Source organism: Janthinobacterium sp. PAMC25594 (assembly GCF_019443505.1).
GTDB lineage: Bacteria > Pseudomonadota > Gammaproteobacteria > Burkholderiales > Burkholderiaceae_D > Janthinobacterium.
In genome coordinates this window covers 4,408,706-4,465,110 of the sequence record NZ_CP080377.1, presented here as the reverse complement: position 1 = coordinate 4,465,110, position 56,405 = coordinate 4,408,706, and the positions used below count along the sequence as shown (strand labels likewise).

The 56,405-nt window shown below is 62.5% G+C and carries 55 protein-coding genes (2 of these 55 running past the window's edge); 22 read left to right on the top strand and 33 right to left on the bottom strand.

The genetic code is table 11. The annotated features are described in order from the left end of the window. On the top strand, window positions 1-834 hold the 3' portion of the coding sequence (locus KY494_RS19980; protein ID WP_219887965.1) for a CaiB/BaiF CoA-transferase family protein. 414 nt of this gene lie to the left of the window's left edge; only the last 834 of its 1,248 coding nucleotides appear in the window; its start codon lies beyond the left edge, outside the window; it ends in the stop codon at window positions 832-834. Between the two features lie 113 nt (window positions 835-947). Here KY494_RS19980 and KY494_RS19975 read toward each other — a convergent pair whose 3' ends face one another. The 3 genes from KY494_RS19975 to bamE are packed head-to-tail and all read right to left on the bottom strand — an operon-like array spanning window position 948 to window position 2,717. Next, window positions 948-1,274: a barstar family protein gene (locus KY494_RS19975; protein ID WP_219887964.1), complete on the bottom strand. Its 327-nt coding sequence runs from the start codon at window positions 1,272-1,274 to the stop codon at window positions 948-950. 8 nt (window positions 1,275-1,282) lie between these two features. Next, window positions 1,283-2,092 carry a 4-hydroxy-tetrahydrodipicolinate reductase gene (dapB, locus tag KY494_RS19970; protein ID WP_219887963.1) on the bottom strand — a complete coding sequence of 270 codons (810 nt, stop codon included), beginning with the start codon at window positions 2,090-2,092 and terminating at the stop codon, window positions 1,283-1,285. 19 nt (window positions 2,093-2,111) lie between these two features. Then, the gene (gene bamE, locus KY494_RS19965) at window positions 2,112-2,717 is read right to left on the bottom strand and encodes an outer membrane protein assembly factor BamE (RefSeq protein ID WP_258194954.1); all 606 of its coding nucleotides are present in this window, start codon (window positions 2,715-2,717) and stop codon (window positions 2,112-2,114) included. A 195-nt stretch (window positions 2,718-2,912) separates the two neighbouring features. On the opposite strand from bamE, the gene fur reads away from it, so the two are divergent. Then, complete coding sequence (fur, locus tag KY494_RS19960; protein WP_099761922.1) at window positions 2,913-3,344, top strand: ferric iron uptake transcriptional regulator; 432 nt, start codon at window positions 2,913-2,915, stop codon at window positions 3,342-3,344. A 48-nt stretch (window positions 3,345-3,392) separates the two neighbouring features. Here fur and hrcA read toward each other — a convergent pair whose 3' ends face one another. Next, a complete protein-coding gene (gene hrcA / locus KY494_RS19955; RefSeq protein ID WP_219887962.1) occupies window positions 3,393-4,409 on the bottom strand; it encodes a heat-inducible transcriptional repressor HrcA in 1,017 nt (338 codons plus the stop codon). A gap of 114 nt (window positions 4,410-4,523) precedes the next feature. Beyond that, window positions 4,524-5,249 carry an HAD family hydrolase gene (locus tag KY494_RS19950; protein ID WP_219887961.1) on the bottom strand — a complete coding sequence of 242 codons (726 nt, stop codon included), beginning with the start codon at window positions 5,247-5,249 and terminating at the stop codon, window positions 4,524-4,526. Between the two features lie 244 nt (window positions 5,250-5,493). Between KY494_RS19950 and KY494_RS19945 the strand changes: the two genes are divergently transcribed. Further along, window positions 5,494-6,096, top strand: coding sequence for a hypothetical protein (locus KY494_RS19945; RefSeq protein ID WP_219887960.1), 603 nt, complete (start codon window positions 5,494-5,496; stop codon window positions 6,094-6,096). A gap of 36 nt (window positions 6,097-6,132) precedes the next feature. Continuing rightward, on the top strand, window positions 6,133-6,738 hold the full coding sequence (locus tag KY494_RS19940; RefSeq protein ID WP_219132474.1) for a hypothetical protein: 606 nt from the start codon (window positions 6,133-6,135) through the stop codon (window positions 6,736-6,738). A 179-nt stretch (window positions 6,739-6,917) separates the two neighbouring features. Here the strand turns inward: KY494_RS19940 and mmsB are convergent, their stop codons facing one another. Genes mmsB through KY494_RS19915 form a run of 5 tightly spaced genes read right to left on the bottom strand, consistent with a single transcriptional unit; the run spans window position 6,918 to window position 12,415 of the window. Further along, on the bottom strand, window positions 6,918-7,823 hold the full coding sequence (gene mmsB / locus KY494_RS19935; protein ID WP_219132473.1) for a 3-hydroxyisobutyrate dehydrogenase: 906 nt from the start codon (window positions 7,821-7,823) through the stop codon (window positions 6,918-6,920). Window positions 7,824-7,846: 23 nt separating this feature from the next. After that, complete coding sequence (locus KY494_RS19930) at window positions 7,847-8,962, bottom strand: enoyl-CoA hydratase/isomerase family protein (protein WP_219887959.1); 1,116 nt, start codon at window positions 8,960-8,962, stop codon at window positions 7,847-7,849. Next, the gene (locus KY494_RS19925) at window positions 8,955-9,740 is read right to left on the bottom strand and encodes an enoyl-CoA hydratase (protein ID WP_219132471.1); all 786 of its coding nucleotides are present in this window, start codon (window positions 9,738-9,740) and stop codon (window positions 8,955-8,957) included. The genes KY494_RS19930 and KY494_RS19925 overlap by 8 nt, the downstream gene beginning before the upstream one ends. Beyond that, window positions 9,737-10,897: an acyl-CoA dehydrogenase family protein gene (locus KY494_RS19920; RefSeq protein ID WP_219887958.1), complete on the bottom strand. Its 1,161-nt coding sequence runs from the start codon at window positions 10,895-10,897 to the stop codon at window positions 9,737-9,739. Before KY494_RS19920 ends, KY494_RS19925 begins: the two co-directional genes overlap by 4 nt. A 9-nt stretch (window positions 10,898-10,906) precedes the next feature. Then, window positions 10,907-12,415 (bottom strand): CoA-acylating methylmalonate-semialdehyde dehydrogenase, encoded by a 1,509-nt coding sequence (locus KY494_RS19915; protein ID WP_099761914.1) that lies wholly within the window; start codon window positions 12,413-12,415, stop codon window positions 10,907-10,909. Between the two features lie 156 nt (window positions 12,416-12,571). Between KY494_RS19915 and KY494_RS19910 the strand changes: the two genes are divergently transcribed. Continuing rightward, window positions 12,572-13,954 (top strand): short-chain fatty acyl-CoA regulator family protein, encoded by a 1,383-nt coding sequence (locus KY494_RS19910; protein ID WP_219887957.1) that lies wholly within the window; start codon window positions 12,572-12,574, stop codon window positions 13,952-13,954. Window position 13,955: 1 nt separating this feature from the next. On the opposite strand, the gene KY494_RS19905 is transcribed toward KY494_RS19910, so the two are convergent. The 7 genes from KY494_RS19905 to KY494_RS19875 are packed head-to-tail and all read right to left on the bottom strand — an operon-like array spanning window position 13,956 to window position 20,878. Next, on the bottom strand, window positions 13,956-15,011 hold the full coding sequence (locus tag KY494_RS19905; protein WP_219887956.1) for an adenosine deaminase: 1,056 nt from the start codon (window positions 15,009-15,011) through the stop codon (window positions 13,956-13,958). Between the two features lie 25 nt (window positions 15,012-15,036). Beyond that, window positions 15,037-15,981, bottom strand: coding sequence for a nucleoside hydrolase (locus tag KY494_RS19900; RefSeq protein ID WP_258194343.1), 945 nt, complete (start codon window positions 15,979-15,981; stop codon window positions 15,037-15,039). Between the two features lie 19 nt (window positions 15,982-16,000). After that, window positions 16,001-17,032 (bottom strand): ABC transporter ATP-binding protein, encoded by a 1,032-nt coding sequence (locus tag KY494_RS19895; RefSeq protein ID WP_219887955.1) that lies wholly within the window; start codon window positions 17,030-17,032, stop codon window positions 16,001-16,003. A gap of 13 nt (window positions 17,033-17,045) precedes the next feature. Then, complete coding sequence (locus tag KY494_RS19890) at window positions 17,046-17,825, bottom strand: ABC transporter permease (RefSeq protein WP_071075235.1); 780 nt, start codon at window positions 17,823-17,825, stop codon at window positions 17,046-17,048. Then, window positions 17,822-18,661 carry an ABC transporter permease gene (locus KY494_RS19885; protein ID WP_152282142.1) on the bottom strand — a complete coding sequence of 280 codons (840 nt, stop codon included), beginning with the start codon at window positions 18,659-18,661 and terminating at the stop codon, window positions 17,822-17,824. The genes KY494_RS19890 and KY494_RS19885 overlap by 4 nt, the downstream gene beginning before the upstream one ends. Window positions 18,662-18,682: 21 nt before the next feature. Then, entirely contained in the window at window positions 18,683-19,705 is a 1,023-nt protein-coding gene (locus KY494_RS19880) for an ABC transporter substrate-binding protein (protein WP_258194342.1), read from the bottom strand. A 57-nt stretch (window positions 19,706-19,762) separates the two neighbouring features. Beyond that, entirely contained in the window at window positions 19,763-20,878 is a 1,116-nt protein-coding gene (locus tag KY494_RS19875; RefSeq protein WP_257571920.1) for a porin, read from the bottom strand. Between the two features lie 227 nt (window positions 20,879-21,105). Here KY494_RS19875 and KY494_RS19870 point away from each other — a divergent pair, with 227 nt between their 5' ends. Next, window positions 21,106-22,023, top strand: coding sequence for a LysR family transcriptional regulator (locus tag KY494_RS19870; RefSeq protein ID WP_219887954.1), 918 nt, complete (start codon window positions 21,106-21,108; stop codon window positions 22,021-22,023). Window positions 22,024-22,073: 50 nt separating this feature from the next. Here the strand turns inward: KY494_RS19870 and rsmA are convergent, their stop codons facing one another. From rsmA to KY494_RS19850, 4 genes are all read right to left on the bottom strand, one after another. Further along, a complete protein-coding gene (gene rsmA, locus KY494_RS19865; protein ID WP_219132463.1) occupies window positions 22,074-22,853 on the bottom strand; it encodes a 16S rRNA (adenine(1518)-N(6)/adenine(1519)-N(6))-dimethyltransferase RsmA in 780 nt (259 codons plus the stop codon). Window positions 22,854-22,944: 91 nt separating this feature from the next. Beyond that, complete coding sequence (gene pdxA / locus KY494_RS19860; RefSeq protein ID WP_219887953.1) at window positions 22,945-24,000, bottom strand: 4-hydroxythreonine-4-phosphate dehydrogenase PdxA; 1,056 nt, start codon at window positions 23,998-24,000, stop codon at window positions 22,945-22,947. Window positions 24,001-24,019: 19 nt separating this feature from the next. After that, window positions 24,020-25,414, bottom strand: coding sequence for a peptidylprolyl isomerase (locus KY494_RS19855; RefSeq protein ID WP_258194341.1), 1,395 nt, complete (start codon window positions 25,412-25,414; stop codon window positions 24,020-24,022). A 103-nt stretch (window positions 25,415-25,517) separates the two neighbouring features. After that, window positions 25,518-27,767: an LPS-assembly protein LptD gene (locus KY494_RS19850; RefSeq protein ID WP_219887951.1), complete on the bottom strand. Its 2,250-nt coding sequence runs from the start codon at window positions 27,765-27,767 to the stop codon at window positions 25,518-25,520. Window positions 27,768-28,912: 1,145 nt separating this feature from the next. On the opposite strand from KY494_RS19850, the gene ltrA reads away from it, so the two are divergent. From ltrA to KY494_RS19820, 6 genes are all read left to right on the top strand, one after another. Further along, window positions 28,913-30,616: a group II intron reverse transcriptase/maturase gene (ltrA, locus tag KY494_RS19845; protein ID WP_219887950.1), complete on the top strand. Its 1,704-nt coding sequence runs from the start codon at window positions 28,913-28,915 to the stop codon at window positions 30,614-30,616. Window positions 30,617-30,740: 124 nt separating this feature from the next. Continuing rightward, a complete protein-coding gene (locus KY494_RS19840) occupies window positions 30,741-31,808 on the top strand; it encodes an aminoglycoside phosphotransferase family protein (RefSeq protein ID WP_219887949.1) in 1,068 nt (355 codons plus the stop codon). A 45-nt stretch (window positions 31,809-31,853) separates the two neighbouring features. Then, complete coding sequence (gene murU, locus KY494_RS19835) at window positions 31,854-32,582, top strand: N-acetylmuramate alpha-1-phosphate uridylyltransferase MurU (protein WP_219887948.1); 729 nt, start codon at window positions 31,854-31,856, stop codon at window positions 32,580-32,582. After that, window positions 32,579-33,904, top strand: a complete 1,326-nt coding sequence (locus KY494_RS19830) for an aminopeptidase P N-terminal domain-containing protein (protein ID WP_219887947.1) — start codon at window positions 32,579-32,581, stop codon at window positions 33,902-33,904. Before murU ends, KY494_RS19830 begins: the two co-directional genes overlap by 4 nt. A 9-nt stretch (window positions 33,905-33,913) precedes the next feature. Next, window positions 33,914-35,056 (top strand): FAD-dependent monooxygenase, encoded by a 1,143-nt coding sequence (locus KY494_RS19825; RefSeq protein ID WP_219887946.1) that lies wholly within the window; start codon window positions 33,914-33,916, stop codon window positions 35,054-35,056. 115 nt (window positions 35,057-35,171) lie between these two features. Beyond that, window positions 35,172-36,125, top strand: coding sequence for a sensor domain-containing diguanylate cyclase (locus KY494_RS19820; RefSeq protein WP_219887945.1), 954 nt, complete (start codon window positions 35,172-35,174; stop codon window positions 36,123-36,125). 45 nt (window positions 36,126-36,170) lie between these two features. Here the strand turns inward: KY494_RS19820 and KY494_RS19815 are convergent, their stop codons facing one another. Genes KY494_RS19815 through KY494_RS19805 form a run of 3 tightly spaced genes read right to left on the bottom strand, consistent with a single transcriptional unit; the run spans window position 36,171 to window position 39,085 of the window. Next, window positions 36,171-37,625: an NAD(P)(+) transhydrogenase (Re/Si-specific) subunit beta gene (locus KY494_RS19815; protein WP_219132916.1), complete on the bottom strand. Its 1,455-nt coding sequence runs from the start codon at window positions 37,623-37,625 to the stop codon at window positions 36,171-36,173. Between the two features lie 8 nt (window positions 37,626-37,633). Further along, window positions 37,634-37,948: an NAD(P) transhydrogenase subunit alpha gene (locus tag KY494_RS19810; RefSeq protein WP_071321726.1), complete on the bottom strand. Its 315-nt coding sequence runs from the start codon at window positions 37,946-37,948 to the stop codon at window positions 37,634-37,636. A gap of 24 nt (window positions 37,949-37,972) precedes the next feature. Next, entirely contained in the window at window positions 37,973-39,085 is a 1,113-nt protein-coding gene (locus KY494_RS19805) for a Re/Si-specific NAD(P)(+) transhydrogenase subunit alpha (RefSeq protein ID WP_219887944.1), read from the bottom strand. A gap of 411 nt (window positions 39,086-39,496) precedes the next feature. Here KY494_RS19805 and KY494_RS19800 point away from each other — a divergent pair, with 411 nt between their 5' ends. Together KY494_RS19800 and mnmA are read left to right on the top strand one after the other, a co-directional pair. Next, window positions 39,497-39,976, top strand: coding sequence for an NUDIX hydrolase (locus KY494_RS19800; protein WP_010401817.1), 480 nt, complete (start codon window positions 39,497-39,499; stop codon window positions 39,974-39,976). A 31-nt stretch (window positions 39,977-40,007) separates the two neighbouring features. After that, window positions 40,008-41,129 (top strand): tRNA 2-thiouridine(34) synthase MnmA, encoded by a 1,122-nt coding sequence (gene mnmA, locus KY494_RS19795; protein ID WP_219132453.1) that lies wholly within the window; start codon window positions 40,008-40,010, stop codon window positions 41,127-41,129. Here mnmA and KY494_RS19790 read toward each other — a convergent pair. The 3 genes from KY494_RS19790 to KY494_RS19780 form a co-directional block, all read right to left on the bottom strand. Continuing rightward, complete coding sequence (locus KY494_RS19790; protein WP_096238706.1) at window positions 41,126-41,536, bottom strand: response regulator; 411 nt, start codon at window positions 41,534-41,536, stop codon at window positions 41,126-41,128. The genes mnmA and KY494_RS19790 overlap by 4 nt on opposite strands. Window positions 41,537-41,576: 40 nt before the next feature. Beyond that, on the bottom strand, window positions 41,577-42,350 hold the full coding sequence (locus KY494_RS19785; RefSeq protein ID WP_116745749.1) for a 5'-3' exonuclease: 774 nt from the start codon (window positions 42,348-42,350) through the stop codon (window positions 41,577-41,579). A gap of 216 nt (window positions 42,351-42,566) precedes the next feature. Continuing rightward, on the bottom strand, window positions 42,567-43,238 hold the full coding sequence (locus KY494_RS19780) for a glutathione S-transferase (protein ID WP_219887943.1): 672 nt from the start codon (window positions 43,236-43,238) through the stop codon (window positions 42,567-42,569). Window positions 43,239-43,404: 166 nt separating this feature from the next. On the opposite strand from KY494_RS19780, the gene KY494_RS19775 reads away from it, so the two are divergent. The 4 genes from KY494_RS19775 to nagZ all read left to right on the top strand — a co-directional run bounded on the left by KY494_RS19775 (window position 43,405) and on the right by nagZ (window position 48,908). Then, window positions 43,405-44,457, top strand: coding sequence for a YjgN family protein (locus KY494_RS19775; protein WP_258194340.1), 1,053 nt, complete (start codon window positions 43,405-43,407; stop codon window positions 44,455-44,457). 3 nt (window positions 44,458-44,460) lie between these two features. Then, window positions 44,461-45,471: a M48 family metallopeptidase gene (locus tag KY494_RS19770; protein ID WP_219887942.1), complete on the top strand. Its 1,011-nt coding sequence runs from the start codon at window positions 44,461-44,463 to the stop codon at window positions 45,469-45,471. 103 nt (window positions 45,472-45,574) lie between these two features. Then, window positions 45,575-47,185: an FMN-binding glutamate synthase family protein gene (locus KY494_RS19765; RefSeq protein WP_100874741.1), complete on the top strand. Its 1,611-nt coding sequence runs from the start codon at window positions 45,575-45,577 to the stop codon at window positions 47,183-47,185. 181 nt (window positions 47,186-47,366) lie between these two features. Further along, window positions 47,367-48,908, top strand: coding sequence for a beta-N-acetylhexosaminidase (gene nagZ, locus KY494_RS19760; protein ID WP_219887941.1), 1,542 nt, complete (start codon window positions 47,367-47,369; stop codon window positions 48,906-48,908). Window positions 48,909-48,953: 45 nt separating this feature from the next. Here the strand turns inward: nagZ and KY494_RS19755 are convergent, their stop codons facing one another. Next, entirely contained in the window at window positions 48,954-49,943 is a 990-nt protein-coding gene (locus KY494_RS19755; protein ID WP_219887940.1) for an oxidoreductase, read from the bottom strand. 107 nt (window positions 49,944-50,050) lie between these two features. Between KY494_RS19755 and KY494_RS19750 the strand changes: the two genes are divergently transcribed. Then, a complete protein-coding gene (locus KY494_RS19750; protein WP_219887939.1) occupies window positions 50,051-50,971 on the top strand; it encodes an AraC family transcriptional regulator in 921 nt (306 codons plus the stop codon). 35 nt (window positions 50,972-51,006) lie between these two features. On the opposite strand, the gene KY494_RS19745 is transcribed toward KY494_RS19750, so the two are convergent. The 4 genes from KY494_RS19745 to KY494_RS19730 all read right to left on the bottom strand — a co-directional run bounded on the left by KY494_RS19745 (window position 51,007) and on the right by KY494_RS19730 (window position 53,712). After that, window positions 51,007-51,168 carry a hypothetical protein gene (locus tag KY494_RS19745; RefSeq protein ID WP_219132446.1) on the bottom strand — a complete coding sequence of 54 codons (162 nt, stop codon included), beginning with the start codon at window positions 51,166-51,168 and terminating at the stop codon, window positions 51,007-51,009. A gap of 64 nt (window positions 51,169-51,232) precedes the next feature. Further along, complete coding sequence (locus KY494_RS19740) at window positions 51,233-51,514, bottom strand: hypothetical protein (RefSeq protein ID WP_070220612.1); 282 nt, start codon at window positions 51,512-51,514, stop codon at window positions 51,233-51,235. A 9-nt stretch (window positions 51,515-51,523) separates the two neighbouring features. Beyond that, window positions 51,524-53,425 (bottom strand): ferrous iron transporter B, encoded by a 1,902-nt coding sequence (locus KY494_RS19735; RefSeq protein ID WP_219887938.1) that lies wholly within the window; start codon window positions 53,423-53,425, stop codon window positions 51,524-51,526. 2 nt (window positions 53,426-53,427) lie between these two features. Further along, window positions 53,428-53,712 carry a FeoA family protein gene (locus tag KY494_RS19730; protein WP_071075209.1) on the bottom strand — a complete coding sequence of 95 codons (285 nt, stop codon included), beginning with the start codon at window positions 53,710-53,712 and terminating at the stop codon, window positions 53,428-53,430. Between the two features lie 413 nt (window positions 53,713-54,125). On the opposite strand from KY494_RS19730, the gene KY494_RS19725 reads away from it, so the two are divergent. Then, the gene (locus KY494_RS19725) at window positions 54,126-54,341 is read left to right on the top strand and encodes a bacterioferritin-associated ferredoxin (protein WP_071075208.1); all 216 of its coding nucleotides are present in this window, start codon (window positions 54,126-54,128) and stop codon (window positions 54,339-54,341) included. 17 nt (window positions 54,342-54,358) lie between these two features. Beyond that, complete coding sequence (locus KY494_RS19720) at window positions 54,359-55,060, top strand: energy transducer TonB (RefSeq protein ID WP_219887937.1); 702 nt, start codon at window positions 54,359-54,361, stop codon at window positions 55,058-55,060. Window positions 55,061-55,282: 222 nt separating this feature from the next. On the opposite strand, the gene KY494_RS19715 is transcribed toward KY494_RS19720, so the two are convergent. Next, window positions 55,283-55,963 (bottom strand): Fe2+-dependent dioxygenase, encoded by a 681-nt coding sequence (locus KY494_RS19715; protein ID WP_096238123.1) that lies wholly within the window; start codon window positions 55,961-55,963, stop codon window positions 55,283-55,285. 399 nt (window positions 55,964-56,362) lie between these two features. Here KY494_RS19715 and bfr point away from each other — a divergent pair, with 399 nt between their 5' ends. After that, on the top strand, window positions 56,363-56,405 hold the start of the coding sequence (gene bfr / locus KY494_RS19710) for a bacterioferritin (RefSeq protein ID WP_034745609.1). The gene runs 434 nt beyond the window's last position; only the first 43 of its 477 coding nucleotides appear in the window; its start codon is at window positions 56,363-56,365; its stop codon lies off the right edge, out of view.

Here is a 56,405-nt window from a genome sequence, read left to right as displayed (position 1 = left end):
ATTACCGGCTTCGGCCAGGATGGGCCGTACGCGGCGCGCGCCGGCTATGACTTCTTGATCCAGGGCATGGGCGGCTTGATGAGCATCACGGGCGTGCCCGATGGCCAACCGGGCGCCGGACCGCAAAAAGTGGGCGTGGCACAAACGGACATCATGACGGGCCTGTACGCCACCATCGCCGTGCAGGCGGCGCTGGCCGAACGCGAGCGCTCGGGCCTGGGCCAGCATATCGACCTGGCCCTGCTCGACGTGCAAGTGGCGGCGCTGGGCAACCAGGCGGCGAATTACTTGTGCGGCGGCAAAGTGCCGCAACGCATGGGCAATGCGCATCCGAACATCGTGCCGTACCAGGACTTTCCCACGGCCGATGGCGACATGATTCTGGCGATCGGCAACGATGGGCAATTTTCCCGCTTTTGCGCCGTCGCCGGCCACCCGGAATGGGCACAGGACGAACGTTTCATGAGCAACCCGCAGCGCGTGGCGCACCGGGCGATCCTGATACCGTTGATGCGCCAGACCACGGTCATGCGCACGACGGCCGAGTGGATCAGCGCCTTCGAGGCGCAAGCCGTGCCATGCGGCCCCGTCAACCGCATCGACCAGGTGTTTGCCGACCCGCAAGTGGTGGCGCGTGGCTTGAAAGTGGAAATGCCGCATCCGACGGCGGGGACTGTTGCGCTGGTGGCCAATCCCGTGCGCCTGTCCGGCTCGCCCGTGCAGTACCGCTTGCCGCCGCCGTTGCTGGGGCAGCATACGCAAGAGGTGCTGCAGCAGTGGCTGGGGCTCGATAGCGGCCAGATCGACGGCTTGCGTGAGCGCAAGGTGGTGTAAATGTTGGTCGTCTGGACGTAGGTCGGATTAGCGCTTGCGCGTAATCCGACTTGCACAGCCAACAATGTTGTCGGATTACGGCCCGCAGGGCCTAATCCGACCTACGATTCTATTCACTTGAGTACCAGTTTCAACGCCGGCTTCTCGCCATAATCTTCATAGCGCTCATTGATGCCGGCGATACAGAACGTGATTTCTTCCAGTAAATCAGGCACTTGCGCCTTCATCGCGTCAGCGTCCTGCACCACGATTTCCAGCACTTCGTTCGGTTTCAAACGGAACTGCGTCATGTTTTCGTCATCGCGCAGATAGCTGAGGCAATCGACCCAAGCATCCATGCTGTTGCCGTAGAACGCGGGGAAACCGAAGGCTGGCACGCATTGCGCGTGAAAGCTCGCTTCGTCGGTGATGTCTTTTCCATTCAGGATGGCAGTGGCCATGGTCTTCCTCAGTTCTTCAGCGACAGCACATCCTGCATGTCGAACAGGCCGGTCGGCTTGTCGGCCAGGAAACGCGCGGCGCGCAGCGCGCCGTGGGCGTAGGTGACGCGGCTGCTCGACTTGTGGCTGATCTCGATGCGCTCGCCGATGCCGGCAAACAGCACCGTATGATCGCCGACGATATCGCCGCCGCGGATGGTGGCAAAGCCGATGGTCGACGGGTCGCGTTCGCCCGTCACGCCTTCGCGGCCGTACACGGCGCATTCCTTCAGGTCGCGGCCCAGGGCGCCGGCCACCACTTCACCCATTTGCAGGGCGGTGCCCGATGGCGCGTCGACCTTGTGGCGGTGATGCGCTTCGACGATTTCGATGTCGTAGCCTTCGGACAGGCTTTTCGCGGCCAGTTCCAGCAACTTCATGGTGACATTCACGCCCACGCTCATGTTCGGCGCGAACATGATGGCCGTCTTTTCGGCGGCGGCGGCAATGGCCGCCTTGCCCGCGTCATCGAAGCCGGTGGTGCCGATGATCATCTTGATGCCGTGCTCGGCGCAATACGCCAGGTGCTGCAAAGTGCCTTCGGGGCGCGTGAAGTCGATCAGGTAATCGGCGCCGGCCAGGCCGGTGGCCAAATCGGATTCGATCAGCACGCCGGCAGGCTTGCCCAGAAAGGCGGCGGCGTCCTGGCCGACGGACGGCGAACCAGCGCGGTCGAGCGCACCGGCCAGCACGGCGTCGGGCGCGTTGCTGACGGCTTCGATCAGGATATGGCCCATGCGGCCGCTGGCGCCAGCGATGGCGATTTTCAGTTCAGTCATTTTATTCTCTTACAGCAACTTATTTGGTGGGCTCGGCGGCAGGTGCAGGTGCAACTTCAGGCTTGCTCACAGGAATGGCGGGAGCGGCATCGGCCGGCACGGGCACGGCGCTCGGCGCCACGGGCGACGGCACGGCGGCGGCAGGCACGTCGGCCTTGGCGACCTTGGCGAACGGCGACGGACCGGCGATGCGGTCGATGTATTCTTTCTCGGTCGGCAAGTTGCCGCCTTCGAAACGGGCTACCTTGCCTTCTTTATCAAAGAACACAACCACGCGGCTGCTGGTGGTTTCGCCACTGCCCCGGGCCAGGCGGAATGGATAATCCCAGCGGTCGGCATGGAAAATATCGGTCAACAGCGAGGTGCCGAGGACGAAACGTACCTGATCGCGCGTCATGCCCACTTTCAACTGGGCCAGCATCTCTTCGGAGACAAAGTTGCCTTGTTGAATGTCAGGACGATACGGCGAGAAAAACCACATGAATTTTTGCAACGGCGTCACCGTGGTGGTCTGCGCACCTTTTTCCGGAACGACTTCCTGGCCTTCCTTGAGCGTCACCGCCGGCTTTTCGCCAAGGATGCCGCGGCTGGCGCAGCCGGACATGACCAGCGCGACACAGACCATGCCTGCCACGACTGGTGCTCGAAATGAAATACGGTGCCAGAGAGATGGCAATACAGCCGGTGTTACGCGCATAAATGACCTCAATTGGATGAACAAAACGCCAGGAGTGACCGGCCTGCCAAAAAATGCATATTTTGGCACTCCCCGACAAAACGCTATATGATAAAGCACCTGACCCACATACGAGCAACAAACATGAGTAACAATCCTAGTGATCTCAAGGCAAGCGGCCTGAAAGCCACCCTGCCACGCCTGAAGATACTCGATATCTTCCAGAGTAGCCCGGTACGCCACCTGACAGCGGAAGACGTCTATAAAATTCTGCTGGCCGACAATATGGATGTCGGTTTGGCAACCGTCTACCGTGTCCTGACGCAGTTTGAACAGGCAGGCTTGCTCAACCGCAACCATTTTGAAACCGGCAAGGCAATTTTCGAACTCAACGAAGGTTCCCACCACGACCATCTGGTGTGCCTCGACTGTGGCCGGGTCGAAGAATTCTTCGACGAAGAGATCGAAATCCGCCAGCAAAAAGTGGCTGAAGAGCGCGGCTTCAAGATCGCCGAACACGCCTTGGCCATCTACGGCAACTGCATCAAGACGGCTTGCCCGCATAAAACCGCCTGACGCTTGCCAGCCGCTCCCACGGGGCGGCTGGCACGGCATGGAGCAGCATCAATGATGGCTGAGCGCGCTTGACAGCAGTTTGGCCGTGATATCGACGATCGGAATGACGCGCTCGTAAGCCATGCGCGTCGGTCCGATCACTCCCAGCGTTCCCACGATCTTGCCGTTGACTTCATACGGCGCCGTCACCACGCTCATCTCGTCCATCGGCACCAGGTTCGATTCGCCGCCGATGAAAATCTGCACGCCCGTCGCCTTGCTCGACACGTCGAGCAGCTGCATCAAGCCCGTTTTTTGCTCGAACATGTCGAACATCTGGCGCAGCGAATGCATATTCGATGACAGATCGCTCACGCTGAGCAAGTTGCGTTCACCGGAAATGACCATGTCGTCGCTATGGTCGGCCATCGCTTCGCTGCCCGCTTCCACGGCCGCCTGCATCAGGCTGCCCATGTCGTCGCGCAGCTGGCGCAGTTCGCCCTGCAGGCGCACGCGCACGGCGTCGAATGACAGGCCGCCATAATTCTGGTTGATGTAATTGGCCGATTGCACCAGTTGCGCCGGCGTATAGTCGGCTTCCGTCAGCAATAAACGGTTCTGCACGTCGCCGCTCGGGGCAACGATGACGAGCAGGATGCGCTTTTCGGACAGGCGCAGGAATTCGATTTGCTGGAACACGGATTCGCGGCGCGGACTGAGCACGACGCCGGCGAATTGCGACAGCGACGACAGCATCTGCGCCGCGTTGGCGATGGTTTTTTGCGGCTGCGGCGTCTGCAGGCGCATGCGCGATTCCACCATGTGCTCGTCCAGATGCCGGACGGTCAGCAAGGTGTCGACAAAGATGCGGTAGCCGCGCGGCGTGGGAATGCGTCCGGCCGAGGTGTGCGGACTGGACACATAACCGAGCTCTTCCAGATCGGCCATGATGTTGCGGATCGTGGCCGGCGACAGGTCGAGGCCGGAAATTTTCGACAGGGCGCGCGAACCGACCGGCAGGCCGTCGGCGATATATCGCTCGACCAGGGCTTTCAGCAGTGTTTGGGCACGTGTATCGAGTTGCATGGTGTCTTAGTTAAGCCAGTATTTTTAGCAAGTATTTTTTAGGCAAGCGGCAACGAAAGCGGCCGAACGTGCAGTAACAGCACCTATTATGCACGTTCGCCCGTCCGGCGGCGATCAATCTTCCAGTTGCCCCTGCAGCCACAGCAGCAATTCATCAAAGTTGGCGCAGATGGCGTCGGGCTGCACGCCGGCGGCCAGGTGGGCGTCGCTGCCCTTGCGGTTCATCCACACGGCACGCATGCCCGCGCCCTGCGCACCCGTCACGTCGAAATACAGGTCGTCGCCCACATACACGGCTTCATGCGGGGCCACTTCCAGCGCGGCGCAGGCAGCCAGGAAGATACTGGCATCGGGCTTGGCCACGCCAAAGTCGCTGGCGGCGATCGATACCTTGAAATGCTGCGCCAGGCCGATAATTTCAAGGTCCGCATTGCCATTCGAGATGGAGCCGACCAGCATGCGCTGGCGCATCCAGGCCAGGCCCGGCAAGACGTCGTCATACGGCTGGACGCGATGGCGCGCGGCCAGGAACTGCGCGATGGCGCCGTCGACCAGGGCGGCATCCTCGCCGGCAGCCTCGAAGGCGGCCAGCAGGCCGGCGCGGCGCAACTCGATCAGGTTGCCATGGAAATGCGGTTGTTCGTTCAGCATGGCCAGACGGTGCTGGCGCAGCATCTCGATGGAAAACTGCTGCGCCACTCTGGGCGCATGCGTGGCCAGCCAGTCGTGCAGCAGGGTTTCTGCGGCGGCAATCACGGGCGCGATGGGCCACAAGGTATCGTCGAGATCGAACAGGATGGCCTTGGGCGGCACGGCGGGTTTGACAGGAGCAAGGGACATGGGACTCACGGTGGATGCCGCGCCACGATGCGCACGCTGCATGTATTGTCGCACCGATCGCCGCCGCCGGCATGGCTGCGCCCCCATGAAATGGGGCCGGGCCAGCGCTTCCCGGCGAAAAATTGTTACAGGGTGATACAAGGCAAGATCATTCGGCTTGCCAGATAGACTAAAATAGGCGCCATTCCAATGCGGCGCCAGCGTCCGCGTTGCGCTACCCAACCTGATTCGTTTTGGAGAATGTATGAAAAATTTGTACCTGCGCTCGATGCTGGCGGCGGCTTGCGCCGTCACACTGGCAGCCTGCGGCGGCAGCGGCGGCAACCTGTATCTGAGTGGCCAAGTGTCCAGTCTGGCAAAAGAGGGCCTGATTCTGCTGAATAATGGCGAAAGCTTGCCCGTTTCTGCGGGCCAGGCCTCCTTTGTTTTCACCAAGCTGCTCAAGACCGATGAGCGCTACGATATCAGCATCGCGCAGCAGCCAAAGGGCGCCGTGTGCACCATTACCAATGGCAGCGGCAAGGCAACGAGCTATTCCGTGAGCACGGCCGTCGTGAGCTGCACGACCAATACCTACCCGCTGAGCGGCACGATCACGGGCCTGACTGCCAACAATCTGCAACTGGTGAACGGCTCCAACGATAGCATCAGCCCGCTGGCTGGCAGCAGCAGCTTTACTTTCCGGCAGGTAGCCGATGGCGCGAGCTACAACATTTCCGTAAAGTCCAATCCTGACGGCCTGATTTGCAAATTCCAGGGTTCTGGCAGCGCGGACGGCCACGATACTATCGGCACCATGGGTTCGAGCGCCACCAACACGTCGACACTGAACTGCGCGCCGAAGTAAGCCGCGCCATTCGTCCACCTTATTTTGGAGAAATATATGAAGTTATCCTGCCTGCGCCCTCTGGCCGCGCTGTTGCTGACCGTGGGACTGGCCGCTTGCGGCGGCAAAGCCTCGTACGATGTCAGCGGCACCATCTCTGGCCTGAACAATGACGGCCTGGTCCTGGCCAACGGCGGCGACACCGTCGCGCGGCCTGCCGGCTCCACCACGTTCACCTTTCCCAAGCGCATAGACTACGGCACCGACTACAACATTACCGTGCAGACGCCGCCAGCCCACATGAATTGCGCCGTCCAGGGCGGCACAGGGTCGGCCGGCCACTACATCAGCATCCAGGCTGCCGTCATCTGCCAGCAAAATGCTTACCCGGTCGGGGGCACGATTACGGGACTGACCGTTGCCGGCCTGGTCCTGGCCAACGGCAGCAGCCTCCAACAGTTGACCCTGATAAAAGACGCTGCCACGTTCGCCATGCCTGACCTGGTTGCCGATGGCCGCTCGTTCGGCATCAGCGTGATCACCAGCCCCGCTGGCCTGCAATGCAAGGTACAGACCGATCCGGCCACGGGCTTGTCGACCGGCGTGGGCACCATGGGCGCGGCGGCCGTTACTTCCGTGAAGATCGCCTGCGTTGCCGCATAAGTGATCGCGGCGGCCGGCGGCCGCCCCGAAGAGATATCACGAAAATCAATAATTGATATTCCAAAGATAAATTGGAGTTATATGTGGCGATGCAGCATAATGCATCTGTCTCCTCCAACTCTTCCAAGAATTGGCTTTAGCCCGCTTTTACCAGCGGGCTTTTTTTTGCCCAAAATTTCTCAGGCGGCAGGCGTTTGCAAACCAGGCTGCAGCATGTGCACGATGCTGGAGAAATCCTGCTGCGCATAACCGGCTTGCGCATGCATCTGGTACAGCTGGCGCACCAGGCCGCCCAGTGGCGTAGGCGCGTTCGCCGACAAGGCCGACTGCTGCGCCAGGCCCAGGTCTTTCAGCATCAGCGCCGTGCCGAAGCCGCCCGTGTAATTGCGCGACGCGGGCGTGCCGTCCATGACACCGGGCCACGGGTTGTACACTTCCAGGGTCCAGTTACGGCCCGAACTCTTGGCCATGATGTCGGACAACACTTTCGGATCGAGGCCATGCGCCACGCCCAGGTTCAGCGCCTCGGCCGTCCCCGCCATCAAGATACCTAGCAGCATATTGTTGCAAATCTTCGCCACCTGGCCCGCGCCCGCCTCGCCCGCATGGAAGATGTTCTTGCCCATCTTTTCCAGCAGGGGCCGCGCCTGCTGCAAGGCCGCTACGCTGCCGCCGACGATGAACGTCAGGGTGCCGGCCGCCGCGCCTGCCGTGCCGCCCGAGACAGGCGCATCGATCATGGCAAAGCCGCGCTCGCTGGCCGCCTGCGCCACCTGGCGCGCCACGTCGGCCGCGATGGTGCTGCAATCGATGAACAGGGCGCCGGGCTTGGCCGAGTCGAGCACGCCGCCGGCGCCCAGGTACAGTTCCTGCACGTGCTTGTTGGCTGGCAGCATGGTGATGACGGCGTCGGCCGTCTGCACGGCCGCGCTGGCGGACGCGGCCGCCGTGGCGCCCGCTTCGACCAGCGACGCCACTGCCGCTGGCGCCAGGTCGAACACGGACACGTGGAAGCCGGCGGCCACCAGGTTGCGGGCCATCGGCGCGCCCATGTTGCCCAGGCCGATAAAAGCGATATGTTGCATTTTTAGAGTCTCCTGTTGTTCTTTTACTGCAGGTCGCGCAAAGGATGGCTATCCCATGGCGCCGTGAAATATTCATTGAGATACGCCGCGCTGACGTCGGCCAGGTTGGCCGGCTGCCACTGCGGCGCGTTGTCCTTGTCGATCAGCAAGGCACGCACGCCTTCGCTGAAGTCTGCGTGGGCGCAGCATTGCACGGCAACGATCAGTTCCAGCTGGAACACTTGCGCCAGGCTCAGATGAAGAGTGCGTTCGCGCATGGCCCACACCAGCGCGGCCGAAGTGGGCGCGCCCTTGTGCAGCGAGTGGGCCGCCTTTTGCAGCCAGGCCGAATCGCCGTCATACGCGGCGATGGCGGCCACCACTTCGGACAAGGTGGGCGCTTGCGTCAGCGCGGCGATGGCGTCGAAATTGGCGCGCACTTCGGAGACGGGCAGCATCGATGCCGGGGCCGATAAGCCGCGCAGCAAACGGCTCAGCTGCTGATGGTTCGCGGGCGCATCCACTTGCCATTGCGCCAGCGCCAGCGCGTCGAGCACCATGGCGCGCTCTTCCTGGCGCAGGAAATAGTCGCCGAGGCCCGCAAACAGGGCATCGGCCGCGTTCATGGGCGCGCCCGTCAAGCCCAGGAACAGGCCGCTGCGTCCCGGCATGCGGCCCAGGAACCAGCTGCCGCCCACGTCGGGAAACAGGCCGATCGTGATTTCCGGCATGGCGATACGCGTGCTTTCCGTCACCACTTTGTGGCTGGCACCGGCCATCAGGCCCAGACCGCCGCCCATGACGATGCCGCCGCCCCACACCAGCAGCGGTTTCACATAGGTATGGATGCGGTGGTCGAGCCGGTATTCCTCGGTAAAGAAGGCCAGCGCCTGCGGATTCGGCACGACGCCAGGCTGCTCGACCACGGCAGTGCGCAAGCTGCGCACGTCGCCGCCCGCGCAAAAGGCCTTGTCGGTCGACGATTGCAGCACCACGCAGGCGATGGCATCGTCAGCGGCCCAGCGCACCAGCGCGCCATCGATGGCGCGGATCATTTCCAGGGTCAGCGCGTGCAGGGATTTCGGCGCATCGAGCGTGATGACGCCCAGCTTCATGCCGCCAGGACAGTCGCGCTCTTCTATCTTGACGGTCTCAACCATTCTTCCACTCCGCCGGACGTTTTTCCAGGAACGCTTGCACGCCCTCTTTCTGGTCTTGCGTATCGAACAGGCCCAGGAACAGGGTGCGTTCGTCGGGCAGGGAATTGACGAGCGGATGGCTGCGCGCGCCCTGGATCAGGGTCTTGCATGCCGTCACGCTGCTGGGGCTCTGGCGCGCCACCTTGGCGGCCAGCGCCAGCGCCGTGGCGGCAGCCTTGCCGGTTGGCACGACTTCCTCGACGAGGCCGATGGCCAGGGCCTTGGCCGCGTCGACCCGCTCGCCGCATAAAATCATGCGCTTGGCCCAGCCTTCGCCCACCAGCCACGGCAAGTGCTGTGTGCCGCCCGCGCACGGCAGCAAGCCGACCGATGCTTCCGGCAAGGCCATCTGCGCATGTTCTTCGGCGATGCGGATGTCGCAGGCGAGCGCGCATTCGAGCCCGCCGCCCATGGCATAGCCATTGATGGCGGCGATGCTGACGCCGCGAAACGCGGACAACGCCTCGAACGCCTCGCCAAACGCGGCGGCCATGGCGAACGCCGTGTCTTTATTGCCATCGGCAAACACTTTCAGATCGGCGCCGGCCGAGAAAAACTTGGCGCCGCCGCCCGTGATCACGAGCGCATACACGTCGGCGTCCGCATTCAGGTCGGCCACCAGCTCTTTCAGCGCGTTCAGGCTGGCCAGGGTCCACGTGTGGGCGGGCGGGTTATCGAGGGTCACCAGGGCCGTATGGCCACGGCGTTCCAGCAGCAGGTTGGTATACACTTTAGTCATCGTAAGGTCTCCGTGGCGCCGTCTTTCAAAATCGCTCGCGCGACGATCAGGCGCATGATTTCATTCGTCCCTTCCAGGATCTGATGCACGCGCGTGTCGCGCACGTGGCGCTCAAGCGGGTACTCGCGGATGTAGCCGTAGCCGCCATGCAATTGCAGCGCATCGTTGGCGACATTAAAACCCACATCCGTGGCGAAACGCTTTGCCATGGCGCAATATGCGGTGGCATCCGGGCTTTCCTGGTCGAGTTTCCAAGCTGCCAGGCGCACCATCTGGCGCGCCGCCACCAGCTCCGTCAGCATGTCGGCCAGCTTGAATTGCAAGGCCTGGAACTGCGCCAGCTCGCGGCCGAATTGCGTGCGCTCCTTCATGTAGGCTTGCGCCCGCGTCAAGGCCGCCTGTGCCGTGCCCACCGAGCATACGGCGATGTTGATGCGCCCGCCATCGATGCCCTTCATGGCAATCGCAAAGCCTTCGCCTTCCGCGCCCAGCAAGTTAGCAACAGGCACTTTCACTTGGTCAAAGCTGATGATGCGCGTGGGCTGGCTGTTCCAGCCCATCTTTTCTTCCTTCTTGCCATACACGATGCCGGGCAAATTCGCCGGCACGGCAAACGCGGAAATGCCGGCCGCGCCCTCGCCGCCCGTGCGCGCCATGACGATCAGCATGTCCGTCTGGCCCGCGCCGGAGATAAACGCTTTCGTACCATCGAGCACGTAAAAATCGCCGTCCTTCACAGCTTTGGTGCGCAAGGAGGCCGCGTCGGAACCGGACTGCGGTTCCGTCAGGCAATAGCTGGCCAGCTTCTGGCCGGCGGCCAGGGCCGGCACCCACTCGTCGCACAGGGCTTCCGATCCCCAGCGCGACAGCATCCAGGTAGCCATGTTGTGTATCGTGATGTAAGCCGTGGTCGAGGTGCAGCCGCCGGCCAGTTCCTCAAAGACGATGGCCGCGTCCTGGCGCGACAGGCCCAGGCCGCCCCAGCGCTGCGGCGTGTACAGGCCGCAAAAGCCCATCTCGCCCGCCTTGGCAATCGTTTCCACGGGGAAGATCGATTCCGCATCCCAGCGGGCCGCGTGCGGCGCCAGTTCGCCTTCGGCAAACGCGCGCGCCGCCTGCTGGAACTCGCGCTGCTCGTCGCTCAATTCAAAGTCCATGCCAGCTCCTTACTTGAGGCTGATGGTGGTGTTGACCTTGCCCACCGAGGCCGCGTCCGTGAACCAGCGCTGGGTAATCGTCTGCGTCTGCGTGTAGAACAGCACGACCTGCTTGCCAAACGGACCCAGGTCGCCCAGCTTGGAGCCGCGCGAACCCGTAAAGCTGAACAGGGGAACGGGCACGGGAATCGGTACGTTGATGCCGACCTGGCCTACGTCGATTTCTTCCTGGAAATAACGCGCGGCCGCGCCGCTTTGCGTGAACAGCGCCGTGCCGTTGCCGTTCGGATTCGCGTTCACCAGGGCGATCGCTTCATCGAGCGTGTCGACTTCGACGACGATCAGGACGGGGCCAAAGATTTCCTGGTCATACACGACCATGCCGGGTTTCACGCCGGAGAGAATCGTCGGTCCGACGAAGTTGCCATTCGGATAGCCATCAACCTTCACGTCGCGGCCATCGAGGGTCAGCACGGCGCCCTGCTCGATGCCCTTGGCGACCAGGCTGAAGACGCGCTCTTTTGCCGCGCAGGAAATCACGGGACCCAGGTCGGGATTGTCCTTGCCCGCGCCCACCGTCAGGGTTTGCGCCTTGGCCGACAATTCCGGCAGCCACTCGCGCGCTGCGCCCACCAGCACGGCGACGGAGGCGGCCATGCAGCGCTGGCCGGCCGCGCCGAAGCCCGCGCCCAGCAACTGGTTCAGTGTCTGTTCTTTATTGGCATCAGGCAAAACGACGGCGTGGTTCTTGGCGCCCATCATGCATTGCGCGCGCTTGCCGTTCAGGCTGGCGCGCTGGTACACATGCGTGCCCACCTTGCTCGATCCCACGAACGAGATCGCCTTGATGTCCGGATGGTCGCACAGGGCGTTGACCACGTCTTCGCCGCCATGGATCACATTCAGCACGCCGGCCGGGATACCTGCCTGCAAGGCCAGGCGCACGAGTTTTTCCGTCACGAGCGGATCTTGCTCCGATGGTTTCAGCACGAACGTATTGCCGCAAGCAATCGCCATCGGGAACATCCACAGGGGGATCATGGCGGGGAAATTGAACGGGGTAATGCCGGCGCACACGCCCAGCGGCTGCATCACGCTGTAGGTATCGACGCCGCCAGCCACGTTTTGCGCATATTCGCCCATTTGCAGGGTGCCGATATTGGCGGCATGCTCGACCACTTCCAGGCCGCGGAAGACGTCGCCTTCCGCGTCGAGCAAAGTCTTGCCCTGTTCCATCGTCAGGGTGGCGGCCAGGTCGGCCATGTTTTCGCGTATCAACTGTTGCAGTTTGAGGAAGATGCGGGCGCGCGCGCCGATCGGCGTCTTGCGCCAGGTTTTAAACGCGCGCTGGGCCGAGGCGATGGCCGCGTTGACTTCGTCCGGCGTGGCGAACGGTACACGGGCCAGCACTTCCTGCGTGGCGGGATTGACGACGTCGCGCCAGACGGTGGTTTGGGATTCCACCCACTCGCCGTTGATCAAGAGGGGAACGGTCGGAATTGTTGTTTGCGTGGTCACTCGGTGTCTCCTGGTGTGGGTATGGTCTGTTTGCATTATTCGCATAATACGGCCCGCAAACAAGGCGTGAAAATGCGAGATAATGCAAAGCTGAATCTGTTAATCTGCAAAGATTGTAAATTTGCAGATTCCACAAACCGGGAAAGAGGAAGCGCGATGGCAAAGGTTTTCATGGGCGTGCGCCTGCAGCGGCTGCGCGAGGAACGGCGCATGACGCAGGTGGCGCTGGCCAAGTCCCTGGGCATTTCGCCCAGCTATCTGAACCAGATGGAGCGCAACCAGCGCCCGCTGACGGTGCCGATTCTGTTGCGCATCGGCACCGTACTGGGGGTCGATCCGCAAATCTTTTCCGAACACGACAGCGCCAGCCTGGTGGCGGACGTGCGCGACGTGTTCGGCGAATTGCCCGACGCGCCGCCCACCTCGATGGCGGAATTGAAAATGCTGGTGGAAAACATGCCGGAACTGGCGCGTTCGATTTTGCTCTTGCAGCGGCGTTACCGGGTGATGGCGGAACGGGCCGATACGCTGGCCGCGCGCCTCGACGACGGCAGCCGCGGCGCCAGCTCGGCGGCGCCCTCCACGGACGAGGAAGTGCGCGAATACCTGAACCGGCGGCAGAACTACATCGATGAGCTGGATAGGGCGGCGGAGCTGGTGGCGGGCGAACTCGATCCGCAGTTGCGCGCGCTCGACGCGCTGCAAAGCCGGCTGCTGGAGCGCCACGGCATCCAGGTGCAACTGTCCGATGGCGACGCGGGCATGGTGCGCAAGCACCGCTACGATGCCCAACAACACATATTGTGGCTGCCCGACACGCTGACGGGCGGCCAGCGCGCCTTCCAGATGGCGGCGCAAATCAGCCTGCTCGAGCACAGCGACTTGATCGACGCGCTGGTGCTGGCGGCGGGACTCTCGGGCGCGGCCGCGCAAACGAGCGCGCGCCTGGCGTTTTCCAATTATTTCGCCGGCGCCCTGCTGATGCCGTATCAACGCTTCCTGCAGGCGGCGGAAACGCGCGCCTACGATATCGAGCGCCTGGCGCACCAGTTTGGCGTGGGTTTCGAGGCCGTGTGCCATCGCCTGAGCACCATGCAACGCCCCGAGGCGGCGGGCTTGCCGTTTTTCTTCGTGCGCGTCGACCGCGCAGGCAATGTCTCGAAGCGCCAGTCGGCCACGGACTTTCACTTTTCACGGGTGGGCGGCACGTGTCCGTTGTGGATCGTCTACGACGCCTTCAGCCATCCGGGCCAGGTGCTGACGCAAGTGGCCAGCATGCCCGACGGCTGCACCTATTTATGGATTGCGCGCCAGGTCAGCACGGCCTCGCCGGGCTTCCGCGCGCCCGGCAAGACCTTTGCCGTGGCGCTCGGCTGCGACATCTCGCAGGCACATCGGCTGATCTATTCGAAGGGACTCGATCTGCATGACCCGAGCAGCGCCACGCCGATCGGCACGGGCTGCAAGGTATGCGAGCGGCAGGCGTGTCCGCAGCGGGCGTTTCCGTCGCTGCTGGCACCACCACCGGCGTCGGCCTGATTTACTCGACGACTCTTGCCCGCAGCGCGTCGAACTCGCGCGTAAATTCCGCGCGCCAGTCGCGCCGCGTGGACTCGTCGATCCAGGCCGCATCGAGGCCATTCAACATGAAACCGCGCATGTCATCGAGGCCGAAGCCGAATTCGCGCATCATCATCCAGGCGCCCGTCGGCGTCACGTGGTGCAGGGTCGGGTCGTCCGTGTTCGGATGCAGTTTCAGGCCCAGCTTGGCCATGGCGCGGATCGGGTGATCGAGCGCCCAGCGTTCGGGCGCCAGGGTGCGCAAATAATAGGAATTGGTCGGCACGACCGTAAACACCAGGCCACGCTCCACGCAGCGCTGCGCCAGCGCGGGATTATCGACGATCGTGTAGCCATGGTCGACCCGGTCCACCTGCAACTCGTCAATGGCCGTCGCCACGTTCATCCACGGCATGCCGAATTCGCCCGCGTGCGCCGTGCACTTGAAGCCGGCCTCGCGCGCGGCGCGGTAGGCTTCGATGAAGAGTTCCGGCGGGCGGTCGTTCTCGCGATAGTCGATGCCGATGCCGATCACTTCCGGCGCGCGGTGCGCCTTCATCCACGCCACCATCTGCACGGCTTCGGCAGGACTGGCTTCACGGTCGATGCTGGGGATCAGACGGCCGATCACGCCGAAGTCGCGCTGCGCGTCGCGGATGGCGGCCACGATGGCGTCTTGCGCCGCGTCATAGCGGATGCCCGACACGCGCACGGTGCCGGTCGGGTTCCAGAAGAACTCCGCGTAGCGCACGCCGTGGCCATGCACGTCTTCCAGGTATTCGTAGGCGAGGCAATACAGGTCGGTGGGCGAGACGATCAGGTGCGCATCGAGCGCGCGCAGCACGCGCAGCACGCCGACGGGCTTGTCGCCGCGCGTGTAAAACGCGTCGATTTCCTCGGGGGTGACGACATTGCCCGTCTTGGCGGCCAGCGCGCGGAAAGTCGCCTGGCGCACCGTGCCAAACAGGTGGCAGTGCAGCTCCACCTTCGGCATGGCGCGTAAAAACTGTTCGATGCTCAGGGGGGAATTAGACATGAAGCTCGTTTCGTAGTGAAGTGGGTCAGACGAGAATGGCGGCCAGGCGGCGCATCAGGCGCTCGATGGCGGCCGGGCCATCGGCCAGCATCGCCACTTGCGTGTTGATGGGCGCGCGGCGCGGCACGCGGAATTCGCACACCGTCATGCCGCGCGTCAGTTCGCCCGTCAATTCGATGGCCACGTGAGCCGGCTGGAACTGGAACAGCTGCGGCGCTTCCAGGTACAGCGCCACCACCGGGTCGTACATGGGCATGGGCACGGAGCCGTCGGCGCTGCGGATGCGCACATACGCTTCCAGGTAGCCGGCCAGACGCAGCGCGCGCGGCGTGCCGATGGCGCGCAGGCGTGCCACTTCCGCATTCGTCACCAGCAGCTGGCGGCACAGGTTCAAGCCGAACATGCGCAGCGCAATGCCGGCCTGGAACACCTGGGCGGCCGCTTCCGGGTCCGCATAGATATTGAATTCGGCCGCCGCCGTGTGGTTGCCCTGGTCGGTCGAGCCGCCCATCAGGATGATTTCGACGATTTTCCCGGCGATGTCGGGCGCCTTGGCCAGCGCGGTTGCGATATTGGTCATCGGCGCGATCGCCATGATGGTGATCTGGCCAGGATGCTTGCGCACGGCGGCGATCAGCGCGTCGACGGCGTGGCCGGGAGCATCCGTGGCGGCGCCCGGCGGCAGGATGTCGCCCGTCGTCGGCATGCCGCTGTCGCCGAGGATGCGCTGCGCCGTTTCGATCACGCCGGCCAGCGGTTCTTCGCAGCCCCGGTAAATGGGCACCGTCAAGCCATCATGCGCCTTGATGCGCAAGGCATTGTCGTAAGTGATGGCGACGGGCGCATTGCCCGCCACCACGCTCACGCCCAGCCACTCGATGTCGGGATTGCTGCCAAGCAGCAACATCGTCAGCCAGTCGTCGAAACCGGGATCGGTGTCGAGCCAGATTTTTTTCAAGGCTTGGGTCATGATGCGCTCCATTCAGAAATCACGCGCCCAGCCACAGGGCGCTGTCGGACGGCAGCACGAACGACACGGCCGTGCCCTCGCGCCAGGTGGCGCCACCGGCCGCGCAAATGCCCTTGACCTGGCCCAGCGGCGTTTGCAGCAGGTATTCGACGGTGTCGCCCAGGAAGCCCCGCGCCAGCACGGTGCCAGGATACTGTCCTGCCGCGTCGTCGGCCGCGCAGACGCGCACCTTGTCCGGACGCCAGCCCAGCACCGTGGTGCCGGCAGCGACGGCAGACGTGTACGGCAGGCTGGCGCCCGCGTGGTGCAGCGCGCCGTCGCGGTAGTCGAACAGGTTTTCGAAACCCATGAAGTTGGCGACGAAACGCGTCGATGGCGTATTGAAGACGGCTTCCGGCGCGGCCAGCTGCTCGATGCGCCCGCCGTTCATGACGACGATGCGGTCGGACAAAGCCAGCGCTTCTTCCTGGTCATGCGTCACGTACAGCATGGTGATGCCCAGTTCGCGCTGGATGCGGCGCAGCTCGGCGCGCATCTGCACGCGCAGCTTGGCGTCCAGGTTTGACAGCGGTTCATCGAGCAGCAGCAGGGCCGGTTCGACGACGATGGCGCGCGCCAGCGCCACGCGCTGCTGCTGGCCGCCCGACATCTGCGCCGGCAAACGCGTCTCGAACCCCGTCAGTCCCACGGCGGCGATCACGGCTTCCACCTTGGTTTTCAGCAGGGCCGGCGCGACCTTGCGCAGGCGCAAACCAAAAGCGATGTTGTCGTACACGTTCAGGTGCGGGAACAGCGCGTACGACTGGAACGCCATGCCGATATTGCGCTTGTTCGGCGCCAGCTTGCCGATTTCGCGGCCGTCGAGCACGATGCGGCCCGACTGCAGCGGCATCAGGCCGGCGATGGCGCGCATGGTGGTGGTCTTGCCGCAGCCGCTGGGGCCCAGCAGGGAAATCAGTTCGCCCTGCTCGACGTGCAAGTCCAGGTCTTTCACGGACGTCGTGTTCTTGGCGTAGCCGAGGTTCAGCTTGTGCAGTTCCAGATAACTCATCGTGTGTTGCCTCTTACATGTATTTAGAAATGCCCAGCACCTTCTCGGTCACCATCACGAAGGCCATGGTGAACAAGACCAGCAAGGTCGACAAGGCAGCGATCGACGGGTCGAAACTGTTTTCCATATGCCCCAGCATCTCGATGGGCAAGGTGCTGATGCCCGGTCCCGTCAGGAACAGCGAGACGGGCACCTGGTTGAACGAGGTGACGAAGGCGAGGAAGAAGGCGGCGATCACGGCGTTGCGGATATTCGGCAGCACGATCATGAAGAAGGCGCGCAGACGCGACGCGCCCAGCGTGATGGCGGCATCCTCGATATCCACGCGCAGATTGACCAGGCTGGCGTACACCACGCGCACCGAGTACGGAATCAGCAGCGCGATATGGCCGATCAACAGGCCCACGTAGACGGGCGCATTGATGGTCAGGACCAGGTGATGCAGCAAGCCCAGGCCGACGAGGATGGCGGGAATGATCAGCGGCGACGTCAGGATCTGGCGGATAACGCCGATACCGGGTGGCGGCATGCGCGAAAACGCATACGCGACGGGGATGCCCAGCAACAGCGCGATGACGGTCGCGATCAGGCCGATTTCCAGGCTGGTCTGGAAGGCGCGGCGGAACTCGGGCGCCGCCCACACTTCGAGGATCCAGCGCAGCGAATACGACTCGGGCGGGAACGCCAGCGTTTCGCCGCCGCTAAAACCGGCCAGCACGACGATGGCGAAAGGCCCCAGCAGGAACAAAAACACCAGCCATAAAACGGCACGTGAAAACAAGCTTTCTTTCATACGGAGCTCCGGCTAGAGGAAATACGTTTAAGGCCGGCATTCACCAGCAGGGTCATGCAGACGAGGATGACGGCGATGACATTCGCGGCGCCGAAATCGCTCTCCACGCTGACCTTCTGGTACAGCAGCGTTTCCAGCATCAGCACCTTGGTGCCGCCCAAGAGGGCCGGCGTCACGTAGGCCGTCACGCAGCCCGTAAACACCAGCGTGCCGCCAACGACCAGGCCTTCCTGCGTCAGCGGCAGGGTGACCTTGCAAAATACTTGCCATGGATTGGCGCCCAAAGTCGCCGCAGCCGGTTCCACGTCGCGCGGCAGGTTTTCCAGCGCACCGGCCAAGGACATCAGCATCAATGGCAGCAGCAATTGCAGCAGGCCGACAAACACGGCAAATTCGCTGAACAGCAAACGCAGCGGCTCGTCCGTGAAACCCATGTTGACGAGCGCCGCGTTGAGGGCGCCGTTACGCCCCAGCAGCACGATCCACGCGTAGGTACGCGCAATCGGCGAGACCATCAGCGGCAGAATCATCATGCCCACCACCAGGCCGCGCCACTTCGGCGACACGCGCGCCACGGCTTGCGCGGCCGGATAGCCGAGGATGATGGACGCCAGGGTCACCAGCGCGGCGATGCGCAGGGTGCGCCAGAAGATGGTGCGGTTAAATTCCTGCGAGAAGAACTCAACGAAGCGGTCAACGCCCCACTGCATGCCGTCGCCGACGCGGAAGGCGTCGACCAGCAAGGCCAGCACGGGCAGCAGGAAGCAGACGACGATAAAGATCAGCGCCGGCAGGACCAGCAGCAGTCCCAGGCGCTTTTTTGGATCAGCAAACATGGTGTTTTCTCCTCGTCACCACTATTTGCTCATGGCCTTGTTCCACTGCGTCATCCAGTTGCTGCGCTGCTTGAGGATGGTTTCCGGCTTGACGAATTTCAGCGAGCTGATTTGATCGGCGCCATAGGTATTGAATTGCGCGGCCGCCACGGACAGCCGCACGTCCTTGTTGACGGGCGAGTCGACCAGGTTGGTCGCCAGCTGCGTCTGCACTTCCTTGGACAGCCAGAAATCCATCAGCTGGTAGGCCAGGTCCGCATTCTTCGAGCCGGCCACGATGCCCATCACGTTCATGCCGGCCGCCTGGCCTTCGGCCGGGATGCTCCATTTCAGGGGCAGGCCCGTCTTGAGCATTTGCGACCAGGTAAAGCGCGCCACGGGCGCGGCCCAGATTTCATCCTGCGCGAACAGGGCCGCGAGCTGCGCGCTGTTCTTCGAGAACGTGACGACGTTGCCCTTCATGCCGACGATCTTGGCAAAGCCGGTGGCATAGTCTTCCGTCTTGCCGCCCCAGGCCGCATCGGCCATGCGCAGCATCAACGGGCCCTGCGTGGTGCTCACGTCGGGGAAGGCCACGCGGCCTTTCAGTTCGGGGCGCCACAGGTCCTTCCAGGACGTCAGCGGGGCGATCTTGTCGCTGCGGTACACCAGGCCCACGGAATACAGCGTGTAGCCGACGGCGTAGTTGCCGCCGATGGGGTTTTTCGCCACATCGTACAGGGCCTTATAATTGCTCAGCTTGGCGTAATCCATGGGCTGGATCACGCCTTTTTGCGCCGCTTCCAGCATGCCGGAATCGGACAGCAGCACCAGGTCGATCACCGGATTCTTGGCGTGCACCACCAGCTTGGCGATGCGGTCCGCGTTATTCCCCGTTTCCACCTTGATATCGCACCCGCATTTGGCCTTGAACGGCTCGTACACATACTTCATGAACAAGGGCTGGGCAATCGGATAGGCCGAAATGACCAGCTCGCGTTTTTCCGCGTGGGCGGCGTTAGCCAGCAAGCCTAGGCTCAACGCCAACATGAGGTGCTTTTTCAAAATGCTTCCTTTCAGGGGGCGGCGCTGCGGGACAGCGCCTGTAAAGATGAATCAGAATCAGAAATAATGTCGCATGCCGACGATCAGGACGCTTTGCGTCTTGCCGGCCGAGGCGCCGAAACCGAACACGCGCGCGAACGTCGCATCGCCGGCCGCTTTCTGGTAGCTCCAGGTGACGGCGACATCGGTGCGCTTGGACAGGAAGTAATCGGCCTGGAAGTTGACCTGATGCCATTTCGGCGTCTTGTTGATCACGTCATATTTTCCGGTGGTATAGAAATACGACGCGCCCAGGTTCAGCGCTTCCGTCAGCTTGTGGTTCACGTTCAGGTCCACGTTTTGCAAGGTCAGATTGCTTTGATCCAGGTAGTGGTAGCGCACGTTGGTGTACAGCGCGCCAAACTTGGTCCTGCCCACATTATAAAAGCCTCCCGTGCCGGCGATGGCCTGGCTGTCCACGCCAGCGCCCTTGACGGCGCTCTTGTTGAAAATCAACAGGGAACTGCCGTAGTCGTTGCCGATGGCGCCATTCGGCGCGTCGGGGCTGTTCGGGTGATCCATCTTCGTATAGGCAACGGCCCAGCTGAAGGCATCGACCTTGTAGCCGGCGCCCATGCTGTAGACGCGGTTGCGCTTGGAGTCCGCCGGATTTTCGCTGAAGCCATACAAGCCCGTGAACGACAGCTTGCTGATGTTCGGGCTGACATACTTGACGGCGTTTTGCACGCGCAGGTTGTTGTAGCCATTGTCGTTGTCGCCGATGTGCACGCCGTTACTGGCGATGACCACGGGGCCCAGCAGGTCCTTGATGGCTTCATACTGGCGCCCCAGGGTGAGCGTGCCCTTGTCGTTGCTCGACAAGCCCACATACGACTGGCGGCCGAACAGGCGGCCGCTTTGCGCAGCCGTGCCCGTCATCACGTTAAAACCGTTTTCCAGCACGAAGACGGCCTTGGTGCCGTCGCCCAGGTCTTCCTGGCCGCGGAAACCGATGCGGGGATTCTGATTCGTGCCGCTCAGCGCATGCGTGCGGCTGCCGTTACCCTCATCCGACACATAGCCGATACCGGCCGACAGCAGTCCATACACTTGCACGCTGCTTTGCGCCTGCGCCGCGCCCTGCGCCGCCAGCAAGCCACCCACCACCATCGTTCCCGTCATCCATTTGTTCATCGCCGCCACCCTAAAAAGAATAAACCCTGAGTTTTTTTGGAATTATTTTATTGATGCGTCCCTTGCCTGACGCGCCGCCGCACGTGCCGGTGCCGCATTCCAGGCGCTTCTCCTGAATATTATTGCTTTCAAGACAAGTAAAGACCAGTCCAGAATATGGTAAATTGCGGGATAAGAAAATTTGTTTATTTTTATAAATCCATTACTTTTTCTAATAAGCAACGCCCATGCATGAACTGAGCAAGAAGATTTCCTTACGACATTTGCAAGCGTTTGCCACCCTGGCCCGGGTAAACAGCTTCAGCAAGGCTGCACAGGAATTGTGCGTGACCCAGCCGGCCCTCAGCGCGTCGATCAAGCTGCTGGAAAATCAACTGGGGAAAAAGTTGTTTAACCGCACAACCCACCAGCTGGAACTGACGCGCGAAGGCAAGCTGGCGCTCGACTACGCCACGCATTTATTGAATACGGCGAGCAACACTTTTGCCGATATCCAGCGCGCCATAGGCAGCGGCCGGCACCGCATCCGCATCGGCGCGATTCCGTCGGCCATGGCGATGACGGCCGTGGTGGTGGCGCGCTACAGCGAGCAGCATGGCGATGAAGTGGAAATCGTCCTGTCGGACATGCCCAACGATGGCTTGCTGCACGCGCTGCATTCGGGCCAGCTGGACTTTTGCGTGGGCATCGAGGTACCCGGTTCCGTTTCTCTGGAAAGCGTGGGCCTGTTCGAAGACGAGCTGGTGCTGGTGACGGCGGGGCGCCATGCGCTGGCGCCGCTCAAGGAAGTGCGCTGGGAGCAGCTGGCGGGCCAGGAAATCGTCGTGTTTACCAAGGGCAGCATCTGGGAATTCGCTTCGAGCGCGCTGCGCCAGCATGGCTTGAGCCCGTCGAACCTGTACCAGATGATCCACAGCGAGTCGCTGTATGGCGTGGTGCGCGCCGGCATCGCCGTGGGCATCATGCCCAGTCTGTACACGACTTTCCTCAATGACGAGGATCTGCACGTGGCGCCGCTGCGCCAGCCCACCTGCAAGCGCAAGATCGCCTTGATGCGGCGCAATGAAATCAGCCGCAACCACCATGTGGACGACTGTTTTTCAGCGTTGCGGCAGGATTTACAGCAAGTCGACCAGTGGTTTTGATTAACCCCAACCGATGAACAGCCGGGGTCGGACCCTGGGTTTGACAATGCTTACACAGGTGCCTTCAGCAAATTCGCCAAAGCAACATACTGCTCCAGCCCCACGGTTTCCGGACGTTTGGTCGGATCGATGCCGGCCGCCTTGATCTGCTCTTCCGTAAACATCCCGGCCAGGCAGTTGCGGATCACCTTGCGGCGCTGCGAGAAGGCCTTCATGACGACCGCTTCCAGCGTCGCCTGGTCGCACGCCAGGCGCTCGGCCACGGGGATCATGCGCACGATGGCCGATTCCACCTTCGGCGGCGGATCGAAGGCCGTCGGCGGCACGATGAACATCAAGGTCATGTCGTAGCGCCATTGCAGCATCACGGACAGGCGGCCAAACGCCTTGCTGCCCGGCTCGGCCACCATGCGCTCGACGACTTCCTTTTGCAGCATGAAATGCTGGTCTTTTACCAATGGCGCGAAGTCCGCCAGGTGGAACAGCAGCGGGCTGGAAATGTTGTACGGCAAGTTGCCCACGATGCGCAACTTCTGGCCGGCCGGCACGGGAATTTGCGCGAAATCAAACTTCAGCGCGTCGCCCGAGTGGATCGTCAGCTTGGCCGGATTGAAGGTCTTTTCCAGGCGCACGATCAGGTCGCGGTCCAGTTCCACCACATGCATCTGCTTCAGGTGGCGCAGCAACTGCTCCGTCATGGCGCCCAGGCCGGGGCCGATCTCGACCATGGCATCGTCCTCCTGCGGCGCGATGGCGGCCGTGATGTCGTTGAGGACGAAGCGGTCGTGCAGGAAGTTCTGGCCAAAGCGTTTGCGGGCAACGTGTTTCATATTCTGTTTTCTATCAATGCGGTAAAGCCGGCACAGGCCGGCGGGATCGTTGAGCAGGCAGCGTCGGGTTACGCCTTGCGGCTAACCCGACCTACGCTCTGGTCGGGGTGCTGGCGCGCAGCATGTCGAGCGCCGTTTGCAGCGCCTGCTCCATGCTGTGGCAATCGGCCAGCCCCAGCCCTTGCGCGGCCAGGTCCAGCGCCGTGCCATGGTCGACCGAGGTGCGGATCAGCGGCAAGCCCAGGGTGATATTGATGCCGCGCCCGAAGGTCGCGTATTTCAGCACGGGCAAGCCCTGGTCGTGGTACATGGCCAGCACGCAATCGGCGTCGGCCAGGTATTTGTGCTGAAACAGGGTGTCGGCAGGGTACGGTCCGCGCGCATCGATGCCGCGCGCTTGCGCCGCGGCAATCGCCGGGGCGATCACATCGATTTCCTCGCGCCCCAGATAACCGCCCTCGCCCGCATGCGGGTTCAGGCCGGTCACCAGGATGCGCGGCGCGGCGATGCCGAATTTCTGTTGCAAGTCTGTCTGAATGATATCCAGGGTGACGGCCAGGCGGTCCAGGGTGATGGCGGCGGACACGTCCTTCAAGGGCAAATGCGTGGTGGCCAGCGCCACGCGCAGGGTCGGTTCGCCGTGTCCCGGTTCGCCGGCCAGCATCATCACCACTTGCGGTGTGTTGGTTTTTTCTGCCAGGTATTCCGTATGGCCGGAAAAAGCCACGCCGGCGTCGTTGATCGTGCTCTTTTGCAAGGGCGCCGTGACCATGGCGCCAAACCAGCCGGCTTCGATGCCTTCCACGGCCGCGTCCAGGGTCGCCAGCACGGAGCGCCCGTTTTCCTTGTCGAGTACGCCAGGAATGACATTATTGACAGTCGGAATATCGATCACGGCCAGGCGGTCGGGGCCGAAATGCGGCAGGCCGTTGTTGCGCACGGCTTGCAGCGACAGCGCCGCCAGGCGGATCTCCGGATCGATCAGGCTGGCCGTCAGCGCCAGGAAGGCGGCGTCGCCCAGCAGGATGCAGTTGACGTCATTGCGCATGGCCCAGGCCGCGCGTATGGAGATTTCCGGGCCGACACCGGCCGGTTCGCCACAGGTAATGGCGATGGCCGGGCGGCGTGATGCAGGCAAATTACTCATGCGCAAATAATTGGCAGCATTACTGGTCGTCCGCGCGGAATTCGACGTAGGCACGGTCGCGTACTTCGCGCGCCCAGTTTTCCGTCGCTTCTTCCAGCTTGCGTTCGCGCAAGGCGTTACGTGCGGCGCTGCGCTGCTTCTCTTTCGAGACGTCGTCGCTCTTGCGTTCCAGCACTTCGATCAGGTGGAAGCCAAAGCTCGATTCGATCGGCTCGCTCACTTCGCCCGGTTTCAGTGCATTCATCGCCGTTTCAAATTCCGGTACGGTATCGCCTGGATACAGCCAGCCCAGGTCGCCTCCCTTGGCGGCCGAACCGTCGTTCGAGAACAAGCGGGCCAGGTCTTCGAACTTGGCGGCCTTGTTATCGAGACGCTCTTTCAATTCGGCCAATTTGCGCTTGGCTTCGGCCGCCGACAAGGTCGGCGTCACTTTCAGCAGGATATGGCGCGCATGCGTCTGCTGCACGGCGGCGACGGCTTGTGCTTCGGCCGCGCTGCGGCGGTCCACCAGCTTCAGGATGTGGAAACCGGTGTTGCTCTTGATGATAGGCGTGATCTGGCCCGGCTTCAATTTCAGCAGTTGCTCCGTGAACAGGGGTGGCAAACGGTCGCTATTGCGCCAGCCGATATCGCCACCGCTCAGTGCATCGCTGGCGTCGGAATAGGTAGCGGCCATCTTGGCAAAATCGGCGCCCGTGCGCAACTGACGGCTGACTTCTTCGGCGCGCGCGCGGCGCGCGGCGATCTGTTCAGGGCTGGAGTTTTCCGGAATGCGCACGAGAATCTGCGCCAGGTTCAGCTCCACCTGTTCGCTGGCCGCCGCTTTTTCCGCTTCCAGGAAGTTATCCACTTCGGAATCGGAAATCTGGATCTTGGCGTCGACTTCATGCTCGCGCAAGCGCTGCATGATGATTTCATCGCGGATTTCTTCGCGGAAGGTCGCAAACGGCGTGCCTTCTTTTTCCATCTGGTTGCGCAGCTCTTGCACCGTCATCTTTTGCTGTTCAGCAATACGGGCAATCGCGCGGTCCAGGGTCAGGTCATCCACGCGCACGCCCATTTCCTTGGCCAGTTGCATTTGTGCGCGCTCAACGATCATGCGCTCCAGCAATTGACGACGCAGGTCGGCGGGATCGGGCACGGGAATATTCTGCGCCTTCATGCGCTGCTCCACGCTCTTGATGCGGGCCGCCACTTCATTGCGCGTAATCACATCGTCATTGACGACGACGGCGATGGAGTCGATGCTCTGGCCACTGCTCGAGGCCGGCGGTGTGAAGCCCTTGACCGGTGCTGGAGCAGCGGCAGCGGGCTTGCTCGCAGGCGCTGGTGCAGCCTGTTGGGCCCAGACACTACTGGTCGTGGCGCCGGAAATGGCGCACAACAAAACCGTTGCAATTTTGAGTTGGTGCATACTGGCATTACGCATAATGTGTAGAGCGCTCATGAGTTCAGGTGAATAAAAAAACCGGTTTGTGCCAGCGCCGGGAACACCGGCGGCGGCAACGGTGCCTATCTTAACGGAGTGGCTGGCTCAGTGCCTGGTAGCCAGGTATGGTTTTGGTAAATGTTTCCAGCCCATTCGTGCCCAGACCCAGGCCATTCGACAGCCCAGTCAGTTCCAGCTGGAAGAAAATCGGCGTCGAGGCCTTGTTGGCAGAAGTCACGAAACGCTGCGCTCCCATGCGAAATACCCAGCAGTCGCCCTTGTACTCCAGGCCGACCAGGCTTTCCAGCATGCGCCGGTCCAGCAGGGAATAACTGATGCGTCCCACGCCATACAAGCGGTCCGTCAATGGCCATTGCGTCGACACTTCCGCATTGCGTATGCTGCCACGCTGAAAACGGTTACTAAAGTTCAATACTTTCTTGGCACCTGGCTGATATTGCAAGGAGTACGTCGAGCTCATCAACTGGCGATCGCTGGGATTGTACTGCACCAGGCTATCGACGGTCCAAGTCTCCGACACGCGGCCCGTTGCTGCCAGCAGGATATCCGAACGCGACTGATTGACGGGCGTGGTCGAATAGAGCTGCACACGCTGGTCGGCAAAGTAGAAACGCTGGCCGAAGGTCAGACGCATGCGCTCCGTGCCGTCCGACTGCAAGAAGCGCGAAACGACAGCGGCCGTGACCTGGTTGGCATCACCGATACGGTCGCTGCCAACAAAACGGTTTTCCGTGAAGATCTGCGTCAGGTTGAACGTGCCGGCTGCCGTATCGAAATTCGGGAACTGCGACTGGTCGCGGTATGGCGTATAGACGTAGAACAGGCGCGGCTCCAGGGTTTGCGTACCGCCCTTGGCGCCAAACAGATTCGAGTCGCGTTCGAACACCAGGCCGCTGTCGACCGAAAAGGTGGGCACGGCGCGCGTAAACGACGTGTCCGGAAACAGTGCCTTGGTCCTGGCATCGTTGTCGAGCTGATACGCGCTGGCATTGAGCATCAGCTTGGGCGTGATGAAGTAGCCAGGGCGCACGATGGGGAAACTCACCTGCGGCACGACCACGAGGCGCGACCCTTGCACCAGCGTCGGGTGCGCGAAGCGCGTCGCTTCCGCGTCGAAGGTCCAGTCGAAACCGCCCCAGACGTCATATTTACCAGCGTGAAAGTTTACCGCCGGCAAACGGTCATACGGCCGCGACACAGTCAGACTGGGATCTTTGGCGGCATCGGGGTCTTGCAACACCTGATAATTCTGCACGCGCGCCGTCAGGCTCCAGTCCTCGGTGCGGTAATCGGTGCGCAATTCGCGCAGCAACTGGCGCTCGGTGGCGGAGGCGACGTTTTTCGAAAAATCGTTCGGGTAATTATTGTCCGATGCGTCGCGCAGATCCCAGCTGTACGTCCAGTCCTTGGCCAGCGCCTGCTCGTGCTTGGACTTGATCATGTAGCGGTTGGTCTTGGTTTGCTTGTCATTAGGCAAGAACTCAACCGACGTTTCACCGCTGTACAAGCCGGCATCCGTCTCGCCCATGTAGCGGCCCGTCGCACCGAGCTGGATGCCGCGCCGCTGGATGTAGCGCGGGAACAGCGTCAGGTCGCGGTTCGGCGCGATGTTCAGATAATACGGCATCAGCAGCTCGAAACCGTTCTTCGAGGCAAAGCCCGGCGTGGGCGCCAGCCAGCCCGAGCGGCGCGCGCCCGACAGCGAAAACGAGATGCCCGGCGTGCCCAGGATCGGCACGTCCTTGAAATAGATGATGGTCTTGCTGCCCGTCCCCACGTCGCGGCCCGTATCGAGGTTCAAGGTGCTCGATTTCAGGTACCAGTCCGGATTCGGCCCTTCGCAGGTACTGTACGTACCTTCGATGACATTGGCTTCGTCGGGGTTGATGAAGTCGACGCGCTCGGCCTTGCCCCGGCCGCCGCCCACTTCGAAGCGGTACGTCGGGTTAAGCAGGAAACCCTTGCCGGTCTCCATGTTCAGCTTCAGGACGTCACCCGTGTAGTAATCGCCAAAACGCCACATTTTGATATGGCCCTCGGCGTCGAACTGATCTTCAACTTGTTTGTAACAAGCTGTATCGGCCGTCATTTTTGTGGTTTTTCCGCGCTCAATCACGACATTTTTATCGAGATTGATCTCCCTTTCGGGTCGTCCGTTCATGCTGTTCGCCGTCATGACGGTGGGCGCGTCGGGATCTTCCACATGAACCGGACGCGGTGCTTTCTGGGCGTGAACAGGCACCGTCGTGGCGGCGACGAGCGCGCTGATGGCGAAAGCCCAGCGCTGCGAAGGGGGGGAGGCCGAAAACCAGCTCATGAATTGGAAGGGGCAAGCACCATTGAGAGGCGATTTTTTGATTTGAATCCCTTATTATATGGGAATCTGTGCGACACGCCTTAAAGCTCGGGTAGCTGGCCCCGGTCGCAACGTAGTAGTAACGGCTAGCAGCGCAGGAACTGCGCAGGCAAATCCCTGGTTTACCAGTGATAAAACATTGAGGGGCTCCCCGGAGTACCCATTCTTGGCAAGACAAGACACGCTACGAGAAGGTGCCTTGTCAGTCTTATACGCCCGCCGAATCACCGGCGAGTCGCGATTCCTTTGCCTGTTTTGTTTACATAAAACATTGAAACTGTAGTTTATTTGCAAAGCTTGTGGATATTTTACATTTGCTTACAATTTTCTATATTTCAACAGTTCTCTGCAAGACTCGGTTGTCTCTCAGCTGAGTCATACCCGAGTGAAACTCTTCGATATCTTGTCATGCTTCAGTCCTGCAACTGCTGCCATGACCGGATGTACGACCATCTGTCACCTACTTGAGTGTGCGTCGCCGGTAACGGCGGGGTGCAAAGCCTCAGGGACAACGTACCCCCATTCTTTTCCGGCAGCCCGGCGTGCGAACGCCTCGCTGGAGACTGCGAGCAGCGATGCGGTCAAGGGGCTAGGTGAGTGCTGCAAGGGCAATGTTATGTGAACCATCGTTTGAACCCTCGTAAATATTAATAGGCCAAAGCTGCTGGCAGGCCTAAACCAAACGGTATGTGGCTGGTTATCTCCGTGGATTCTGGGGACACGTCGTCATTCAGCCACCGGGGGAAAGATGGGCCCTAAACAGCCAGTCGCGATGTAGCTGTCGCGTCGATATCGTTGGGAACGTGGTAAGCCCGATTCCCTGCCGCTCGATCAAAGAACCGACATAGCGGCAAGCAAACCGCAAGGCACGCCCTTGGGGGAGCGGGTAGAGGAGGATGGAGAAAGCGAATGCCGGGCTGTAATGGTCCGGATAGGGATTCAAGATTTGTCCCGGCCTGAAAGGGTGCCCACTTCCATCTGGTGTAATAGTCGTCATACGACTGTACTGGCTCCAGGCAGTCATCATTTTTCAACCACTCCGAAGGGATGCAGCTCACCCTTCGGGGTGCGCTGTGTCTCGTCGGAACAACTACACGAGGTTCAGCATGAAAGTAACCGCTAGCAGTCTTGCAGGTTCTGCGTCCTCGCACGTGCCAACTGAATGGGTCGCCATCAACTGGCGGCTCGTACAACGCAACGTGAGAGCCATGCAGCATCGATTAACGAAGGCTACACAGGAAGGCGACTGGCGCAGGGCGAAAGCGCTGCAAAGGTGGCTAACCCACTCGTTCAGCGCGAAAGCGCTGGCAGTCAAACGAGTGACAGAGAATCAAGGCAAACGAACCGCAGGCGTGGACCAGCAGTTGTGGGACTCAGCAACGCAGAAGTTCGCTGCCATTGCGCAGTTGAAGAAACAAGGCTATCGGCCCCTGCCATTACGGAGGGTCTTTATTCCCAAGTCAAATGGAAAGATGCGCCCACTGGGCATCCCTACCATGCGGGACCGGGCGATGCAGGCACTTCACCTGCTGGCCTTGGATCCGGTCTTGGAAACGCTGAGTGATCCCAACTCATACGGGTTTCGCAAAAATCGCTCAACGGCCGATGCGATGTCGCAAATTTTTCTCCAGACCTGCCGGAAAGTGTCGGCAACCTGGGTGTTGGATGCGGATATCGAAGGTTTTTTCGACAATATCAACCATCAATGGCTGGTCGACAATGTCTTCATGGATAAGTTGATCCTGTCTAAATGGCTGAAATCCGGGGTAGTTGACCGGAAGCAATTAATGGCAACCACAGCTGGAACGCCACAGGGCGGCATCATCAGCCCTGCCCTTGCGAATTGGACGTTGAACGGGCTGGAGACTGAACTGATTGCGCACCTCGGTGCGAAATTCGGCAAGTCAAAGGCAGGCAAGCTCAAAGTCGGTGTCGTGCGATATGCGGACGATTTTGTCGTTACCAGTGGATCGAAGGAATTGCTGGAGACGGAAATCAAGCCTTGGATCGAAGCATTTCTTGCAGTCAGAGGATTGCGACTGTCCAGTGCCAAAACCAAGATCGTGCACATCGATGAGGGCTTCGACTTCCTGGGGTGGAACTTCCGAAAATATTCCGGGACACTACTCATCAAGCCAAGTAAGAAGAACATGAAAGCGTTCTATGAAAAGCTGAGGAAGACGATCAGCGAAAACATCGGGGCGAAGCAGGAGAATCTCATTCGATTGCTGAACCCCATGCTGCGGGGCTGGGCGCAATATCACAGCCCTGTCGTCGCCAAGGAGGCGTTTTCGACGATGGAGTCGCTGCTGTACTGGCGGCTTCGTCGCTGGGCCATGCGCAGGCATCCGAAGAAAACCGACAGTTGGATACGCGACCGATACTGGCGCCCAACCGAGAGTGGAAATCGGATGTTTGCAGCGGACGTTGTCACAAAGAATGGCAATAAGGCCATGAAAGAACTGTACTCGTTACCAGGTACAGCGATTCTGCGTCACACGAAGATCAAGGGCGGCTATCACCCCTACGATCCGCAATGGGAACTGTACGGCGAAACCCTTCGGCAGGAACGCATGTTGAAAAACATGTCTTACCGGCGCGAGTGGGCCAAGCTCTACCTCGACCAACGTGGCTTGTGCGCTCTGTGTGGATATGAGATGAACATGGAAACCGGATGGCATGACCACCACATGGAACACCGTGTGGCAGGTGGTTCCGACGCCCTTGGAAATCGCGTATTATTGCACCCAAATTGCCATATAAATGTGCACGCAAACGATTTACACGTTGCGAAGCCGGTCCCTGCATAGGGACTTTTATTATGCTTGAGCCGTGTGCGGTGAAAGTCGCACGCACGGTTCTTAGGGGGGAGAGCTTCCAGCAATGGGGTTCTCCTACCCTCCGCATCATCAACCCGATTCCACAGGCCGCTTAATGTCATTCTCTTCCAATTCCTCCACCGCGCCGGCCCAGGCCGACGCTCGCCTGACCCTGTTGAAAGCCTGGTTGACCTCGCTTAACCTCGTCGCGCCCGAATCCGCCCGCCCCGCTTCCAGCGATGCCAGCTTCCGCCGCTACTACCGTCTCGATATGCTGCCTGGCAATACAACATTGCCAGGAAGTACACTGATTGCCATGGATGCGCCGCCCGAGCGCGAAAACGTGCCCGCCTTTGTCAAGGTGGCCGGCTTGCTGAAAGGCGCCGGCGTGTCCGTGCCCGAGATCATCGCGCAAGACCTGGACAACGGCTTCCTGCTGCTCTCCGACCTGGGCACGACCACCTACCTCGACGCCCTGAACCACGACAATGCCAGCGTGCTGTACGCCGAAGCGCTGGAATCGTTGATGAAAATCCAGCTGGCCAGCCAACCGGACGTCTTGCCCGAGTTCGACCGCGCCTTCATCCTGCGCGAAATGCATCTGTTCCCGGAATGGTTCATCGGCAAGCATCTGGGCGCCACCTTGACGGATGTGCAACAAACCCAGCTGGACAAGGTCTTCGAGGCCATCACGGCAAATATTTTGTCGCAACAACAAGTATTCATGCACCGCGACTACCATTCGCGCAATTTGATGCACATCAACGACGGTTCGATTCCGAATCCCGGCATCCTCGATTTCCAGGACGCCGTCTTCGGTCCCATCACCTATGACATCGCCTCGCTGCTGCGCGACGCCTACATCCAATGGGATGAAGAACTGGTGCTCGACTGGGTCATCCGCTACTGGCAACGCGCCAAGCAACTGGGCTTGCCCGTGAATCCCGACATCGACGCCTTCTACCGCGATTTCGAATTCACGGCCCTGCAGCGCCACCTGAAAATCCTCGGCCTGTTCTCGCGCCTGAATTACCGCGACGGCAAGGATCTGTACATGGGCGACCTGCCAACCGTGCTCGATTATGTGCGCAAGACGGCCAACCGCTACACGGAACTCAAGCCGCTGGTGCGTTTGCTGGACGCCCTGGAAAACAAGACCCCACAAGTCGGCTACACATTCTGATCACTTCAGAGCAATGTACAAAATAAATCAGAAAACGAGTATTCCATGAAAGCCATGATCTTTGCCGCAGGCCGCGGTGAACGGATGCGTCCGCTTACCGATACCTGTCCCAAACCGCTGCTGAAAGTGCGCGGCCGCCCGCTGATCGTCTGGCATGTGCTGAACCTGGTGCGCGCCGGCATCACGGACATCGTCATCAACCATTCCCACCTGGGCCACCAGATCGAGGAAACCCTGGGCGACGGCAGCGCGTACGGCGCGCGCATCGCGTATTCGCCGGAAAGCACGCCGCTGGAAACGGCGGGCGGCATCGCGCAGGCGCGCCACCTGCTGGGCGAGGAACCATTTCTCGCCATTTCCGGCGACATCTATTGCCCCTACTTTGACTTCAAGCAAGTACTCGACGTGCTGGCCGACAAAGATGTGCTGGGCACGCCGTACCCGGCCGACCAGCGCGACATCGCCTGGACTTACCTGGTGCCCAATCCCGACTTCCATCCACAGGGCGACTTCGGCCTGACCTTGTTCGCGATCAACAATACGGACGAGACCAAGTGGACCTTCGCCAATATCGGCGTGTACCGTCCCGAGATGTTCGACGGCATCGCGCCGGGCAGCCACGCCAGGCTGGGCGACCTGCTGCGCAGTTATGCGGACCAGGGCCGCGTGGGCGGCGAAGTCTATCCGGGCGAGTGGACGAATGTGGGTACGCCGCAGCAGCTTGACGCGCTCAATGGCGTCACCGCTACAAGCCCGAAGGCGCCTGCGGCATGATCGCCAATTACGCGGCCCGGCGCGCGGCGCTGCTGGCGCAGATGCTGCCGGGCAGCGTGGCCATCCTCGCCACAGCGCCCGAAGTGCCGCGCAACAGCGATTGCGATTATCCGTACCGCCACGACAGCTATTTTTACTACCTCAGCGGTTTCACGGAACCCGACAGCGCCGTGGCGCTGGTGGCCGCCAGCGCCACGGCGCCCGCGCGCGCCATCCTGTTTTGCCGCGCCAAGAACACGGAGCGCGAAATCTGGGATGGTTTCCGCCATGGCCCCGAGGCGGCGCGCGCCAGCTTCGGTTTCGACAGCGCCTTCCACGTCGAGGAACTCGACGTGGAAATGACGCGCCTGCTGGCCGACTCGCCCGCCATTTACTATGCGCTGGGCGGCAGCCTCGATGCACAAGTCAAGCTCTGGCGGCACAACGTGCGGCAAAAGGCCCGCAGCGGCGTCACGGCGCCCGCCATTGCGCATGACATCAATGACATGCTCGACGCCATGCGCCTGCTGAAAGACCCGCAGGAACAGCAGCTGATGCGCCGCGCGGCCGCCATTTCCAGCGCCGCCCACGTGCGCGCCATGCGCGCCACGCGGCCCGGCATGCACGAATACGCGCTGGAAGCGGAGCTGCTGTACGAATTCCGGCGCAGCGGCGCGCAGTTTCCCGCATATTCCTCCATCGTCGCGGGCGGCGACAACGCCTGCATCCTGCACTACAGCGCCAACAACGCGGTATTAAAAGACGGCGAGCTGGTATTGATCGACGCCGGCTGCGAACTCGATGGCTACGCCTCCGACATCACGCGCACGTATCCTGTCAACGGCCGCTTCAGCGGCCCGCAGCGGGCGCTGTATGAACTGGTGCTGGCCGCGCAGCAGGCAGCGCTGGACATGGTGCGCCCCGGCTTGCCGCACAGCGCCATCCACGAGGCGGCCGTGCAGGTGCTGGCGCAGGGCATGCTGGATTTGAACTTGCTGGACCGGCAAAAAAGCGGCAGCGCGCAGGACGTCGTCGCCGACAAGGCCTATATGCCCTTCTACATGCACGGCACCAGCCACTGGCTGGGCATGGACGTGCACGACGTGGGCGCCTACCGCGACACGGGCGCGCCCGGCAAGCCGTGGCGCACTTTGGCACCGGGCATGGTGCTGACGGTGGAACCGGGCATCTATGTGCGTCCCGGCGCGGGCGTGCCGGAGCAGTTCTGGCATACCGGCATCCGCATCGAAGACGATGTGCTGGTCACGCCGCAAGGCCATGAAGTCTTCAGCACGGCGCCCAAGAGCGTCGCTGAAATCGAACAACTGATGTCACAGGATTAACGCCGCCGCATGCATACACCATCCACTTTCAATCTCGCCATCTGCGGCGCCGGCCCCGTCGGCATGGCGCTGGCCGCCCTGCTGGTGCAGCGGGGCGGCCGCGCCGCCGGCATCGCCCTGCTCGACGCCAAATCCATCGAGCAAGCCAGGCGCGACCCGCGCACCATCGCCCTGTCGCACGGCAGCCGCCAGATACTCGAGGAAGCGGGCGCCTGGCCCGTGGCAGCGACGCCTATCCACCAGATTCACGTCTCACGCCGCGGCCAGTTCGGGCGCAGCCTGATGGACCGCAGCGAGCATGGCGTCGAGGCGCTCGGTTATGTGGCCCGTTACGGCGCCGTCGTCAGCGCGCTGGCCGACGTGTGCGAACGCCTGGGCGTGGCCAGCCTGCGCCCGGCGCTGGTGACGGGCAGCTGCGAAGACGCCGACGGCGTGTCCGTGCAGATCGACCAGGCGGGCGCCGCATCGAGCTTGCGCGCCAGCCTGCTGGTGCAGGCCGAGGGCGGCCTGTTCGGCCAGCAGCCGGAGCGCGCCGTCAGCCGCGACTATGGCCAAAGCGCCATCATCGCCCATGTGCGCACGAGTGCCCCCATCGCTCACCGCGCGTTTGAACGCTTCACCGATGAAGGCCCGCTGGCCCTGCTGCCGCAGGACGATGGCTATGCGCTGGTGTGGTGCGTGCCGCCCACGCGCGCCGAACAATTGCTGGCCCTGGACGACGCGGCCTTCCTGACGCGCCTGGGCGCCGCCTTCGGCAGCCGTCTGGGACGCTTTACCCACACGACGGCGCGCCTGGCCTATCCGCTGGGTCTGAACGCGCAGGCGGGCGGCACGGCGCGCACGGTCGCCATCGGCAATGCGGCGCAAACCCTGCACCCGGTGGCAGGGCAAGGCCTGAACCTGGGCTTGCGCGACGCCGCCGTGCTGGCCCGCGTGCTGGCGCAGGACAGCAGCCCGGCCGGCCTGGAACGCTATGCGCAATTGCGCCAGGCCGACCGGGGACTGACCGTGCGCGTCACCGACACCATGGCGCGCATTTTCACGGGCAGCGCCCCTACGCAAGGCTTGCTGGGACTGTCGCTGGGCTTGCTGGACGCATTCCCGCCCGCGCGCAAAAGTCTGGCGGAACTGATGATGTACGGCCGCCGCTGAGTCTTGGCAATAAGCAAAGGGCACGGGCGAAAAAGAAACAGGCGGGCGATCCGGCATGGAGTAAACGGCCTGCGGATGCGACAATGGCTGTCACCTGGCTTTCGGCGACCGTTCCATGACAGATGCATTGCCCGCAGCACCGCCTGCCGCTCTTCCCGAAGTACTTTTTTTCCGCCTGCTGGAAGATGCCCTCGACGCCGTCATCATCATCGACGAACAGTGCCGCATCCGCTATATCAATGGCGCCATGCAGGCGCTGTCGGGCTATGCCAGCGGAGAATTGCTGGGCCAGCCCCTGAACGGCCTGCTGCCCGACGCCGTCGGCGCGCAGCACGACAACCTCGTGATCAACTACATCCGCAGCTCACGCAGCTCCAGCGTGCTGGGCAAGATACGCGAATTCGCCATTCGCCACCGCGACACGCAAATGATCCCCATCGAAATGAAGGCGCTGGACCTGGGCGTGGTCGACGGCACGCGCTATTTCGGCGCTTTTTTGCTCGATGTGCGCGAACGGCGCGAACTGGCGGCAAAAAACGCCAGCCTGCTGGCGCAGCTGGAACAGCAGGCGCTGTACGATGCGCTGACGTCGCTGCCCAACCGGCGCGCCTATGAAGCGCAGGCCGAGCAGGCGATGGCGCGCGCGGCGCGCAGCGGCGCCGCCCTGAGCGTGGGCGTGGCCGACCTCGACCACTTTAAAAAGATCAACGACCGCTACGGCCATGCCGTGGGCGACGCCGTGCTGCGCACGGTGGCGCAGGCGCTGCGCGACACGGGACGCATCACCGACGTGGCGGCGCGCCTCGGTGGCGAGGAATTCGGCCTGCTCTTCCCGGACGCCAGCCTGCAGCAGGCGCACCAGGTGGCCGAACGCATCCGCGCGGCCGTGGCGGCGGCGGCCACCGTGCTGCCCGACGGCGGCTCGTTGCACGTCACCATCAGCATCGGCGTGGCGTCGCTGGTGCAAGGCGCCAGCCTGGACGCGGCCATATCGGATGCCGACAAGGCCCTGTACGCGGCCAAGCATCAGGGTCGCAATAAAGTCGTCGCGGCAGCGACCGGCCAATAAAAACGGCCCGCGCAAGGCGGGCCGTCCGGTCGCTGCAAGCGGCATTTATTCGATGGCTTTCAGCATATCCTCGATCACCTTCTTGGCGTCGCCAAACACCATCATCGTGTTCGGCTGGTAGAACAGTTCATTGTCCAGGCCCGCATAGCCGGAAGCCATCGAGCGCTTGTTGACGATGATGCTCTTGGCCTTGTACGCCTCCAGGATCGGCATGCCGGCGATCGGCGATGTCGGATCTTTCGCCGCCGGGTTGACCACGTCGTTCGCGCCCAGCACCAGCACCACGTCCGTCTGGCCGAATTCGCCATTGATGTCTTCCATCTCGAAGACCTGGTCGTACGGCACTTCCGCCTCGGCCAGCAGCACGTTCATGTGGCCTGGCATGCGCCCTGCCACCGGGTGGATCGCATACTTGACGGTGATGCCCTTGTGCGTGAGCTTTTCCACCAGTTCCTTGAGCGAATGCTGCGCGCGCGCCACGGCCAGGCCGTAGCCGGGCACGATGATGACGGTTTCCGCATTGCTCATGATGAAGGCGGCGTCGTCGGCCGAACCCGATTTCACGGGACGCTGTTCCTGCGCGCCGGCCACGCCTGCCGCCGGCGCAGCGCCGCCGAAGCCACCGAGGATGACGTTGAAGAACGAGCGGTTCATGGCCTTGCACATGATGTACGACAGGATCGCGCCGGAAGAACCGACCAATGACCCCGCGATGATCAGCATCGAGTTATTCAGCGAAAAACCGATGCCGGCCGCGGCCCAGCCCGAGTAACTGTTGAGCATCGACACCACCACCGGCATATCGGCGCCGCCGATGGGAATGATGATCAGCACACCCAGCGCAAAGGCGATGAGGGTCATGATGACGAACGGCGTCCAGGCCGGCTCCACCCCGTCGGCGAAGCAGAACGCCAGGCCCAGGCCGACCATCACCAGCGCCAGCACCAGGTTGAGCATGTGCTGGCCCTTGAAGCTGACCGGTGCGCCCTGGAACAGGCGGAACTTGTATTTGCCCGACAGCTTGCCGAAGGCGATCACCGAGCCGGAGAACGTGATGGCGCCGACAAAGGTGCCGATGAACAGCTCGAAACGGTTACCGATGGGCAGCGCCTCGCCGTGCTTGGCGATATTGAAGGCCCATGGCTCGGACACCGCCGCCACGGCGATGCAGACGGCTGCCAGGCCGATCAGCGAGTGCATGGCCGCGACCAGTTCCGGCATCTTCGTCATTTCCACGGTTTTTGCCAGGTAGGCGCCGATGGCGCCGCCCGTGACGATGCCGATGATGACGAGGGTCAGGCCCATGCCGCCCGTTTGCTGCTCCTTCAGTTTCAGGATCAGCGCCACGGTGGTGACGGCGGCAATCGCCATGCCGCTCATGCCGAAGGCATTGCCGCGGCGCGCCGTCGAGGGCGACGACAGGCCTTTCAAGGCCTGGATGAAGCACACCGAGGCGATCAGGTACATCATCGTCACCAGGTTCATGGTGACGAAGCTCATGGCGTGACTCATTCTTTGGCTCCTTGCTTGGCCTTCGGTTCTTTTTTGCGGAACATCTCGAGCATGCGCTGCGTGACGAGGAAGCCGCCAAACACGTTGACGGCGGCCAGCGCCACGGCCAGGGTGCCGGCCGCCTGCGCCAGCGGGCCATCGGTCAGGCCGGCCGCCAGCATGGCACCGACGATGATGATGGCGGAAATGGCATTGGTAACGGCCATCAGCGGCGTATGCAGCGCTGGCGTGACGGTCCAGACGACGTGGTAGCCGACATAAATGGCCAGCACGAAGATGATCAGGTTGGTGATGGTGTGACTGATTTCCATGATGTTGTTCTCTCCGGCGCCGCGTTATTTTCTGAGGATGTCATTGCCCGCGCAAACCAGGCTGGCCTTGATGATTTCATCCTCGCGGTCGATCAGCAATTGATCGTCCTTGTCGATGATGAGCTTTAAGAAGTCCAGCACGTTGCGCGCATACAGGGCCGAGGCATCGGCCGCCACCAGGGTCGCCAGGTTCGGCTCGCCCACGATGTAGACGCCGTGCTTGATGACCGTCTTGCCCAGTTCTGACAGGGGGCAGTTGCCGCCCTGCTCGACGGCCAGGTCGACGATGACGGAACCGGGCTTCATGGCCTTCACCGTTTCTTCGGAGATCAGCACGGGCGCGGCGCGGCCGGGGATCAGGGCCGTGGTGATGATGATGTCGGCCAGTTTCGCCCGTTCATGCACCAGTTCGGCCTGGCGGCGCATCCAGTCGGCCGGCATGGCGCGCGCATAGCCACCCGAGCCCTTGGCAATCTCTTTTTCTTCCTCGGTGAGGAAAGGCACGTCGAGGAACTTGGCGCCCAGCGACTCGACCTGCTCCTTGACGGGCGGGCGCACGTCGGAGGCCTCGATGACGGCGCCCAGGCGCTTGGCCGTGGCGATCGCCTGCAAGCCCGCCACGCCCACGCCCATGATCAGCACGCGGGCCGCCTTGACGGTGCCGGCCGCCGTCATCAGCATGGGCATGAAGCGCTGGTAGGTATTGGCCGCCACCAGCACCGCCTTGTAGCCGGCGATATTCGCCTGCGAGGACAGCACGTCCATCGACTGCGCGCGCGTGATGCGCGGCACGGCTTCCAGGGCGAAGGCGGACAGGCCGGCCGTGGCCATGGCGGCGATATTGTCGGCGTCAAACGGGTTGAGCATGCCGATCAGCACCGTGCCGCTGGCCATCAAGGCCCGTTCCCCGGCATCGGGGGCGCGCACCTTGAGCACGATGGCGCAGCCATAGGCTTCCTGCGCGGTGCCGATCTGCGCGCCGACGGCGGCATACGCCTCGTCGGGAATCGACGCTTGCAAGCCCGCTCCCGACTGCACGACGATCTGATGCTTGGCTGCCAGCTTCTTGACTGTCTCGGGCGTGGCTGCCACCCGCGTTTCACCAGGCCGTGTTTCGGCCGGTATGCCTATCCTCATGATGCCTCCGCTAATTGATAAACTGACTAGAATCTAACACGGAAAGCAGCGCGTTAAACGTTTGTGAACCAGCAACTTCTAGTTGTACGACACTAATTTCACCAGCATCCCCCAATTCGTTTCACCATGCGGCGCGGCGACCATATTGTGGGAATGTGTGTCAATCTCACCACAGTCGAGCCTGCGTGCGCGCTTGTTTTGACCACAGGGAAAGCCTATATTAGCGGGCGTTTCCTGCCATCTTGCCGACTAAGCCCCCATGCTAGTGCGCTCCCCGGGAAAGACGTAAGTACCTCCCACCGCTATTTGCTAAAACGTTGTCATTTATCAATATGTCCGCGCAACAGAAGGCCGGGTTCAAACCGCGCGCGCAGAACAAGATAAAATGTCGGCTCTTTCAAGGATGGAATCATGCCGAGAATCTGGAAACCCTCTGTCACCGTTGCCGCCATCGTCGAGCGCGACGGCCTGTTTTTACTGATTGAAGAAGAAACCAGCGAAGGCATCAAGCTCAACCAGCCGGCCGGTCATCTCGACCCGTTCGAGTCGCTGGAACAGGCGGTGATCCGCGAAACGCTGGAAGAAGCGGCCTACGATTTCATCCCCACGGCACTGGTCGGCATGTATATGTCGCGCTATCAGTCACTGCGCACGGGCGAGGACGTGACCTATTTGCGTTTCACCTTTTGCGGCACGGCCGGCGCCGAGCATGACCGCCCGCTGGACGAAGGCATCATCCGCACCCTGTGGATGACGCGCGACGAGCTGGCGGCATGCCAGGAGCGCCACCGCAGCCCGCTGGTGCTGCAGTGCGTGGACGAATACCTGGCTGGCCGGCGCGCGCCGCTGGCCCTGCTGCACACGCATGCGTCTGTCTTTAACAGCGCATAGCAATATTATCTAAAGTACACTGGAAAGCAAGATGAGCAAGAAGAAAGTCGTTATCGGCATGTCCGGCGGGGTCGATTCCTCGGTCGCGGCATGGATGCTGAAGGAACAAGGCTATGAAGTCATCGGCCTGTTCATGAAAAACTGGGAAGATGACGACGATTCGGAATACTGCTCCACGCGCCAGGACTGGATCGACGCGGCCAGCGTGGCCGACGTCATCGGCGTCGATATCGAAGCCGTCAATTTCGCCTCCGAATACAAGGACCGCGTATTCGCCGATTTTTTACGCGAATACCAGGCCGGCCGCACGCCGAACCCGGACGTGCTGTGCAACGCTGAAATCAAGTTCAAGGCCTTCCTCGACCACGCCATGACCCTGGGTGCCGACCTGATCGCCACCGGCCACTACGCGCGCGTGCGCCAGGCGCCGACGGACGCTGGACGCTATGAACTGCTCAAAGCCGTCGACGCCAGCAAGGACCAAAGCTACTTCCTGCACCGGCTGAACCAGGCGCAATTGTCGAAAACCCTGTTTCCGCTCGGTGAAATCCCGAAGACGCAAGTGCGCAAGATCGCCGAACAGTTGGCGCTGCCGAACGCGCAAAAGAAGGATTCGACGGGCATCTGTTTTATCGGCGAACGCCCGTTCCGCGAATTTTTGAACCGCTATCTGTCCTACAAGCCTGGCCCGATGAAGACGGCCGACGGCAAGACGGTGGGCGAACACGTGGGCCTGAGTTTTTATACGCTGGGCCAGCGCAAGGGCATCGGCATCGGCGGCGTGAAGTCGTACCAGAACGCGGACGGCAGCAGCGACGCCTGGTATGTGGCGCGCAAGGATATCGCCAACAACACCCTGTGGGTGGTGCAGGGCCATGACCATCCGTGGCTGCTGTCGCCCGCCTTGACGGCCGACCAGGCCAGCTGGGTCGCAGGCAGCGCGCCGCAGGCAGGCGCCTTGAGCGCCAAGACGCGCTACCGCCAGGCCGATGTGGCTTGCCAGCTGCTGCCGGAGGGGAATGAACACTTCAGCCTGGCGTTTGACCAGGCGCAATGGGCCGTCACGCCAGGCCAGTCGGCCGTGCTGTACGACGGCGACGTGTGCCTCGGTGGCGGGATCATCGCCAGCTCAACGGGCCTGGCCGGCGTCTAGGTATTGCCTTGCGCGGCAGCGGCCAAGGCCTGCTGCTGCTTGCGCACCATGGCAATGACCGTATTGCGCACGGTTTTCAGGACCGTGTCGGCCATGAAGGGTTTCACGATGAAGCCCGATACGCCCATGGCGTGCGCCGCCTGCAGCGAAGCGGCGTCGATGCCGCCCGAGACCATGAAAATGAGCGTTTTCGGATACTGGGCGCGGATGGTTTGCACAACATTCGTCCCGTCTTCCACCTGCTCGCGCGCGATGCAGACGAAATGCGGGTGGTGCTTGACCAGCAGCGCCAGTCCCAGCGCGCTGGTATGCGTCTGCCCGCAGACATCGTAGCCGCCATCGGTCAGAACCGAGTTCAGCAGACCGCGCGCCACGGCGCTGCTATCGATCAGGACTGTTTTTAACATCATGATTGCTTTCCTTGCTTGATTGTTCTTGCCTGGCGTTCTACTTTTCCCACGCGAGCTTGTTCCAGGTCACGCCTAAAACTACGTCGGTCTTGAGTTCCACCAACTTTCTTGAAAGATACAGTATTTCCCGCTCTTTTCGCAGGCTTTCGCCCAGCGCACCGGGCAAAATCCCCGCGCCGGCCATCACGGCGTCGATATTGCCGTAACCGCGCAACAGTTTCGCCCCCGTTTTCAGGCCGATCTTCGACACGCCGGGAATACTGTCGGTGACGTCGCCCATCAGCGCCAGCAAGTCGGGCAGCAGTTCCGGCGGCACGCCGAACTTTTTCTCGACCCAGGCGCGGTCATGCCAGATGCCCTTGAAATGGTCCCACACGAGCGCGCCGTGCGCGATCAGGCCATGCAAATCCTTGTCAGTGGTGGCGATGACGGCCGCGCCGCGCCCCTCGTGCAGCCAGCGCATGACGGCCGTGCCGATCACGTCGTCGGCCTCCACTTCGGGAATGCTCACGACATGCATGCCGAAGCTGGCCAGCGTGGCGTAAAAGCCGGGCAAGGCGTCGCGCAGCACCTGCGGCATGGGCTGGCGCCCCTCGCGGTAACCGGCATACAGGGCGTGACGCCAGGTCGGGCCGCCAAAGTCGAAGGCCGGCAGGATGTGCGTCGGCTCGTGGTCGTTGATGAGGGTGCGGAACGACGACAGCGCGTGGCGCAGCGCGATCTCCGCCTTCAGGTCGGAATCGGGTTCAGGACTGGCTTCGTAGACGCGGCGTACGATATTCAAGCCGTCGATAGCGAGGAGTCTGGCCATGCGGTAAGTGGATGCTGGTTGAATCGGGCATTTTACCGTATGGCGCCGGGGATATTCCCAGCATATTCCCCTTGGCAGGATTCACGCGGCCTCACAGCACCGAACAAAACCGTAGCGAGCGGAAGGGAGATGTGGCCGAGAAGCGCAACCGTACTCTAGTACGGTGAGCATCGCAGGCCATATATACCGACGCGCAGTAGGTTTGGTTTGGTGCTCTCATTTGGCGAAATCGTAGGGCCCGCCCCGCTCGAGAGCCCGCTGGTAGGCAGGCCGCGCGTGGATGCGCTGCAGGAACGCCGTCAGCTTCGGCAGGCGCTCGTCGAGTCCGCCGCGCATGGCGGCCGCTTCCAGCGGAAAGCTCATCTGGATGTCGGCCGCCGTGAATTCATTGCCGGCAAACCATTTGGTGTTCTCCAGCTCCGCTTCCATGTAAGCCAGCTGGCTGTTGATATTGGGCAGGATGAAGCTGCTCTTGACCTTGCTGGCGATGCCGCGCGCGATGGGCTTGATGAAAAACGGCATCGGCGACGACTCCACCTTGTCGAACACCAGCTTCATCAGCAGCGGCGGCATGGCCGAGCCTTCCGCGAAGTGCAGCCAGTAAGTCCAGCGCAGCTTCTCCGGCGTGCCCGCCGCCGGGATCAGGCGGCCATTGCCGTAGCGTTCGACCAGGTAGTCGATGATGGCGCCCGATTCGGCGATGGTGTTGGCGCCATCCGTGATCACGGGCGACTTGCCCAAGGGATGCACGGCTTTCAAGGAAGCGGGCGCCAGCATGGTTTTCGGGTCGCGCTGGTAGCGCTTGACCTCATATTCCAGGCCCAGTTCCTCGAGCAGCCAGAGCACGCGCTGCGAGCGTGAATTATTCAGATGGTGGACGACGATCATGGTTTTCCCGTTAGGCGATGGTTGAGTTCCAGTATAGCCGGGACAGGAAAATCGCGGCGTCAGGGGCGCCACACCAAAAGAAATTGCAGAAAACAGTATTTTCAATTGATAACTTTTCAATCTTCCCTTATCTTGTTTTGTTTCCAATAAGTAAGGAAACTCCCCTGTGGATTTCGACACCAACAACACCATGCCCAAGCGCGAAGCCATCACCTTCAGCGCCACCGGCAGCGAATACTTCCGTATCTGGATCGTCAACCTGCTGCTGAGCATCGTCACCCTGGGCATTTATTCCGCCTGGGCCAAAGTGCGCCGCAACCGCTATTTCTATTCCAGCACCCACCTGGCTGGCAGCAGCTTCGAATACCACGGCAATGCCGTGGCCATCCTGAAGGGCCGCATCGCGGCCGTGGTGCTGATCGGCGGCTACAACATCGCCCTGCGGGTCTCGCCCATCGTGGGCCTGCTGATGTTCGTGCTGCTGGCCGCCATCCTGCCCTGGCTGGTATGGAAAAGCCTGCAGTTCAAGCTGTACAACACCAGCTACCGGGGCATCCGCTTCGGTTTCGGCGGCAGCGCCAAGGAAGCCTACAAATACTTCCTGTGGCTGCCCATCCTGAATACCTTCACCCTGGGCTTGATGACGCCATTCCTGCACCAGCGCCTGAAGCGCTTCCAGCACACGCAAAGCCGCTTCGGCACCAGCCAGTTCAGCTTTGATGCTACGGTCGGCAGCTTTTACAAGACGTACCTGCTGTTCTTCGCGCTGCTGCTGGGCGGCCTGCTGGTGCTCATTTTCGTCGTCTTCGGCAGCGTGTTTGCCTCGTTTGCGGCCCATGCCAACGACGCCACCAAGGTCGGCAGCCTGATGTTTGCCATCGGCGCCCTGTATCTGTGGGCCTTCACCGTGCTGCCCCTGTTCCTGACCATGATCCAGAACCTGATCTGGAACCACACGCGCTTGCAGCAGCACCAGTTCCAGTCGCAACTGACCTGGGGCCGCACCACGTTCATCATGCTGACCAACCTGCTGGGCGTCGTCGTCACGCTGGGGCTGTTCGCGCCATTCGCCCACGTGCGCTGGCTGAAGTACCGCCTGGAGGCGACGTCGATGCTGGTACACGGCAGCCTGGACGAGTTTGTCGCCGCCACGGGCCAGCAAGTGTCGGCCACGGGCGAAGGCATGGCCGACCTGCTGGACTTCGACCTGTCGATGTAAGCAATGAACGCCAACACGCAAGAAAGCCACGCTCCCCTGGCTGGTCGCTACTTCGACGGCCACAGTTCGCGCCTGTACCACGTGACGCTGTCCGTACGCGATGGCGTGGCCATGCTGGCCGGCGATATCGAGCGCAGCTGCCCGCTGGGCGAGCTGCACGTGTCCGAACGCAGCAGCCACGCCGTGCGCAAGGTCAGCTTTCCCGACGGTGCCTACCTGGAGATCGCCGACCAGGCGGCCTTCAACAACGTGCTACATGACACGGGCCACCGCGATGGCTGGGTGGTGCGGCTGCAGCAAAGCTGGCGCGGCGCCCTGCTGGCGACGGTGGCCACCGTGCTGGCCCTGTGGCTCAGCTATCAGTACCTGCTGCCCTTGGTGGCGAAGGGGCTCGCGTATGCGATTCCCCAGTCCGTCGAGCGGCAACTGGGCCAGGGCGTGCTCGACTTCCTCGACGGCCACGTGTTTGAAGCGAGCAAGCTCGCTGGCACGCGCCAGCAAGCCTTGCGCAATCAGTTCGCGCGCCTGGCCACGCCCGGCGACAGCACGCTCGAGCACCGCATCGTTTTCCGCAAGAGCAAGATCGGTCCGAACGCGTTTGCCCTGCCGTCGGGCGACATCGTGCTGACCGATGAAATGGTGGAACTGATGCCGGACGACGACGCCATCATGGGCGTGCTGGCGCATGAACTGGGCCACCTGCAGCAGCGCCACCTGACGCGGCGCATCATCCAGACCTCGGCCGTCGGTGCCGGCGCGGCGCTGCTGTTCGGCGACGTGTCGACCGTGGTGGCCACCGTGCCACCGCTGTTGCTGGACTTGAAGTATTCGCGCGATGTCGAACGCGACGCGGACGACTATGCGATCGCCATGCTGCGCCAGAACGGCATCGCGCTGGAACACCTGGCGCAAGTGTTTGTCGCCCTGGGCAAGCTGGACCAAGGCACGCCGTACTTGTCGAGCCATCCGGCCAGCACTGAACGCATCGCACGCATCAGAGCGGCACAGCGCTAAGCACCTCACGCGGCGCCGCTGGGCGCCGCGTTCTTTCCGTCCAGCACGTTCCGTGAATCGAAGGTAGACTCGGCAGTATCAGTCTGACTTCCCCGGAGTGCCCATGCACCTAGTACCATTTCGCTACCTGACCTTCATTGCGACGGCAGCCATCTTTGTCCTGTCCCTGTTTTATTACGATCATTACTGGCTGCCCGTGCTGGCCGGTGCGCTGACCCTGGTCGGCATCAGCGACCTGCTGCAGACCAAGCGCGCCCTGCGCCGCAACTATCCCATCCTCGCGCATTTCCGCTTCTTTTTTGAGAGCATCCGCCCCGAAATCCGCCAGTATTTCCTGGAAAGCGACAGCGAGGCGACGCCGTTTTCACGCAGCCAGCGCAGCATCGTCTACCAGCGCGCCAAGGAACAGACGGACAAGCGCCCGTTCGGCACCCAACTCGACGTGTATGCAGCGGGCTATGAATGGATCAACCATTCCATCGCCCCCGCCAAGGTCACGGGCCACGATTTCCGCATCGAGATCGGCAACCATCCGGACTGCCCCCGCACAAAGCCGTATTCGGCCAGCGTCTTCAATATCTCGGCGATGAGCTTTGGCGCCCTGTCGGCCAACGCCATCCTGGCCCTGAACGGCGGCGCGCGCAGCGGCGGCTTCATGCACGACACGGGCGAAGGAAGCATCAGCCCCTACCACCGCGAAAACGGCGGCGACCTGGTATGGGAAATCGGCTCCGGCTACTTCGGCTGCCGCAATCAGGACGGCACGTTTTCAGAGGAGCGCTTCATCGCCAACGCCAGCTCCGAGCAGGTGAAAATGATCGAGCTGAAAATGTCGCAGGGCGCCAAGCCGGGCCACGGCGGCGTGCTGCCCGGCCCGAAAGTGACGATCGAAATCGCCACCACGCGCGGCGTGATGGTGGGCGAGGATTGCGTCTCGCCGGCGGCGCACAGCGCCTTTTCCACGCCGCTGGAAATGCTGCATTTTATCGACCGTCTGCGCACGCTCTCCGGCGGCAAGCCGACGGGCTTCAAGCTGGCCATCGGCCATCCGTGGGAGTTTTTCGCCATCGTGAAAGCCATGCTGGAAACGGGCATCACGCCCGACTTCATCGTCGTTGACGGCAGCGAAGGGGGCACGGGCGCGGCGCCCCTGGAATTCACGGACCATGTGGGCACGCCGCTGCAGGAAGCGCTGGTGCTGGTGCATAACACCCTGGTGGGCGCCAACCTGCGCGCGAAGATCAAGATCGGCTGCTCGGGCAAGATCATCACGGCCTTCGACATCGCCCGCCTGCTGGCGCTGGGCGCCGACTGGTGCAATTCGGCGCGCGGCTTCATGTTCGCGCTGGGCTGCATCCAGTCGCAAAGCTGCCACACGGACCGCTGCCCCACGGGCGTGGCCACGCAAGACCCGCAGCGCCAGCGCGCGCTGGTGGTGTCCGACAAGATCGCCCGCGTGGCGCACTTCCACCAGAACACCATGAAGGCGCTGGCCGAACTGATCGCCGCCGCCGGCCTGGCGCACCCGCAGGAACTGCGCCCGCACCACCTGGTGCGGCGCATCTCGCCGAACCAGGTGAAACTGGCCTCGGCCCTGCTGCCCTTCCTGGAAGCGGGACAATTGCTCGACCCGAGCCAGCTGCCGCAGCTGCCGCCCGTGTTCGGCCTGTACTGGCCCAAGGCGCAATCGGCCTCGTTCCAGCGCCTCGATTGATGCGGCGTTTGCGCAAGTGGAGCAATACCACTTAATAACCACTTGCGCAAATATCCAAATCCAATACAATACCAAAACAAGTACAAAACCAGGGCAGCTTTTCCGGTGAGCGCCACGATGCGCCGCCACGGTGCCAGAATACGTATGCCGTCGTCACAATAAATACCGGAGGAGTTGCAGCATGGAGCAGGGTTTGCGCGAAAAAGTAGGACAGTTGTTCATGGTGGGCTTCGACGCCCTGCAGGCGGACGAGCATATCAAGACCTTGATACGCGAAAAGAAGGTGGGCGGCGTGATCCTGTTCCGCCGCAATGTACACACGCCTGCGCAAGTGTCGGCCCTGTGCCGCGAACTGCAGGAAATCAACGCGGAAGTGTCGGACATCCCGCTCTTGATCTCCATCGACCAGGAAGGCGGCATGGTGATGCGCATCGAGCAGGGCGTCACGCCGATTCCGGCGGCGATGGCTTTCCAGGCGGCCGGCTCGGTGGAAGATTGCGAACGCATGAACCAGATCAGCGGCGATGAAATGCGCCAGCTGGGCATCAACCTGCTGCTCGCGCCCGTGCTGGATGTGAACAACAACCGCAACAACCCCGTCATCGGCGTGCGCGCGTATGGAGAGGATGCCGCCACCGTCATAGCCTACGGCATGGCCGCCATGCGCGGCCAGCGCGCCAGCGGCATGGCCGTGACCGCCAAGCACTTCCCCGGCCACGGCGACACGGCCATCGACACGCACTACGCCATGGCCCTGGTCCCGCACGACAAGGAACGCCTGCGCGCCGTGGAACTGGCGCCCTTCCGCGCGGCCATCGCCGGTGGCGTGGACGCCATCATGACGGCGCACGTGGTCTTCCCCGCCTTCGAAGCCGACACCAGCGTGCCGGCCACCCTGTCCAAAGGCGTGCTGACGGACCTGCTGCGAGGTGAAATGCAATACCAGGGCGTCGTCATTACCGACTGCCTGGAAATGGCGGCCATCGCCGACGGCATCGGCATCGCCCAGGGCGCCATCGCCACCCTGCAGGCAGGCGCCGACATCGTCCTTATCTCGCACCGCGAAGCGCAGCAGACGGCGGCCATCGAGGCTGTCATCGCCGCCGTGGAGCGCGGTGACATTGCGATCTCGCGCATCGACGCGGCTTGCGCGCGCGTGGCGGAACTCAAGCGCAACCGCGCCGTGCGCGACTGGCGCGAACATCCCGTCGCCCCGCCATCGCTGATGCAGCCGGCCGCCATGGCCCTGTCGCAGCTGCTGCAAAAAGCGGCATTGCGCGTGCAGGGCGACTACCGCCCGCTCGACGCCAGCCTGCCCGTGACCCTGCTGACGGTGGAAGTGCGCTCGCGCAGCGAGATCGACGAAGTGGCGCTGGGCCGCAACAAGGAAGCACGCAGCTCGATGCTGCCGGCGCTGCTCGAAGCGGGCCTGGACGTGCGCGAATATGCCTTGTCGGCCGAAGCGCTGGACGAAGAGGTCAACGAGGCCATCGCCTTTGCGCAAGGCGCGCGGCAGATCGTGCTGCAAACGTATAACGCCATGTTCGTCGACGGCCAGCGCCGGCTGGTCGAGGCCCTGCCGCACGATAAACTGTGGCTGGTGGCGGGCCGTTTGCCCTACGACCTGGACCTGGCGCCCCACGCGCAAGGCCGCCTGGCCGCCTTCGGCTGCCGCCCGGCCGCGCTGGTGCCCGTGGTGGAAAAACTGGCCGGCAAGGCGTAAATCCACGCCGCCGTCATGCACATGCCGGGCACTGCCCGGCATTTTTTATGCCGCGTCGCAATCGAAGCGCACGCCCGTCATCTGCTCGCTCAGCGCCCATAGCCGGCGTGCCTGCGCGGGATCGACAGCCCAGCGCCGCACGCCCGGCCCCGTGCTGTCGTCCGCCACCAGGGTGGCGATGTCGCCATCCTCGCAATACACGCCGCCGATACCATCGAGCTGCGCGCTGGTGGCGCACCAGACGGCCGTGGCCGCGCCCTGCGCCACATTCTTGAAACCCGATTGCGGCGGCGGATTCACCTGGCCCTCGTCATCGAGCGCCCCGACCCGGCGCAAGTCGTCGAGGTCCAGATGGCGCAGCAGCGGCGTCAGGATGGCGCCCGGATGCAGCGAGTAGGCGCGCACGCCGTGCGCCGCGGCGCGCCGGTCCAGTTCCACGGCAAACAGCGCATTGGCGCTTTTCGACTGCGCATACGCGCGCCATTTGTCGTACGGCTGATGCAGGAAATGCGGGTCGTCCAGGTCGACGCCTGCCTGCCGGTGTCCCAGCGACGACACGCACACCACGCGCGCGCCCCGCGCCTGCCGCAAGGCGCGCCACAGGCGTGCCGTCAGCTGGAAATGCCCCAGGTGATTCGTCGCGAACTGCGCCTCGTAGCCACGCGCATCGCGCAGCAAGGGCGTGGCCATGATGCCGGCGCCGTTGACCAGCACGTGCAGGGCGCGGCCGGAGGCAAGAAAGGCGGCGGCAAAGGCATCGATCGATTGCGGATCGAGCAGGTCGAGCGCGGCGACCTCCACGCCGGCCATGCCATCCAGGGCCGCTTGCGCCTGATGCGGGTGGCGCGCCGGCACCAGTACACGGGCGCCGGCGCCGGCCAGCACGCGCACCGTTTCCAGACCCAGGCCCGATGCGCCGCCCGTGACGATGGCCTGCATGCCGGACAGGTCGCGCCCGGCCAGCGCCTCGGTGGCCGTGGTGCGCGCGTCAAAACCGGAATGCAAGGGAGTTTGAAGGGTAGTGGTATATGTCATGGCTGCCTGGGCGTGATCGATAAAAACCCATTGTGCGCGCCGTGGCCTGGACTGTGAATGGCGTAAAATCTTTAATACTATCGCTATCGTCCAGAATTGAACCCACCATGGATTTGCTCTCCGATGTACTCTCGCTGCTCGATACGCGCAGTTCCTACTTTGCCGGCCTGAAGGCGGGCGGCGAGTGGGCCATCGACTTTCCGCCGCCGGACGGCATCAAGTTCAACGCCGTGATCGAAGGCGGCTGCTGGCTGACGGTCGCCGGCATCGACGCTCCCGTGCAACTGCAGACGGGCGACTGCTTCCTGCTGGCGCCGGGGCGCGCGTTTACCCTGGCCAGCACACCCGGCTTGCCGGCCGCGCCGGCGCTGGACGTGTACCGGCATGCGCGGCACGGCGTGGCCCGCCACGGCGCGCCGCAGCACGATTTTTTTCTCATCGGCGGACGCTTCAGCTTTGGCGACGAAGCGGCCATCCTGCTCGACTGCCTGCCGCCGCTGCTGCACGTGCGCGGCGATACGGACCAGGCCAGCGTGCTGCACTGGGCCTTGCAACGGCTGGCGCAGGAACTGCAGGCGACGGCGCCCGGCGCGGCGCTGATGACGCGCCACCTGGGCCACATGATGCTGCTGCAGATGCTGCGCCAGTATCTGGCAGCGCAGGCCTCGCACCCGGCAGGCTGGCTGTTCGCGCTGGCCGATCCCCGGCTGCGCGCGGCCATCGAGGCGATGCATGCGCAGCCGGCGCAGCGCTGGACCTTGGCACAGCTGGCCGCCGTCGCGGGCCAGTCGCGCTCCGCCTTTGCCGTGCATTTCAAGACCAGGGTGGGCGTGACGCCGCTCGACTACCTGCTGCGCTGGCGCATGCGCCTGGCGACGCGGCGCCTGAAGGACAGCGGCGCGCCCATCGCCTCGATCGCGCTGGCGCTGGGTTACGATTCGGACAGCGCCTTCAGCCACGCCTTCAAGCGCGTCATGGACTGCTCGCCGCGCCAGTACCGGCTGCGCCACGCGGGCGTGCAGGCGTAAAAAAACCCGCATCTGCGGGTTTTAACAATACAGGGTCAGCGCGCCGCGACGGGTGGCAGGGCGGCCACCGCCAGCAAGGCGAACGGCCCGAGGAACAGGCCGATACCGAACCAGACGCCGCCATTGCGCCCACGCCGGCTGGCCAGCAGCCAGGTGGCGATCGCAAACAAAAACATGAAGATCAACAGTATCGCCATTGCCACTCCTTGCCATGCGGAAAGCCCAGTGTAGCCCACGGGCGCGCCTGTGGCTAGACGTACATCAATCCTGGCGCTGTACCTGCATCAGGATCACGCGCTTGCTGCTGCCGTCGGCCGGTGGCGTGGCCGACGGTGGCGGCGGACTGTCGCAGGAACCGCAGGAACCGCAGCCGCTGCCGCAACCGGGCGCCACCTTGAAGAAGGTCGACATCTTCGCCTCATCGAGGCCGCAGCGCACCAGGCCGCGCACGATGGCGCGGCGCACGCCCGCCGGCAGGTACTTGGTCGAAAAATGCAGCAGCGCGGCTGCGACGATCAGGGCGACGATGAGGGTTTGCCACATGGTTTTCTCCTAAGCGCCCAGCATCAGGGCGACGCGATATGTGATGAACGAGGCGGCATACGCCAGCGCAAACATGTAGCCGGCCATCAGCAGCGGATAGCGCCAGCCGCCCGTCTCGCGCTTCACCACGGAGAGCGTCGACAGGCACTGCGGCGCGAACACATACCAGGCCAGCAAGGACAGCGCGGTGGCCATCGACCATGAATGGGCGATCAACGGCTCCAGCGTGGTGGCCAGCGCATCGCCCGTTTGCGACAGCGCATACACGGTGCCCAGGGCGCCGACGGCCACTTCGCGGGCCGCCATGCCGGGCACCAGCGCGATGCAGATCTGCCAGTTGAAACCGATGGGCGCGAAGATCACTTCCAGGCCGCGGCCCAGGATGCCGGCCAGGCTGTAATAGATAGGAGGATGGATCGCGTTGTCCGGCGCGCCGGGGAAGGTGCTGAGGAACCACAGGATGATCATCAGGCTCAGGATGATGGTGCCGACGCGCGTGAGGAAGATCTTCGCGCGCTCCCACAGGCTGACGGCCAGGTTGCGCAGGTGCGGCCAGTGGTAGGCCGGCAGTTCCAGCATCAGTGGCTGGTTGCCGCGCACGCCCATGCCACGCTTCATGACCCAGGCCACGGCCATGGCCGAGATGATGCCGGCGAAGTACAGCACGAACAGCACCAGGCCTTGCAGGCTCAGATAGCCCCATACCTGGCGCTGCGGGATGAAGGCGGCGATGATCAGCGCATACACGGGCAAACGCGCCGAGCACGTCATCAGCGGCGCGATCATGATGGTGACGAGGCGGTCGCGCGGGTTCTGGATGGTGCGCGCCGCCATCACGCCGGGGATGGCGCAGGCAAAGCTCGACAGCAGCGGGATGAAGGCACGGCCCGACAGGCCCACGCCGCCCATCAGGCGGTCCAGCAGGAAGGCCGCGCGCGGCAGGTAGCCGCAGTCTTCCAGACTCAGGATAAAGAAGAACAGGATCAGGATCTGCGGCAGGAATACCAGCACGCTGCCGACGCCGCCGATGATGCCTTCCACCAGCAAGCTTTTCAGGTGGCCATCGGGCATGTTCGCCGTCAGCAGGGCACCCAGGTGGCCCACGCCATCGGTGATCATTTCCATCGGCGTGGCGGCCCAGGCAAACACGGCCTGGAAGATCAGGAACATCAGCACGGCCAGGATGAGGGGGCCGAACACGGGGTGCAGCACCACGTCGTCGATTTTTTCCGTCAGGTTGCCCGTGTCGCTGCTGTCATTGCTGACGGCGGCCAGGATGCGGCGCACTTCGCGCTGGGTTTCTTCGACCGTGACGGCATCGATGGCCGCCAGCGGTTTCGCTTCCACGACCGGCAGGGGCAGCATGGCGTCGATGGCGTTCAACAGGGCTTTTTCGCCATCGTGCTGCACCGCGACGGTTTCCACCACGGGCATGCCCAGTTCCTGCGCCAGCCTGGCCGTATCGATCAGCATGCCGCGCTTGCGCGCCACGTCCGTCATGTTCAGCGCCAGCAGCATGGGCAAGCCCAGACGCTTGACTTCCAGCACCAGGCGCAAGTTCAGGCGCAGATTGGTGGCGTCAACGACGCAAATGATGGCGTCCGGGCGCGGGTCACCCTTGCGCAATCCCCCCACCACGTCGCGCGTGATGGCTTCATCGGGCGTGGTGGCCGACAGGCTGTAGGCGCCCGGCAGATCGAGCAGGCGCACGGGCTTGCCGGCGGGCGAAGTGAAATGGCCTTCCTTGCGCTCGATGGTCACGCCGGCGTAGTTCGCCACTTTCTGGCGCGCGCCCGTCAAACGGTTGAACAGGGCGGTCTTGCCGCAGTTCGGATTGCCCAGCAAGGCGATTTGTGGCTGGTGCGGCGGCTTGTGCGCGCCCGCTTCCACGATAGTTTCTACGGCACCCATGGTTATTCCGGTTGAAGCAGCGGTTGAATCGTGATCAGCGCCGCTTCGAAGCGGCGCAGTGCGAACGTGGCATTGCCGACCTTGATGGCCAGGGGGTCGCCGCCGGGAATACCGCGCTTGAGCATGCGGATATGTTCGCCAGGAACGAATCCCAGCTCCATCAAGCGGCGGGCGAGGTCAACGCCATCTTCCGTCTGTCCTGCCGTGTGGGGCGTGATATGCAACACCGTGCCGCTCTGGCCGACTGCCAGCGCGTCGAGCGTCATCAAGGGTGGAACTAGAGTCATGAGCAAATTCCGTTCAAATTAAGAACACCGGGACAAACTGCTGCGCGCGGCGCATCGCGTTTGACTTGGGTGTTGTGAGGTAAAACGCAACTGTTGCGCATTACCGACAAGCGGCCTTTCAAACTGTCCGGACGGCGACCGTCCGAGACAATACCAGCATTATAAACATGAATGCGAATTGTTTTTATTTGGCCCGGAGAGTGGCCCCTGTCAAGGGCTACGCCATGCGCACGCAGGCCATATCCACGCGCCGCGCCAAGCCGCCAGGCGCCGCACACTTGATCAAAATCGCTTGCATTGTCCTCCGCTTTGCGCGACAATGAAACGTAATGATAATGATTCTCATTAAAACACTAGCAACAATGCTTCCCAGCACTAGTGCATTTTTCATCCTCCAGCCAGAAGGTGTATCAATGATTGTATGTGTCTGCAACAACATATCTGATCGTGAAATCCGTCAAGCCGTCGATCTTGGCCTGTCCAGCATGGCCGAACTGCGCCGCGACCTGGGCGTAGCCACCTGCTGCGGCAAATGCCATACCTGCGCGCGGGAAGTGCTGAACGATCACCTGAGCGCCACCGTAGTGCTGCAAGAAACCGTATTGATGCGAGCTGTACTGACAAACTAAAGAAAGCGATGAATGCCATGACGATGATGCCCCCGCCCGTAACGGTGCAGGCCGTGCAACAATTTGCCGACTTCGACAAGAAGCGCAACAAGTTCGCGCCGCTGATGGCCATCGTCGTCCTGCATATTGTCGGCTTTTACGCCATCCAGAGCGGCCTGCTGAGCCGCGTCGTCACGGCGGCCATGCCGACCATCACCACCATCAGCATCATCGCCCCGCCGGCGCCGCCCAAGCCGCCGGCACCGTCGGTGCCAAAAACCGTGGAATTGAGCGCTCCCGTGCCGCGCGCCGTCATCCCGCCGCTGCCGCTGATCGCCGTGGCGCCGAGCGAACCGACGATCACGCCGCCGCAGCCGACGCGCGCCGAAGCGGCCCCCGTGGCCACCGCCGCGCCGACCGCGCCAGCGGCACCGTCGCCGACGCCACCGGCGCCGTCCACGCCGCGCACCGTCAGCAGCGTCGAATACATCAAGGCACCGCAACTGATCTACCCGAATTTGTCGCGCCGTCTGGGCGAAAGCGGCACGGTGGTGCTGCGCATCCTGATCAATGAAAAGGGCTTGCCGGAGCAAATCCTGATCCATAAATCGACCGGCTACGGCAACCTCGATGAAGCGGGCCGCCAGGCCGCGCAGCGCGCGCTGTTCAAGCCGATGATCGAAAACGGCAAACCCGTCCCGGTCTATGTGCTTGTCCCCCTGACCTTCCAGCTGAGCTAGCCTTCCGGCGGCCACGGCGCCGCTGCCAGCCCGCAAGCACCGCACCCCGTGCCCTGCTTGCTTTTTTGCGCCCTGTTTTCTGTACCAGTCAAGCAACTGCTTGTTTCAGTCTGCCAGCCACCATCCCCGGGCCAGGCAGACTTTTTTTTGCCGGTGCTTCACGCAGTATCGTAGGTCGGATTAGCGCGGCCAAAGGCCACGCGTAATCCGACACCGCCACGATCACATCTCCGCCCACATCCGCAGCAAATTATGATAATGCCCCGTCAAGCCCACCGTCGCGGGCGAATCGCCATGCTCTGCGCGCACGCTCTGGATGTTCTGATCGAGCTCGAACAGCATGCTGCGTTTCCAGTCCTCGCGCACCATGCTTTGCGTCCACAAGAAGGAACAGATGCGCTCGCCGCTGGTGACGGGCAGCACCTGATGCACGCTGCTCGACGGATACACGATCACGTCGCCGGCCGGCAGTTTTACCTCATGCGTGCCGTAGGAATCGACCACCACCAGCTCGCCGCCTTCGTACTCGTCCGGCTCGCTCAGGAACACGGTCGAGGAGACGTCGGCGCGCATCGACTGCAGGCCGTTTTTCGGCGTGCGGATGGCGCCGTCGATATGCAGGCCATAGTGCTCGCCGCCCGCATAGCTGTTGAAGAACGGCGGCAGGATGCGCAGCGGCAGCACGGCGGCGAAGAACAGCGGATTGGCCATCAGCGCGCGGCTGACGATCTCGCCCAGCTCCAGCGCCAGCGGCGAACCTTCGGCCAGCTGGCGGTTGCGCTTGACCTGCGCCCCTTGCGCCCCGACGCTGGCACGCCCGTCGACCCAGTCCGTCTGCGCCAGGCGCTGGCGAAACTGCGTCACCTGTTCCGGCGTCAGCACGCCGGGTATATGCAGCATCATCTTGCTATCCCTTTTCAGTAAAAATCGCTGCCTGATTATCGCATCGCCGGCAGCGGTCAAGAAGACACAAAAGCAAGAACGGAGCAACATTTCCCGCCTTTTCAGCGCAGCCAAATAGCAGCGGGAACGCGAATGAGAATGGCCTTCATTTTCCTTGACAAATAAAAAACGGAAAAATGGGGCAATCCATTTGAGAATGGGTTTTATTCGCACGATATTTACGTTAAAAAGACGGAAAGACACCGTTTCGCAGCAAAAAACGCCCCTATTTTGCGCTATCATGCGGGCATAGCGAGACCGGCAACCTGCACGCCACCAGGCAGCCCTGCGCCACCCGGCAGTGAGCGCCAGCAGCCTCCGGTTTCATCATCGAACGCGACACAGAACAAAGGAATTCCCATGAAGGGCGATAAAGAAGTCATCCGCATGCTCAACGCACAGC

Coding starts and splice junctions, on each gene's coding strand:
- KY494_RS19975 (WP_219887964.1), bottom strand. CDS start 1,274: ATGGCCACTGCCATCCTGAATGGAAAAGACATCACCGACGAAGCGAGC.
- dapB (WP_219887963.1), bottom strand. CDS start 2,092: ATGACTGAACTGAAAATCGCCATCGCTGGCGCCAGCGGCCGCATGGGC.
- bamE (WP_258194954.1), bottom strand. CDS start 2,717: ATGGTCTGTGTCGCGCTGGTCATGTCCGGCTGCGCCAGCCGCGGCATC.
- fur (WP_099761922.1), top strand. CDS start 2,913: ATGAGTAACAATCCTAGTGATCTCAAGGCAAGCGGCCTGAAAGCCACC.
- hrcA (WP_219887962.1), bottom strand. CDS start 4,409: ATGCAACTCGATACACGTGCCCAAACACTGCTGAAAGCCCTGGTCGAG.
- KY494_RS19950 (WP_219887961.1), bottom strand. CDS start 5,249: ATGTCCCTTGCTCCTGTCAAACCCGCCGTGCCGCCCAAGGCCATCCTG.
- KY494_RS19945 (WP_219887960.1), top strand. CDS start 5,494: ATGAAAAATTTGTACCTGCGCTCGATGCTGGCGGCGGCTTGCGCCGTC.
- KY494_RS19940 (WP_219132474.1), top strand. CDS start 6,133: ATGAAGTTATCCTGCCTGCGCCCTCTGGCCGCGCTGTTGCTGACCGTG.
- mmsB (WP_219132473.1), bottom strand. CDS start 7,823: ATGCAACATATCGCTTTTATCGGCCTGGGCAACATGGGCGCGCCGATG.
- KY494_RS19930 (WP_219887959.1), bottom strand. CDS start 8,962: ATGGTTGAGACCGTCAAGATAGAAGAGCGCGACTGTCCTGGCGGCATG.
- KY494_RS19925 (WP_219132471.1), bottom strand. CDS start 9,740: ATGACTAAAGTGTATACCAACCTGCTGCTGGAACGCCGTGGCCATACG.
- KY494_RS19920 (WP_219887958.1), bottom strand. CDS start 10,897: ATGGACTTTGAATTGAGCGACGAGCAGCGCGAGTTCCAGCAGGCGGCG.
- KY494_RS19910 (WP_219887957.1), top strand. CDS start 12,572: ATGGCAAAGGTTTTCATGGGCGTGCGCCTGCAGCGGCTGCGCGAGGAA.
- KY494_RS19905 (WP_219887956.1), bottom strand. CDS start 15,011: ATGTCTAATTCCCCCCTGAGCATCGAACAGTTTTTACGCGCCATGCCG.
- KY494_RS19900 (WP_258194343.1), bottom strand. CDS start 15,981: ATGACCCAAGCCTTGAAAAAAATCTGGCTCGACACCGATCCCGGTTTC.
- KY494_RS19895 (WP_219887955.1), bottom strand. CDS start 17,032: ATGAGTTATCTGGAACTGCACAAGCTGAACCTCGGCTACGCCAAGAAC.
- KY494_RS19890 (WP_071075235.1), bottom strand. CDS start 17,825: ATGAAAGAAAGCTTGTTTTCACGTGCCGTTTTATGGCTGGTGTTTTTG.
- KY494_RS19885 (WP_152282142.1), bottom strand. CDS start 18,661: ATGTTTGCTGATCCAAAAAAGCGCCTGGGACTGCTGCTGGTCCTGCCG.
- KY494_RS19875 (WP_257571920.1), bottom strand. CDS start 20,878: ATGAACAAATGGATGACGGGAACGATGGTGGTGGGTGGCTTGCTGGCG.
- KY494_RS19870 (WP_219887954.1), top strand. CDS start 21,106: ATGCATGAACTGAGCAAGAAGATTTCCTTACGACATTTGCAAGCGTTT.
- rsmA (WP_219132463.1), bottom strand. CDS start 22,853: ATGAAACACGTTGCCCGCAAACGCTTTGGCCAGAACTTCCTGCACGAC.
- pdxA (WP_219887953.1), bottom strand. CDS start 24,000: ATGAGTAATTTGCCTGCATCACGCCGCCCGGCCATCGCCATTACCTGT.
- KY494_RS19855 (WP_258194341.1), bottom strand. CDS start 25,414: ATGCACCAACTCAAAATTGCAACGGTTTTGTTGTGCGCCATTTCCGGC.
- KY494_RS19850 (WP_219887951.1), bottom strand. CDS start 27,767: ATGAGCTGGTTTTCGGCCTCCCCCCCTTCGCAGCGCTGGGCTTTCGCC.
- ltrA (WP_219887950.1), top strand. CDS start 28,913: ATGAAAGTAACCGCTAGCAGTCTTGCAGGTTCTGCGTCCTCGCACGTG.
- KY494_RS19840 (WP_219887949.1), top strand. CDS start 30,741: ATGTCATTCTCTTCCAATTCCTCCACCGCGCCGGCCCAGGCCGACGCT.
- murU (WP_219887948.1), top strand. CDS start 31,854: ATGAAAGCCATGATCTTTGCCGCAGGCCGCGGTGAACGGATGCGTCCG.
- KY494_RS19830 (WP_219887947.1), top strand. CDS start 32,579: ATGATCGCCAATTACGCGGCCCGGCGCGCGGCGCTGCTGGCGCAGATG.
- KY494_RS19825 (WP_219887946.1), top strand. CDS start 33,914: ATGCATACACCATCCACTTTCAATCTCGCCATCTGCGGCGCCGGCCCC.
- KY494_RS19820 (WP_219887945.1), top strand. CDS start 35,172: ATGACAGATGCATTGCCCGCAGCACCGCCTGCCGCTCTTCCCGAAGTA.
- KY494_RS19815 (WP_219132916.1), bottom strand. CDS start 37,625: ATGAGCTTCGTCACCATGAACCTGGTGACGATGATGTACCTGATCGCC.
- KY494_RS19810 (WP_071321726.1), bottom strand. CDS start 37,948: ATGGAAATCAGTCACACCATCACCAACCTGATCATCTTCGTGCTGGCC.
- KY494_RS19805 (WP_219887944.1), bottom strand. CDS start 39,085: ATGAGGATAGGCATACCGGCCGAAACACGGCCTGGTGAAACGCGGGTG.
- KY494_RS19800 (WP_010401817.1), top strand. CDS start 39,497: ATGCCGAGAATCTGGAAACCCTCTGTCACCGTTGCCGCCATCGTCGAG.
- mnmA (WP_219132453.1), top strand. CDS start 40,008: ATGAGCAAGAAGAAAGTCGTTATCGGCATGTCCGGCGGGGTCGATTCC.
- KY494_RS19790 (WP_096238706.1), bottom strand. CDS start 41,536: ATGTTAAAAACAGTCCTGATCGATAGCAGCGCCGTGGCGCGCGGTCTG.
- KY494_RS19785 (WP_116745749.1), bottom strand. CDS start 42,350: ATGGCCAGACTCCTCGCTATCGACGGCTTGAATATCGTACGCCGCGTC.
- KY494_RS19780 (WP_219887943.1), bottom strand. CDS start 43,238: ATGATCGTCGTCCACCATCTGAATAATTCACGCTCGCAGCGCGTGCTC.
- KY494_RS19770 (WP_219887942.1), top strand. CDS start 44,461: ATGAACGCCAACACGCAAGAAAGCCACGCTCCCCTGGCTGGTCGCTAC.
- KY494_RS19765 (WP_100874741.1), top strand. CDS start 45,575: ATGCACCTAGTACCATTTCGCTACCTGACCTTCATTGCGACGGCAGCC.
- nagZ (WP_219887941.1), top strand. CDS start 47,367: ATGGAGCAGGGTTTGCGCGAAAAAGTAGGACAGTTGTTCATGGTGGGC.
- KY494_RS19755 (WP_219887940.1), bottom strand. CDS start 49,943: ATGACATATACCACTACCCTTCAAACTCCCTTGCATTCCGGTTTTGAC.
- KY494_RS19750 (WP_219887939.1), top strand. CDS start 50,051: ATGGATTTGCTCTCCGATGTACTCTCGCTGCTCGATACGCGCAGTTCC.
- KY494_RS19745 (WP_219132446.1), bottom strand. CDS start 51,168: ATGGCGATACTGTTGATCTTCATGTTTTTGTTTGCGATCGCCACCTGG.
- KY494_RS19740 (WP_070220612.1), bottom strand. CDS start 51,514: ATGTGGCAAACCCTCATCGTCGCCCTGATCGTCGCAGCCGCGCTGCTG.
- KY494_RS19735 (WP_219887938.1), bottom strand. CDS start 53,425: ATGGGTGCCGTAGAAACTATCGTGGAAGCGGGCGCGCACAAGCCGCCG.
- KY494_RS19730 (WP_071075209.1), bottom strand. CDS start 53,712: ATGACTCTAGTTCCACCCTTGATGACGCTCGACGCGCTGGCAGTCGGC.
- KY494_RS19725 (WP_071075208.1), top strand. CDS start 54,126: ATGATTGTATGTGTCTGCAACAACATATCTGATCGTGAAATCCGTCAA.
- KY494_RS19720 (WP_219887937.1), top strand. CDS start 54,359: ATGACGATGATGCCCCCGCCCGTAACGGTGCAGGCCGTGCAACAATTT.
- KY494_RS19715 (WP_096238123.1), bottom strand. CDS start 55,963: ATGATGCTGCATATACCCGGCGTGCTGACGCCGGAACAGGTGACGCAG.